Source organism: Pseudomonas sp. MF08831, assembly GCF_059862645.1.
Map to the genome: position 1 here is coordinate 56,558 of NZ_JCBCUX010000011.1, position 56,803 is coordinate 113,360.

Consider the following 56,803-nt stretch of genomic DNA (forward strand, 5'->3'; position numbering starts at 1 on the left):
CGCCTGCAACGCCTGGCTGCCGAGCTGGAGCGCAGCGCTGCCTTGGCGCCGCTGAGCGATGCCTGGGGCGCTTACCGCGACCGTCTGCAACAGTTGATGCTGATCGGCAATCGCTTGAACAAAGGCCAGAGCGAACTGCCGCAGCTGGAACAACGCGCCACCACCGCCGCCGAGAAATTCGCTCAGCAACGTGACGCGCTGGACCTGTTGTATCAGGAAGCCGGCGCCGAGCCGCACGCGGTCGCCGAGCAGATCCAGCTACTGGCGAGCCTGCTGCAGGACAACCGCAAGCAGCAACGCGCCTTTGAAGACCTGACGCGCCTGTGGGACAACCAGCAGCAGCTTGATCAGCAAGTCACGGTCCTTACGCAAAAGCTCGCAGACGCCCACCAGCAACGTGAAAGCCTGATCCAGTCTGGCCAGCAAGCACGGGTTGAACTGTCTACAGCCGAACATGCGCTGACCGTCACCAAGCAGTTGCTGGAGCGTCAACGCACGCTACGCAGTGAAAGCGTTGAAGAATTGCGTGCGAAACTCCAAGACGATCAGCCCTGCCCGGTATGTGGCAGCCAGGAACACCCCTTTCACCAACCTGAAGCGTTGCTGCAAAGCCTCGGACGCCATGACGAAAGTGAAGAGCAAACCGCACAAAAGGCCGTCGATACCCTCAATCAAAAACTGATCGAGTTGCGCGGTGAACTGGGCGGGGTGAATGCGCAGATAAAGGAATTTCTGAGCCAGCAAGAAGTACTGGTCACGTCGCAAAATGCCTCGGCGTCGAATTTGCAAGCGCACGCGCTCAGCGGCTCATTGTTCAATCAGGACGCCGCCAAGCGCAGCACTTGGCTGGCTCAGCAATTGGCGCAACTGACGCAAAGCATCACCCAGGACGAACAGCGCCAGGGCGCCCTGCTCAACCTGCAACAAAATGCCGGGCGTTTGCAGCAGCAGTTGCAAGCCGCTCAGGATGCGAGCCAGCAAGCCCGGCAGTTGCTGGTGGACCAGCAACGCGAGCTGTCCAACGACCGCGAACGCCTCGACGAAGAGCTGCATGCCTTCGCCAGCCTGCTGCCGGCCGAAACCCTCGAAGGCTTGCGCCGCGAACCGGCCGCGACCTTTATGCAGCTCGACCAGCAGGTCAGCCAGCGCCTGGAGCAGCTGGGCCATCAGCGCGATGAATTGGCCGAGCAGCAGGAACGTCAACAGGCCATCGAGAAAGAACAGACCCATCAGCAGCATCGCCAGCAGCAACTGGACGCCTTGCATCAGCACGTCACCGAGTTGTCCGCGCAGCGACAGGCCGCGCAGGCACAACTCACGGCGCTGCTGGGCGATCACGCCAGCGCTGAGCAGTGGCAGCAGCAACTGGACCAGGCGGTGGCGCAGGCACGTCAGCGCGAAACCGACGCCAATCAACAGCTGCAAGACCTGCGTAATGCCCTTGTTCAACTGGCTGCCGACCTCAAGGCGCAGCAGGAACGCCAACAGGCACTGACTGCTGAGCAGCACAGCCTCGACGAACGCCTGAGCGAATGGCGGGCGCTGCACCCCGAGCTGGATGACGAGGGGCTTACGCGCTTGCTGGCCTTTGATGACAGCCAGATCAGCGCGCTGCGCCAGCAGGTGCAACACAGCGAAAAAGCCGTCGAACAAGCCAAGGTGCTGCTGCACGAACGCGAGCAACGCCTCGCCGAGCATCAGGCCTTGCACAACGGCAACCTGGACGCCGATCAACTCGATGACAGCCTGGCCACGCTCAACCAACAATTGGCCGAGGGCGAAAAACACTGCGCCGAGCTGCGCGCGCGCCAGGCCGAAGACCAGCGCCGACAGGACGCCAACCACGCGCTGGCCGAACAGATCACCCAGGCCTATGAAGAATGGCAACGCTGGGCGCGCCTGAATGCGCTGATCGGTTCGGCCACCGGCGACACGTTCCGCAAGATCGCCCAGGCCTACAACCTGGACTTGCTCGTGCACCACGCCAACGTGCAATTGCGCCAACTGGTGCGCCGCTACCGCCTCAAACGCGGCGGCAGCATGCTCGGGCTGTTGGTGATGGACACAGAAATGGGCGATGAACTGCGCTCGGTGCACTCGTTGTCCGGGGGCGAAACCTTCCTGGTGTCGCTGGCGCTGGCGTTGGGCCTGGCGTCGATGGCGTCCAGTACGTTGAAGATCGAGTCACTGTTTATCGACGAAGGTTTCGGCAGCCTTGATCCGGAGTCGCTGCAATTGGCGATGGACGCCCTGGACGGTCTGCAGGCCCAGGGCCGCAAGGTGGCGGTGATTTCCCACGTACAGGAGATGCACGAGCGCATTCCAGTGCAGATCCAGGTCAAGCGTCAGGGCAATGGCTTGAGCACGCTGGAGGTCAAGTGAGCGAGGCGCTGCTGTATTCGTTCCGGCGCTGCCCGTATGCGATGCGCGCGCGAATGGCGTTGCGCTACGCGGGCGTGCCCGTGCAGATCGTCGAGGTGAGCCTGAAAGCCAAGCCGGCCGACATGCTCGCGCTGTCGCCCAAGGGCACGGTGCCGGTATTGAGTGTGGACGGTCGGGTCATTGAGGAAAGCCTGGAGATCATGCTCTGGGCCCTGGCGCAGCACGACCCTGACGACTGGTTGCTCAAGGGCGACCCACGGGTGCTGCAACTGATCGCCGAGAACGACCAGGCCTTCAAACATCACTTGAATCGATACAAGTATGCCGAGCGCTACCCGGAGCTACCGATGGAACATTATCGGGCCGAGGGCGCGGTGTTTTTGCGTGCACTGGAGGCTTTGTTGGCGGATCGGGCGTTTTTGCTGGCCGAGCATTTGAGCCTGGCCGATGTGGCACTGGCGCCGTTTGTGCGTCAGTTTGCGCACGTGGACCGCGAGTGGTTCGCCAGCGCGCCGTATCCTCGTTTGCAGGCCTGGCTGCAGCGTTTTCTGGAATCAGCGCTGTTTGTCGCGGTAATGGCAAAACCCTGAGCCCAACACAATCAAATGTGGGAGCAGGCTTGCCTGCGATGCCGACACCTCGTTCCAACGGATACACCGAGTTGCTTTCATCGCAGGCAAGCCAGCTCCCACATGTGACCGTCGCTCAGCTCACGCTCAGTGCTGGGTCTTGTGATCCAGTGCGGCGTAGAAGTTGGCGCTCTGTTGCAGGTATTTCTGGGTGTAGGCCGTGGTGTTGGATTTTTTGCCGGACACTTCCACGCTGGCGGCGGCAGGCAATGCCACGGTGGCGGAAACAGCGGAAGCGGCGATGATGGAGAAGAGGTTCAAGTTCATGTCGGTAACCCTTGTGTTCGTTGGTTTAGGTGGCCGGGGAAGGCCTTGGAACCCAACTTACGCCCGAGGGCTGAACCTTGGTAATGCTTTGAAACAGTAGCCGCTATTAATAGAATTAATACACCGAGTCAGGCCCCGCATGGCGGGGCCTGTGGCTTATTGACGCACCAGAAACTTCAGGTCACTGGGGGCATCGATCGGCAGTTTCTGCACGGTTTTACCCAGCAGGCCGGTCTTGGGGTCGCGTTCGACTACCACGATTTCGTTGCTTTTCTGGTTGGCGATCAGCAAAAACTTGCCGCTCGGGTCCAGGCTGAACTCGCGCGGGTGGTCACCTTCCACGGAGCGGCGCTGCAGTTCCTTGAGGTGCGCGGTGGCCGGGTCGATGCTGAACACCAGCATCTGGTTGGCGGTGCCGCGGTTGCTCACGTACAGGAATTTGCCGTCGCTGGAGGCGTGCAGCGCCGCACCGGCCTTGTCGGCCACCGGCTGCCCGGCAGCAAAATCGACCAGTTGGGTCTGGCTGAGCTTGCCGTCGTTGTAATCGAACACGGCGACCTGAGCGCTCATCTCGGTGGTCAGCCAGGCATGCTTGCCATCCGCGCTGAACAGCAAGTGACGCGGGCCGCTGCCCGGTGGCATTAGCACGGCGGCAGGGTTGGCCGGGGTCAGCGGCAGTTCAGGGTTGGCCTTGGGGTCGTAGTGGTAGGCAAACACCTTGTCGGCGCCCAGGTCCTGAACAAACACGTATTTGCCGTCCGGCGATGACACCACCGAATGCACATGGTTGGAGGCCTGGCGCTCCGGGTTTACCCGGCTGGACGGATGCCCGCTCAGTTGCACCGGCGCCGACAGTTTGCCAGCGGCGTCAACCGGCAGGACTGCGAGGCTGCCACCCGGATCTTCGAGTACCGAATAGTTGGCAACGAACAGGTAACGCCCATCAGCGGCAAGGCTGGAATGGGTGGGTTCATTGCCCAGGCTCTGCACCTGGTTGATCAGGGTCAATTGATGGTTCTGCGGGTCAATGCTGTAGCTGCTGACGCGGCCGACCGGGTCTTTCTGGCCCTGGCCGTTCTCGTTGACCACGAACAAATGCTTCTGGTCTTTGGAGATCGTCAGCCACGACGGGTTGGCCGCCTTCGCGGCCAGTACCGGCTTGCCGCTGAATTGACCGGTACGGCTGTCAAACTGCAGGCGGTAGATACCCTCGCTGGTACCGGCGGTGTAGCTGCCCACCAGCAGTTCGTAGGTGTCTGCCGGGGCGGCTTGCACCGACATGGCACCGACACTGCCCGCCATCAGCAGGGGCCAGAATTTACGCATCATCATCCGCTTCATCCTCGTCGTTATTGTTGCCGGTGAAAGCGCTCATGCAGATCAGGCGGTGCTCGCCCGAATCACCGGTAAGGGTCCAGCTTTGCAAGGTGTCATCGAAGGTGGCGGCCTGCACCTGCTCCAGGCTGAAACGCCAGCGTTTTTCAGCACGACCGTCCATGGCAGTGATCAGCAAGGCCTGTTCATCAAAGGTGAAATCAAAGGCATGCAGGCCATCGATTTCAAGCATGTCGGAAGTCTTCAGGACGGCAGGCAAATTATCAGTCATCACAGTCTTTCATCAGGTTCAAAGCGCTAATGATAGGCCAGTTTGCTGCCTGCACCTAAGGCCATAACGGGCTACCGCCTCCGGGCGACGCAGCGCATTACTTTGCTGGGGCGCGTTTTGCTCCCCTGTAAAGGAATACCCATGACAGACCCGAACACCGTCCCTGCTGCACACCCGGCCCGACAAGCGGTTGAAGCCCGGTTTCTCACTCGCCCGACGCTGCGCTCAGTCACTGCGCAGTTGCTGGCCGACCACTTGAAGGAAAAATACCCGCCGCTGCGCTCTGCGCTCGCTGACCTGCGCCTGGCCATACCCCGTGACGGCGGCGGACGCAGCTTGCTCCCGTTGCTGGAGGTGGCGCTCAGTCACCTGGCCGATGGCAGCTTTCCCGATGTGTCCATGCGCTACGGCCTGGACTGCTACCTGGGCGACGCCACGGGAACCCGGCTGAGCTTTGAGGCCGATGGCCCGCACGACTATGACCTGGCAGTCATCGAAGCCGTTATCAGAGAACTGCCGCTGATTCTGAGTATCGCTTTTCAAGACGCCTTGGCAGCCTACTGGAACCAGGACACGGAGGCCGGGGGCAGCCGCTGGCAGTGGCTGGCCCGCGTGCTGCACGGCGCGCTGCTCGACTCGGCCATTCGCCAGCCAGGGAGCCTGGCACGACAGCTCGATACGCTCCTCACACTGGCCCGTTACCCCGAGCGCAGTACGCGCGCCCAGCGCCCCTGGCCACAGAAGGCCGTGCGCGCCTATACCCTGGAAACCGTTCTGGAGCAGGCAGGCAGCCGACTCACCCTGCAAGCCAGCGATGTGCTGGTGGTCGCCCCGACGCAGGTGTTGCTATGCCGCGTATCGGGGCAGATCGAGGCGTACGCCGACCTCGAAGCCTTCGGCCAGGCCTGGGGAATGCACCTGCAGCAGCGTTTTCGCGCGCAGCGCATCACCTGGAAGCAGTACGAGCCCGACGGCAATATTTTCGAGGTGCAAGCCGCGCTCATACTTGAGGGGCAACTGGACACTCTCGCAGCCATTGAGCTCCCGGCCGGGTCCAGCGTGCAGGCCTTGGAGCTGCGGTTTGCTGCCGCTACAAACCCGGCGCAAGTCTTCAGCCCCTCGACCACCACACCGCTGGCAACCCTGAATTCGATCCGCGCAGCCCTGCCCGCCTGGCTGCAGCACGCCGGCGCGGCCGAGCGCCTTGCTTACCGTGAGTGCCTGCTTGAACAGGCCGGCATCCGCCGCTTGACCCTTGGCGATTCGGATTTCGACGGCCTGGAAACCCTGCGCAGCTATGCAACCGAACATTTGAACCACCAACTGTGCCTGGATCGCAGCGTCGCCCTGGGTGGCCAACGCGCCTGCGACAATGCCGCTCGATCGAGTGGCTACCACGCCGACGATCTGCAACTGACCTTTCACGTGGCGGTGGGCACCCTGGCCGGCGGTTATGTCGAACCGGTGACCCTGAGCCTGGTGGATCTGGCCCTGAAAAACCTCTCGGGCGCGCCCAATGGCCGCATGACACTCAGCCACCGCACCGGTCGGGCAATCGAAGCCTGGCTGACAGCCGACGGCATTCGCCAACTGGTCCAGCGTGTCGACATCGGCAAAAATTACCCTCTTTACCTGCGCCAGGAGCTGCTCGGCGATACCGAGGCCGCGCAAAAACGCAAGCGCCTGTTCGAACAGCAACGGCCGGTGCAGCTGAAAACCCAAGCGCTGGAGCACAGGCTCAAAGGCGAAGCTGGCCTGACACCGCGCGGCATCCTGTGGGTGAATGCCGTGCTCAACCCGGCCTCCACGGGGCGCCAGGTCGACGGCGAAAGCATCGTCATGCGGGTGCTGGCCTTGGTGCGCAAGCCCGGCGCCACGGCGGACGTGGTGCAAAACATGTTCATCATCGAGCCCCTCGATACGCAACGAGGCCCGCACCTGCTGTATCGGCCGGCCTATCGCGACTCGCTGCTGGAGTTTGCCAGTCGCGACAGCCTGCTGGCCGCCCTCGTACGGCCCGGCGCGTTGCAGGACAGCGTTTTGACCTGGTTGCCGGACTCGGCCAGGGCCATCTACAGCAACGGTGGGTTTACCCAGCCTCACTACGTGCGGGTCGGCCTGGGCTCGGAATTCGACCCGCTGCCGCGCGTGCCTGAACCTGCGCAGTTGGCCGCCGCTGGCGACCAGAGCAGCGACGAAATCCTTCAGGCCCTGAACAATGGCAGCCTCATGGAGTACCTGTTCGGCTGCGAGACTCGGCAACTGCTGGCGCAGGCTGAGCGCGAGTCCATGTCCAATAGCGAGAGCCGCTGGGCGTTAATCCTGGAAGGTATGCAGCTGGGCTTCAATACCCTGCTGATGGCCGTGCGCGGGCCGCTGGCGGCAATCGGCTGGCTGATGCAACTGGTGCAGGGCCTGACGCACGATGTGCCGGCGCTGGAAAGTGACGACCCTCAGACGCAGGCGCTGGCGTGGGTCGATCTGCTGCAAAACATCGCTTTGCTGCTGGTGCATCACGGCTCGCTCACGGCGGCGCCGGTGCACCCTGTACTGGACGAAGCCTTGCCCATGTTCCCGGCGTTGCGGCGTGCAGCGTTGGGCGCGGCAACCAGCCAGCCGGCGATTGAACGTGGCACGGTCGGTCTGCCTTGCGAACCGCCCGGCGGTGGCCGCACGCTGGTGGATTTCGATCATTCGCTGGCCAGCGACGCAGCATCGGCAGCGCTGCTGGAAAAACTGCGGGCATTCAGCCTGCCCTGGCCACGGCCCCTACCTGCGCAGGTTAGCGCCGGGCGTCACCTGGGTTTGTATAACCTCAATGGGGTCTGGCATGCCTCGGTCGGTGGTTTGCTGTTCAGGGCCAGCATCGTTCCGGGTTTTGGCGACGTGTATATCGTGCACCCCGAAAAAAACGACCACCCCGGCATCAAGCTTCGCACCGATGGAAAAGGCCATTGGACACTGGACCGCGGCCTCAAGCTGGTGGGCGGTGGCCCCAAGCGGATGGCGGCCTTGCGCGAGGAAAACCAGCGTAGAAAAAACGCGCTGCTCGCACGCGGGCAGGCACTGAATACGCAAATAACCCACTTGATGGCTCCCTTCCTGGCCTCCATGGAGCAGATGTTATCTGCCGCCACCGCCTTGAAAAACCAACGCAAAACCGTGCAACTGGTCTGGAATCTTTTGCAAAAAGCAACGCCGGAGCAACAGCCGGCCCTGACGGCGCGGCACCAGCAGGAGACCCTGAACCACCAGCAGCGACGCACCGAGTTTCAGATTCTGCTGCAGAACCTCGAAGACCAATTTGCCCAGTCCCTGCCCCCACGCCTGGAAATGGTCAAGGTGGGCCAGGAGCTGGAAAGGGTCGGCGGCGCCGGCGTGCACGTGCATGACCGGGCAAAAATCCTGGGGACCCTATGGAACCAGCAGTCGGCCATCCAGACGTTGTTGTTGGACCGGTTGAACGCCATGCGTTTTTCCAGCGCGGGCGAGCCCATGGCGCAGATGGCACGCAGGATGTTTGTCGACAACCTGCTGGGAGACACCACCGTCTACGACGAATACATCCGCAACACGGTTGAATCGGCCAATATCCGCGAGCACATGGCCGAGGTCGCGGCGGTCATGGAGCATACGCTCGAACAACTGGAACAGGACTCGGTGGCGGGCCGTGTGATCCGCCAGGAATGCCTGACGCAGATCCAATACCCGCAGAATTTTTTCGCCAACAACCTGAGGCTCAATGCGCTCAATTACCTCGCCGCCGCCAGCGTGGCGACGGCCGACCGACGATTGCCACCCCAGGAGGACTTTTACCTCAACCGACTCGAACAAAGCGACCTGGCCCAAGCCCTGCAGTCTCACGTCGAAGTGCGCAGCGGTACCGAGTACCCGCTGGCCGAGCAACGTAATGTGTATGAGACGGTCCTTGACCGGTACCGCCGTCATGAGGATGCGATTCGCGCCCTCAAGGCCCTCAACCCCGGGCGCCTGCGCCCGGAAGCCGAACGCCTGCTGACAGGCCTTGAATTTGCCCAGGCGCTTGCGCAAAGCGAACTTGAAGCGGTGGTACGCAAACAGGAAGAGCTGGACGTCGTGCTGCCCTTGTCGAAAACCCTGCGTCCCAAAAACCCGGCCAAACGGGTATTTAAAACCCGCAAAAAAGCCTACCTCATCGGTGAGCTCAAGCCTGCCGATGCACAGAACAGCCAGGAGCAACTGACCCTCACCGACGCCTTGACCGGTGAAACCATTGCCTCGTTCAGCCAACACGCAGACGGTTGGGCCACGACCGCGAAAGACCCGGCGGCTGCCCCGGCCGGCACAGCCCAGGTTCGCTCACTGGCCACCCTCAAAGGCGTGGCCCAGGCGCTGATCGAACAACGCAAAGGCATTGAACAACTGATCACGGCCGAGCAGCAAAAACTCGACTCGCCGTTGACCCGTCAACACGTCGACCCGGGTGACTGGAATGAACTGCTCATGGGCCACGCCGGAAAACTCACGGCCTTGGCCGATGAGTTGGCACGCGACCATCTGGCGCAGAAAACCGCGGTGCAACGCCTGATCGATGAATACCGGGCACACGCCAGGGACATCAGCCGGCTGGCGCAGCGCGTGTGCAGTGAGGCGTATAAACGGCAATGGCCGACCCAGGAGAGCCTCAATTACCTGTGGGAACAAAAACAGATCGACATCAACCTGACCAGCCTGGCCGACCCGCAGCGCCCGACCCTCAGCGGCGACTTCTTCACCGAGTACGCGGTGTACGACAAGGCCAAGAAACCGCCGGTGGTGTTGTGGTATGCGCACTTTCATTACGCCCATGCCGACGCCCTGCCCGCCCACTACACGCGGGCCCACCTGAAGCTGCCGGAACAGCGCAAGTACACGCAGAAGGACTTGCTCAAGCAGCGTGTCCAGGCCGACCTTCAAACCCGCACGGAACCCGGCGGCGAACCGTTGACCCACATTCTGTATGTGCTGATTACGCCGCCCGTGGATCAGTTGTTCCTGGCCATCGCGCCAGTGCCACGGGCACCGCGCTGACGCCTCGCCCTGTGCATTGCGCTGGGCCACTTCCTAACCTGACAGGCCGTGTGGCAAGGGCATTGCGCCCTTGCCACACGGCACTGCGCGACGGTGTCGGGCTTAGTGCGCAAACAGCGAGTTGCCCTTCTGCCCCGCGAGTTTTTCAGGCTTGATCAGGAACCGTGCCAGCGCCGGCAGCAGCCACAGCGCGCCGAACATGTTCCACAGCAGCATGAAGGTCAGCATCAGGCCCATGTCGGCCTGGAACTTGATGGCCGAAAAGATCCAGGTGCACACGCCGATGGCCAGGCACAAGCCGGTGAACAGCACGGCTTTGCCGGTCGACTTGAGCGTCTGGTAGTAGGCCTCTTGCAGGGGCAGGCCGGCGCGCAGGAAGCTTTCCAGACGGCTGTAGATGTAAATGCCGTAATCCACGCCAATCCCCACGCCCAGCGCCACCACCGGCAGGGTCGCGACCTTGACGCCGATGCCCATGAACGCCATCAACGCGTTGCCCAGCACCGAGGTCAGCACCAGCGGCAGCACGATGCACAGGGTGGCGGCCCACGAGCGGAAGGTGATCATGCACATGGTCGCCACGCACAGGTACACCAGGATGAGGATGGTCAGTTCCGACTCTTTGATCACCTCATTGGTCGCCGCTTCGATCCCGGCGTTGCCGGCGGCAAGGATGAATTCCAGGCCGTCCTTGTTGTTTTCCTTGGCAAAATCCTGCACCGCATGCACTGCGCGGTCGAGCGTTTCGGCCTTGTGGTCGTTGAGGAACACCAGCACCGGCGCCAGCGAGCAATTGTTGTTGTACAGGCCGTCGGCGCGGGCAATGGAGTTGTTCAGCACGTCGGGGTTGCGCGACAGGGTTTCCCATTTCAGGTTGCCCTCGTTCATGCCCTTGATCATCTGCTTGGACACGGTCACCAACGAGATCGCCGACTGCACGCCTTCGGTGTTCTGCATCTTCCACATCAACTGGTCGATGGGCGCCATGGCTTCGTAGCGCGAGCAGCCTTCGGCACGGGTCTTGACCATTACCACCAGCACGTCGGAGCTGGTGGAGTAGTTGTTGATGATGAAGTTGTTGTCCTTGTTGTAGCGCGAGTCCGGGCGCAGTTCCGGCGCGCCCTGGTCGAGGTCGCCGATCTTCAGGTTCTGGCTGTACCAGAGACCGCCACCGAAGGCGATCAGCGCCAGCAGGATAGACACCGGCGCGACCTTGGCGCTGGCGAATTTGGACAGCAGGCGCCAGAACGGGTGTTCGCGGTGCGCATCTTTCTTGCTTTTGGCGATGGCGCGTTTACTGATGCCTACGTAGGAGATCGCCACCGGCAGCAGGATCAGGTTGGTGAACACAATCACCGCCACGCCGATGGAGGCGCCGATGGCCAGCTCGCGGATCACGCCGATGTCGATGATCAGCAAGGTGATAAAGCCCACCGCGTCGGCGAGAATCGCGATCATCCCCGGCAAAAACAATTGCCGGAACGTGCGTCGGGCGGCGGTCAGCGCGTTGTCCGCCTCACTGGATTGCAGCGCAATGCCGTTGATCTTCTGCACGCCGTGGGAAATACCGATGGCAAAGATCAGGAACGGCACCAACATCGAATACGGGTCGAGGCCGAAACCGAAGAAATGCATCAGGCCGAGCTGCCAGACCACTGCCACCAGCGTGGTGCTCAATACCGCGACGGTGCTGCGCAGGCAGTTGGTGAACCACAGCAGCAGAATCAGGGTGATGACGAATGCGATGCCGAAGAACATCACCACCATCACCAGGCCGTCGATCAGGTCGCCGACCTTCTTGGCAAACCCGACGATGTGAATCTTGACGTTGGGGTTTTGTGCTTCGAACTTGTCGCGGATCTTGTCTTCAAGTTCGTGGGAAAACTTGCGGTAGTCCAGGGCCAGCAACTTGCCCTGGTCCTGTGGGTCCGGGTAGGACTCCAGCAGCGGGATGTCGACAATGCTCGACTTGAAGTCGTTGGCCACCAGGCGCCCCACCTGGCCGGACTTGAGCACGTTGTTGCGCAACTGGTCGAGGCTTTCCGGCGAGCCGTTGTAGCTCTGCGGGATCACTTCGCCGCCGGCAAAGCCTTCCTCGGTGACCTCGGTCCAGCGCACGCTGGGGCTCCACAGCGACTTGAGGCCCGAGCGGTCGACGCCGGAGATGTAGAACACCTCGTCGTTGATCTGGCGCAGGGTCTCCATGTATTCCTTGGTGAAGATGTCACCATCCTTGGCTTCCACGGAGATGCGCACCGTGTTGCCCAGGTTGGCCAGGTCATTGCGATGCTCCATCATCTTTTCGATGAAGGGGTGCTTGAGCGGGATCATCTTTTCAAAACTGGTGGACGGGCGAATCAACGTCGCCTGCCAGAACAGAAAAATGCTCACCAGCAGGCAGATGACGATCACTGCCGGGCGGTTGTTGAAGATCAGGCGCTCAAGAAAGGTCGCTTTATCGTTGTGATGACTGCTCATTGAAACCCCGCCTTCTTATTATTTTGAGAGCTCTGCACCGGCGGCGGAGGCCACACGCACGCCACCCTGCCCGACCAGAATCAAGTTGCCGTTGCCCGCCGCGGTGACCGCCGAGAGTGAAATGCGGTCTGGACGGTTGAACACGCTGAAGGTCTGCCCGTCGTCATGGCTGACCACCACGCTGCCGCCGTTGCCGACCACCACCAGCGAACCGTCGTCGAGCAACGTGGCGCCGGACAAGCCGAATTCCAGGGCACCTCGCGCCGCGTTCAGCTCAACCTGTTCCCAGGTGCTGCCAAAGTCCGTGGAACGGTAGAGATTGCCGCGCAGGCCATAGGCCAACAGGGTGTGGGGTTGAGCGGTACTGATCACGCCAAACAGCGAGCCCTGGTACGGGCCTTCGAGCTTTTCCCAGGTCTGGCCGTCGTCACTGGAGCGGAACATGCTGCCCTGCTCACCGACGATAAACAGCCCGGCGTCCTTGATAGAGGCGATGGCGTTGAGGTGGAACTGGTCTTCGTTGTCGAGGCGGTCGCTGACGTCTGCCCAGGTTTTGCCGCCGTCGGTGGTTTCGATCAACGCACCGTAGGCGCCCACGGCCAGGCCGTGCTCGGCATCCTTGAACCAGATGTCGAGCAAGGGGGCTTCGCGTTTGAGGTCTTGGTATTGCTGGGTCCAGGTGGCGCCGCCATCGGCGCTTGCAAGAATCTGTGCGTCGTGGCCGACAGCCCAGCCGTGTTTTTCATCGACGAAAAACACCGCCGTCAGCAGTTGCCGAGTCGGCACTTTGGCTTGGGTCCAGGTGCTGCCCTGATCATCGGAATAGAGGATGTGCCCGCGATCACCGACCGCCACCAGACGGGAGCCGGCGTGCACCACGTCGATCATCAGGCCTTTGGCGGCCTTGGGGGATTGAATCGCAAATGCCGGCGGTGCGCCGGTTTCATCGGCTGCCAGCACGGGTGTCGACAACACCCCCAGCAGCGAGAGCGCTGTAGCCAGCATCGCAACCTTGCGTGCGGCGCGCGGGCGGCAAACAACCCAACCCATGACAGGCTCACTCATAGACCTTTCTCCCGATTTATTATTGTTAGGTCGTCCTGCCTTGCCGGCCTCTGAAACCTGCAATCTAGAGCGCCTGAAGGAAGCAGGGGCCATCCTATCGGGCTTTCGAATCGTCTGACAATCGGCGCTACGTTATCTTTTGTTAACTGGCGGGCTATGACGATGGCCTGAATATGAGTGCATTACCCAGGCTGATTAATGAATATTTATTCCATCTCTTGAATTTAGAGAATATTTATTCCATTAATGCACATCCTGAAAACAATAATCCAAAGGAACACCGCTATGCGTGAACTCGGAATCGGCCTGATCGGCACGGGCTTCATGGGGCGCGCCCATGCCTTGGCGTTCAACAATGCCCGCGCGGTATTCGAACTGCCGGTACACCTCAACCTGGCCGCCTTGGCCGATGCCGACACCGAACGCGCACAGCGTTGCGCTACCGCCTGGGGGTTTGCCCGAGCCCACGGCGACTGGCAGGCGCTGATAGATGACCCCACCGTTGATGTCGTGGCCATCACCACGCCCAATCACTTGCATTACCCCATGGCCATGGCGGCGATTGCAGCGGGCAAGGCGGTGTATTGCGAAAAACCGCTGGCGGTCAGCCTGCAGCAGGCCGAAGCCATGCGCCGCGCCGCGAGTGCGGCCGGCGTGGTCACGCGGGTGGGCTACAACTATCAGCACAACCCGATGATCAGCCTGGCGCGGCAGATGATTGCCGACGGCGAACTGGGCGAAATCATCAGTTTCCAGGGCGAGTTCAGCGAAGATTTCATGGCCGACCCGGCCTCACCTTGGTCGTGGCGCTGTGACGTGGCACATGCCGGCGGCGCCTTGGCGGATTTGGGCAGTCATTTGCTGTCGATGGCGCGCTACTTGGTCGGTGAGGTGCACAGCGTGTGCGCCGACACCCAGACCGTCCACGCCCAACGCCCGGTCGTCTACGGCAGCAGCGACCGTAAACCCATCGCGGTGGATGACCAGGTGCACGCACTCTTGCGCTTTGCCAACGGCGCGCGCGGCACGGTGAGCAGCAGCTGGCTCAAGCACGGCTACAAGAACCACCTGAGTTTTGAAATCAGTGGCACGCGAGGCACGCTGGCGTTCGATCAGGAGCGCTTGAATGAACTGCGGGTGTGTCGGCTCGGCCAGGACGGTTTCCAACGGCTGCTGGCCGGCCCTGCCCTGCCCGGCTATGCCGCGTTCAGCCCGGCGGCCGGGCATCAACTGGGGTACAACGAGTTGAAAACGCTGGAGGTGCACGAATTGATCATGGCGCTGGCGGGGCAAGGCGCGGGGGGCACTGACTTTGAGGGGGCATGGGCGGTTGAGCAGTTGGCAACGGCGATTCGTGTGGCTGCCCGTGAAGCGCGTTGGGTTGTGGTGGGTGAGGTGTGAGCGCGGGGGCTGGGTTTGACCGGGTGATTATCCGTTGTTTGGGAGAGGGCCGCTTTGGGTTCCGCCCTTACGGCGGGTCACTTTGGAAAAGCCCCAAAGTAACCAAAGGGCTCATGCCCCACCACTCGGCCCCTCGCTTAGGCTCGGTGTGCCCGAACGAAGGTACTACGGAGCGGGCCGCCGCGACGGGCCGTCCCTGCCCCGTCGCGGCTAAACCGGCGTCCTGGCGGTTTAGCCGCTCCGTACTACCTGCGCTCGGCCAGCGTGGTTTAACGGGGCGCCTAAGATCAAGATCAAAATCTACAGCACGGCGGCCTAGTAGCCGACCTGAGTGGTAGAAGCAAAAGCACAGCCGAGGCGGCCTGACAGCCGACCTGATCTTGAGAGCTGAACCCAATTCAATGTGGGAGCTGGCTTGCCTGCGATGGCATCAACCCGATGCACCTGATGGGCCGAGGTGGCTGCATCGCAGGCAAGCCCGCTCTCACAGTAAAGCCGCTCTGCTTGTGCTTGCACCCCTCAGGTCGGTGCCTGGGTGGTTGCGAAATCTGAGCGAAAACAGGGCGCAACACACACCCAACGCTCTTCGATCATCAGATCACGAACCGCGCCACCATCGCGTTCAAATCCACCGCCAGCCGTGACAGCTCGTGGCTGGCGGCGCTGGTCTGGTTGGCGCCGGCTGCCGACTGAGTCGCCAGGTCGCGGATGTTGACCAGGTTGCGGTCCACCTCACGCGACACTTGGGCCTGCTCTTCAGAAGCACTGGCGATGACCAGGTTGCGCTCGTTGATCAAACTGATCGACTGCGTAATCTGCTCCAGCGCCACACCGGCGGCACGGGCCATTTCCAGCGTGCTCTGGGTGCGCTGATTGCTTTGTTGCATCGACTGCACCGCTTCGCCGGTGCCCGTCTGAATGCCGGCGACCATTTTCTCGATTTCCTGGGTCGACTGCGCGGTGCGATGCGCCAGCGCCCGCACTTCATCGGCCACCACCGCAAAGCCACGCCCGGCTTCACCGGCGCGGGCTGCCTCAATGGCTGCGTTGAGCGCCAGCAGGTTGGTCTGTTCGGCAATCGCGCGGATCACGTCCAGCACCTTGCCGATGTCACGGCCCTGCGTGGCCAGGCCTTCGATCATCACCGACGTGGTTTGCACGTCCTGGGTCATGGTCTGAATCGCACCGACCGTTTCCACTACCCGATCACGGCCTTCACGCGCCGCCTGGTTGGACTGGCTGGACGCTTCGGAGGTGGATACCGCATTGCGCGCCACCTCTTCCACGGCGGCGGTCATTTCGTTGACGGCGGTGGCGGCCTGGTCGATTTCGTTGTTCTGTTGTTGCAGGCCTCTGGAGGCTTCCTCGGTGACCGCGCTCAATTCTTCGGCAGCAGAGGCCAGTTGCGTGGCCGAACCGGCGATGTGCTGGATGGTCTGGCGCAGGTTGGTCTGCATCGCAGACAAAGCGCCAAGCAGACGGGCCGGTTCATCCTTGCCATCATCTTCGACGAGCGTGGTCAGGTTACCGCTGGCGATGGTTTCGGCCACTTGCACCGCTTTGCGCAGCGGCGCAACGATGCTGCGGGTCAGCAGCCAGGCGAGTAACACCGTCATCAACGCCGCCACCACCGAAACGATGATGATGCCGCTGACGGCCTGTTGGTAGCTGCCTTCAGCATCCCGCCCGGCCTGGTCGGCATCGGCGCTGTTGATCGCGATCAGTTTGTTCAGCTGCTCACCCATCAGATCCGTACCGTCCTTGATCCGCGTATTGATGAGGCTGCGCATTTCGTCGACTTTGTTCTGCTGCGACAGCGACATCATCTCGGCCTGCGCCGCGAAGTAATTGTCGAGGGTCGCGGCGAAAGTTTTGTAAAGCGCCGCCTCTTCCGGGCCTGCCGGCATAACCGCGTAAGCACCCTGGGCCTGCTTGACCTTGTCGACCAACACCGCCACGCGGGTCTTGGCTTCCTCAAGGGCGGCGGGCTCACGGTTGATCAATATCCGGAACGACAAGATGCGCAAGCGCAGGACGTTTTCCGTCATGTTGCCGAGAAATTTCACGCTGGGTAACTGGTTGGTCCCCATGTCCAGGGAAGACTGGCGAATCTGTGTCATGCGGTTGACGGCAAATACGCCAAGGATCACGACCAGCAACGCAATGAACGCAAAACCGAGGAAGGCGCGCGGGGCAATATTCAGATTACGAAGGGACATAGGGCTGCTCTCGAGAGATAGTGGGCGAGCGTCCCTGCCGCGACACGATCAGTCGGCGCCAACGCACCGCTCTGATCTTTGGGCACCACTGTTATAAGAGTTGGGTGGGCTTGAATACGGTATCGGCAGATGCCGGGATTTAATGCAGGATGTTTCGAAATATTTTTACACACTTCTGACGGCCGGCACTTTCTGGCATCCTGCGCGCCCCTTTCCCTAACGGGCCTGTATTTTGTCTGACACTCAAACCCCTCGCCCCCGCTATAAATCCGACCTGATCTACGGCCTGGAAGATCGCCCGCACTTTACTGCGGCGATTTTTGCCGCACTGCAACATGTGCTCGCCAGTTTTGTCGGCATCATCACCCCCACCTTGATCGTCGGCGGCGTGTTGGGCCTTGAAAGCGAAGTGCCGTACCTGGTGAGCATGGCGCTGTTCGTGTCCGGGCTCGGCACGTTTGTGCAGGCGCGCACGTTCGGCCCGATCGGTTCGGGCCTGTTGTGCCTGCAGGGCACCAGCTTTTCGTTTATCAGCGTGATTCTCAGCGCCGGCTTTATGGTCAAGGCCCGAGGCGGCGGCACCGATGAAATTCTCTCGACGCTCTTTGGTATCTGCTTTTTCGCAGCCTTTATCGAAGTGGTGCTGAGCCAGTTCATCGGCAAGTTGCGCAAGCTGATCACCCCGGTGGTGACCGGCACCATCATTACCCTAATGGGCTTGTCGCTGATCAAAGTGGCGGTCACCGACATGGCCGGGGGTTACGGCTCCAGCGATTTGGGCGCGGCCGGCAACATGGGCCTGGCGGCGCTGGTGCTGCTGACTATTGTGGTCCTCAACCGGTTCAGCAACCCGTTCCTGCGCCTGGGTTCGATCGTGATCGGCCTGACGCTGGGTTTTGTGGTGGCCTGGTGGATGGGCCGGGTCGATCTGGCAGCCCTGCCTCAAGTGCCGCTGATCAGCGTGCCGGTGCCGTTCAAGTACGGTTTCTCGTTTGATTGGGTGGCGTTTATCCCGGTGGCGGTGATCTTCCTGATTTCGCCTTTGGAAGCCGCTGGCGACTTGACTGCCAACTCGATGATTTCGCAACAACCGGTCAAAGGCCCGCTGTATATCAAACGCATCAAGTCGGGCCTACTGGCGGACGGCCTCAACTCGGCCATGGCCGCCACCTTCAATAGCCTGCCGATGGTGACCTTCGCGCAGAATAACGGAGTGATCCAGTTGACCGGCGTGGCCAGCCGCTACGTGGCGTACTTCATCGCCGGCCTGCTGGTGCTGCTGGGGCTGTTCCCGATGATCGGTGCGGTGCTGCAATTAATGCCCAAGCCGGTGCTCGGCGGCGCCACCCTGATCATGTTCGGCACCGTGGCCGTGGCCGGGATCAAGATTCTTGCCGAGGCCGGGCTGCACCGGCGCAATGTGCTGATCGTGGCGATTTCCCTGGGCATGGGCCTGGGTGTGGCCGCCGTGCCGGAAGTGCTGCGCGACCTGCCCAAGGCGCTGCACAACATCTTCGAGTCGCCGATCACGGTGGGCGCGTTCTGTGCAATCCTGCTGAACATTTTCCTGCCCGAAGAGTTCATAGAGCTGGAAGAAGATGAATTTGATCCGGAGTCCTCTACCCTCAAGGTCATGCAGGACCCGGACGCCACGAAATAGGAGCACTTTTCAATGCGCAAGCTCATGGTTCTATCGTTACTGCTGCTGACCTTGAGCGCCTGTGCGCTGTTCCCCAATCGCGACCCGGTCAACATCAGCGTGGTCGGCATCGAGCCGCTGCAAAGCCAGGACCTGGAAGTACGATTTGCGGTGAAACTGCGGGTGCAAAACCCGAATGAAACGGCGATCGACTACAGCGGCGTAGCCCTGGATCTGGACGTCAATGGCCGGCCGTTGGCGTCCGGGGTCAGTGACCAGTCCGGCTCGATCCCACGGTTTTCTGAAACCGTGCTGAGTGTGCCGGTGAGCGTTTCGGCGTTTTCCGTATTGCGCCAGACCCTGGGCCTGAGCCAGACCCAAAGCTTGAACAACCTGCCCTATGTGCTGCGCGGCAAACTGGCGGGTGGCCTGTTTGGCACCCAGCGTTTTGTCGAGCGCGGCACGCTGGACCTGCCGAACACGGCGACCTGGTGATGGCCCGCCAACCGGTACTGTTGACCCCACGACTGATCCTGCGCCCGCTGGTGCTCGCGGATGCCGAGGCCATCCAGCAGCAGTTTGCGCATTGGAACGTGGTGCGCTACCTCAACGCCGCAGTGCCTTGGCCCTACCCGGCCGATGGCGCGCGTTGCTACCTGGAACAGGTCGCCTTGCCGGGCATGGCACGGGGCGAGCAGTGGCATTGGTCGATCCGCCTCAAAAGTGCACCGGAGCAGTTGATCGGCACTATCAGCCTGATGGACGAACCGGACGATAACCGCGGCTTCTGGCTGGGCCCGCAATGGCAAGGCCAGGGCTTGATGACCGAAGCCAGCGCGGCGGTGACCGAGTACTGGTTCGAGGTACTCAAGCGCCCCGTGCTGCGTGTGCCCAAGGCGGCGCCCAATATTGGCTCGCGGCGGATATCCGAGCGCACCGGCATGCGCTTGATCAGGTCGCAGGAAGGTCGGTTTGTGGAAGGCACCTTCGCGCGCGATATTTGGGAAATAACCCGCGAAGAGTGGCTCAACACGCTACCTGCCACGCCGTAGGCGCCAGGCTTGCCGGCGGCTGCGGCTTGACCGGCTTCACTCGGTGAGGGTGCGCACGCCTGGTTTGGCGCGCTCATCCACGACCAGCTCAAACACATCCGGCCGCGCGTAATGCCCCACCACGTCATAGTCATAACGTGCCCGGACGAGGTCCTCGGTATTGATCTGCGCGGTCAATAACCCGGCCTCTCCCACCAACGGCCCGGCCAGAACATCGCCCATCGGCCCGATAATCACACTGCCGCCCGCGATCAACGCACGGTCTGACGGCCAATTGGCCACTTGCACGCCGAGCGCCGCAGGCGAGGCCTGCACCTGGCAGGCGCTGACCACAAAGCAGCGCCCTTCATGGGCGACATGGCGCATGCTCACCTGCCACATTTCGCGTTCGTCCACGGTCGGCGCGCACCACACGTCCACGCCCTTGGCGTACATCGCGGTGCGCAGCAGCGGCATCATGTTTTCCCAGCACACCGCCCCACCGATCCGGCCTACAGCGGTGTCGATCACCGGCAAGGTCGAACCATCGCCCGTGCCCCAGATCAGCCGTTCGGTGCCGGTGGGCATCAGTTTGCGGTGCTTGGCAACCAGCCCGCCGTTCGGCTCGAAATACAGCACCGTGCAATACAACGTGCTGGCACTGCGCTCGATCACGCCGATTACCAGGCTGGCACCGGTGCGGGCAGACAACCCGGCCAGCGCTTGCGTCTCGACGCCCGGCACGTCGATGGCGTTGGCAAAATAACGGGCAAAGGCTTCGCGCCCCTCCGGCAAGCGATAACCCAGCTGCGTGCCGAAGCTTTCGCCCTTGGGATAGCCGCCCAGCAAGGCCTCAGGCATCACCACCAATTGCGCACCGCTGCGCAGAATCTCGTGCTCATAGCTCAGGATTTGCGCCAGGGTTTGCGCTTTGCCTTCTGGCAAGGCACCGATTTGCAAGGCAGCCACGGTAGAAAGGGGCATCACGATCACTCCAAATAAGGGGGGTTGCCCATTCTCCGATCAGCCATGATCATGAATAAAGCCCACTTCAATGCTGAATGATATGAGCCAAATGAATATCGCCCAGGTTGACCTGAACCTGCTGAAAACCTTCGAAGCCCTGCACGACGAGTCCAGTGCCAGCCGCGCCGCGTTGCGCCTGGGCGTTACCCAGTCGGCGATCAGCGCAGGCCTGCGACGTTTGCGCGACGTGTATGGCGACCCATTATTTGTGCGCACCGGCCGCGGCCTGGCACCGACGTTGCGTGCCAATCAGCTCAAACCGGTGATCAGCGAAGCGCTGGACCGCTGCCGACAAAGCCTGGCCATGGTCCATCCCGACAATCTTGACTACCAAGGGCGTTCAGTGGTCCTGGGTTTATCCGATGACTTCGAAATTGCTTACGCCCGTCGGTTGATGGAGGCCATCGCCGATTGCGCGCCCAAGCTGCGGGTGATCTTCCGCCAGACCCACAGCCAGATCGTCGCCGCGGCCCTGCTTGACCGTAGCCTGGACCTGGCGATCACCGCGGGCGGGTTTGCCGAACGCAGGCTGAGTCGACAGGTAGTGGGCGAAGGGGATTACCGCTGCCTGGTCGACCCGGACAGCCTGGCGCCCAGCCAGCACGCTATCAGCCTGGATGAGTTCGTCGCGCGCGAGCACGTGCTGGTGTCGTCGGGCGGTTTTATCGGGATCACTGATGAAGGGTTGGCGGCGCAAGGGTTGAGCCGCCAGGTGTGCGCGTCCACCAGCCATTTTGCCGCGCTGCCGTTTCTGCTCAAAGGCAGCACGGCGGTCGCGACTATTCCCGGCCATGCGGCCCAGGCCATCGCGCACATGACCGGCTTGCGTGTACTGCCCTGCCCGTTGGCGCTGCCGGTTTACCCGGTAGAACTGGGCTGGCGCACCCAGGCGCAGCTTGATCCGCTGTTGCTCAAGGTGCGCGAGGCGATTGTGGCGTGCTTTATTTCGCCGCGGCCATCAGCTTGTTGACTTCGCTGCGCACCATATTGGAAAACTCCGGCGGCGACATGCCGTCGAGTTCTGCGCGCACCCATTCAGCCCACTTGCCCTTGCGCTTGGCGCGCTCGCCGAACAAGCGCGCCGCTTCGCCCTTGGCCTTGCCCAGGTTGGCCTGCCACAGGTCGTAGAGGCGTGACTTTTCATCTTCCAGCTCGGCGCGTTCGGCGAGGGTTTTGTTGGCGAGATTGAAGCTCATGTGGAATTACCTGCTGCACAAATAGACGACATCTTACACTGTAGGTCGAAATATCCTGATTCGGATTTTGCCCAAAAACAGGCCCCGGCAAAAAAACTGCAACTTTTGCCGCCGCCTGACACTCCATTGTTCACTGTCACATTCACCTGCAAGGAGTCACACAATGGCCCGCAAATCTGCTGCCCAAGCTGTCGAAGATCAAATCAAGGATCAAGCTTTCAGTGAACTGACGGCGTTGATCGAAGAGTCGGACAAACTGCTCAAGAGCAGCGCCTCCCTGGTAGGCGAAGAAGGCGAAACCCTGCGCGAACAGGTTGCCATCAAACTCAAGCAAGCGCTGGAGTCGGTGTCCAACGTGCGCGAGCGCAGCAAGCCGGTGGTCGACGCGACCGAAACCTACATCGGCGGCCATCCATGGCAGACCGTGGCCATCTCTGCAGGTTTTGGCCTGGTGGTGGGGTTGTTGCTGGGTCGCCGTAACTGATACACCGTACTTGATGCATGGGGGCTGCGCCGTTGGCGCAGCCCCTTTTTTATGTCTCCAGCAAGGCCTGCAAGCGCGCCAGTTCGCGAGCGTCCAGCTCAATACCTTGTTGCTGCGACTTCGCCCGTGTGCGGTGACGTCGATCCCCCGGTAACCGCCGCAACCCCGCCGCATGCATCTGCCGCACCAGTTCCTGGCTGCGTTCGGCGAAGTTTTGCCCGGCCGTCTTGCTCGGGTCGATGACGATCAGCAATTGCCCGGTCCAGGGTGTACGCGCGCCCGGATGATCGGCCCAGTTGAATTCAAACGAGAAATTGCCTCCCGTCAACGCCGCCGCCAGCAACTCGACCATCATCGACAAGGCCGAGCCCTTGTGCCCGCCAAAGGGCAACAGCGCGCCGCCTTCGAGCACGGCTTTGGGGTCCTGGGTCGGCTGGCCGAGGCTGTCAACGCCCATGCCCGGCGGCAAGCGCTCGCCCTTGCGCGCGGCAATCTGCACGTCGCCGTGGGCGATGGCGCTGGTGGCCAGGTCGAAGACGATGGGCGAGCCGTCGGCACGCGGTGCGGCGAAGGCGATGGGGTTGGTGCCGAACAACGGCCGGTCGGCGCCATGCGGCACCACGCAAGTCATGCTGTTGACCACGCTCAACGCCACCAGCCCTTCTTCGGCGAAGGGCTCGACATCCGGCCACAGCGCGGCAAAGTGATGAGAGTTGTGAATCGCCAGCAGTGCGATGCCGGCGCTGCGAGCTTTGTCTACCAACAACGCGCGCGCCGCTTCAAGGGCCGGCTGGGCGAACCCGTTGCCGGCATCCACCCGCACGAAGCCGGACGCCACATCCGTGACCACGGGCGTGGCCTTGCCGTCGACCCACCCGCTGGCCAGTGTGCTGAGGTAACCGGGGATACGGAAAATGCCGTGGCTGTGCGCACCGTCGCGCTCGGCGCTGGCGCAATTGCGCGCCAGGATCGAGGCAACCTGCGGTGAGGTGCCGTGCTTGACGAATATCGCGTGCAGCAATCCCACCAGGTCATCGAAACCGATGAATGCTGCAGGACTGTCAACGAGCGGGGACTGGGCAGACATCTGTAGCTCCGATTTTATAATTGGAAGAGACAACAAGAATCCAGACCGCCGATTAAACAACGCCTCCTGTGCCTGCTGTCAACGGGCGCTTGCGTTATCTACCGCCCAGCGTGCTGCGCGACCTCCTACTTTGGCGCTTGATGACCGCCGCGTGAAAGGAGAGCGCCCCATGACGCAAGTGACACCACCGTACTTTTTCGATGAGTTCCTACAGACCGTCAAACGCAAAACCCCGTCAGCGCGAGCGCGCGCGCTGGGGTTTTCGGTCAAGGACCTTGATTGGCTGCACACGCTCTATTACGCCACCGATGCAGCGCGCCAGAATGAGGCGGTGCACGGCTACCCGATGAAGGTGGAAAGGCTGTTGGCCAACGCTGGGGGGCAAGCCCGCCATTGTGCTGGCCGGGGCGTTTATGATGAGCCCCACACCCGATGCCAGTAAGGCCGTGCTCTACAGCCCCTATGGCGGCCTTGAGCTGTTCGACAGCCGCGCCGACGTGCTCAATGGGAGGATTTCGGTGACCGTCCCTGGACCCGAGCCTTGAAGAATAAAGTGTTGAACACCACCGGTGCGCGCACGCTCAACGATGCCCGGGCGATCTTCATGAGCGACCCGGACAAACGCATCGATACCATTCTGGCCAATGCCGACTCGGTGACTTACTTGATCTGCCAGTTGGGCCGAGCGCTGGATGCGGGAGCCTGAGCAGGCTCCCGGCGGGAGGTCAGTCTTTCTGGTCACGCAGGATATTGCCCGAAGCGCCATCAATGCGCGCTTCATAGACGACGCCATCGGACTTGCGCCCTTTGACTTCCCAGTAGCCTTTGTCATCGGCTTCGGCGCTGTAGACTTCGACATACCCGGCCTTGGCCTTGGCGGTTTCAATGGCTTTCTCGATGGTGATCCAGCCCGCACCCGGTTTATCCGCCAGGGCTCCGCCAGCGCTGAGCAGCGCGGTGGTTGCACACAGGGCGACTAAGGTTTTCTTCAGCATTTTCGTACTCCATTGGGGGGAATGACGGACTCATGTCCTCTGTTTTTCTGATGTTCCCAAACAAGAATAAGTTCCAATTGATGTGCAATCGCCATGATGGCTGTTCTCGCCATCCGCATCGGGAGGTTAGAATGTGCGAAATCAGGATGAGTTAATGAGCGAAAAGTCCCTTTCAGAAGCCGAATATGACGCCATCACCGACGCCGCCGCGCATTGGTGCATGCGCTTGCATGCCGATGACTGCACGGCAGGCGAGCGTCAGGCTTTTGCAGATTGGCACGACGCCCATCCCCTGCACGCCTTCGAATACGCAGCCATGCTGGAAATCTGGGACGTGGCCGATCACCTGCCACGCAGCGAGCCGGCGCCGGCGGTGCTGGCGTTCAAGCCGCGCAGACGGCTGCGCGCCTACGCCGTTGCCGCCGCCGTGTGCCTTGCGGCCTTGCCGCTGGCCGCCCTCACGGGCTGGGAAGCGGGCTGGTTGCCCAGCTCGTATGAACACTTCGAAGCCACCCAGGGCTTGCGCAAGGTCACCCTCGGCGATGGCAGCCAGGTGGAGCTGAACCTGGGCACCGAGCTGGTCTACAGCCATTACAAGGACGAACGCCGGGCGACCTTGAAAAAGGGCGAGGCGTTTTTCAAGGTCGCTCACGACAGCCATCATCCCTTCATCGTGCGCGCTGGCGACGGCCAGGTGCAGGTCACGGGCACGCAATTCAACGTCTGGAAATACGAAGACCTGGTGCGGGTAACGCTGCTTGAAGGCTCGGTACAGATCGCCAGCGACGCCGTGCATGGCAGCGTGCCGCTGACTCCGGGCATGCAGGCGAGCTACCACACAGGCGATGCCACGCCGCAAATCGCCGCGATCAGCGCCAATGACTCCGCGCTTGCCTGGCGCCAGGGCAAACTGGTGCTCGACAACCTGGCGCTGGCCGATGCATTGCCGCTGATCAACCGCTACCTGAATAAGCCCGTGATGCTGGCAGACACCACCACCGGGACCATTCGCATCGGCGGCATTTACAACATCAACGAGGTGGACAACCTCGTCCCCTCCCTGCCCAGGGTTTTGCCGGTCTACCTGACCCAAAACCAGGACGGCAACCCCGTGCTCAATTCGATTCCCCGTAAAGCCCCCAAAGGCTGATGCGCTTTGCACGAACGGGCTCGCTTGCGCCCTGAGTGTCCATTTTTGAAACACTTCCCTGCCCTGAACCGCCCGTGCTGAGCGGATTCACCGTTCTGTCACACCGACTGTTACAGCCATGAGACAACCTTCAGGCGGGGCCGTACATGCCCGGCCACAGGGCCACTGTCTCAACGCTGATACAGCACGGCCATCACTTCGCCCGGCTTTAACCCCAACCCTCTGAATTTGAAAAACAAATAAAAAGCGGCACGCGTTCTGCTCTCTCCCTTACAGCGCTGTTTAGGGTCAGCGCGAAGAATAAGGAACACTGCCGTGGACACACACAATCCAGGCTCACTGAGCCTCCTGCTGATCAGCTGCGTTCTGAGTGCCGGCGCAAGCCTTCCAGTGCTCGCGGCAGGTGATGGCGTGATCGTGATTGAGCGCCAGGTTCAACCGTATGTGATCGGTCGCTCACGCGGCGTCGACCCCTACCCCAACACCGTCAGTGCCAACCCGTCGGCACAAGTCCTGCGCGCCTCCACCAATGAACTCAGCGACAACGACATTGGGCGCATCAGCAGCGGCTCAAGCATTACTCGCAGCATCATGCCCAATGGCGACATCACTGGCTTGAACACGATCGGCAGCGGTCCAGGCCTGGGCGCCAGCAGCGCGGCCGGCCACAGTGGCGGCGGCATTTCGGGCACGGTCAACGGCGCGATATCCAGCGGCCTCGCACCGCTGAACAACATCGGCGGCATGGTCGGGGGGGCGATGAAATGAATCGCACCTGGATGCTACTGGCGGCGCTCGGTTGCACAGCGGCGATGGCCGACAGCAACAACAACGCCAGCATTGATAACTCGGGCACGCAGTACAACGGCGTGGTCTCGATCAACCAGGCCGCGGGCGATCAACAACAGTTGAGCAACAACGTCGCGATCGCTGTAGGCCACAACGCCCAGGCAACAGTGACCGTCACGCAAAAAATCAGCGGCGCCGCGGCCGACCGCGCGCTGAACGCCAGGACGACGATCCAGGGCAACACTTTCAGCAATGGCAACGGCGCACTGAGTGTCAATCAGTCGGCCGGCGCCCAGAACCAGATGATCAATGCCGTGCGAATCAGCGTCAGCGCTGGCCCGCAGAGCATCGACGACAGCGTCATGTCGCAACAGAACGTTGCGCTTGCAACCGACTCAGGATTGACCTCTACCACTGGCAGCCGCCAGGTCGTGACCAGCGACCAGGCCTTCACCGGCAGCCGTGGAGTGGTACAGGTCAACCAGAGCGCCGGGGTGGGGAACCGAGTGGCTAACACCCTGAACTTACGACTCAACTGATGGAGCTGAGTCGGTAGCTGGAACGTACCAACACTTAACCAACTAATAGAAGCAAGGAGATACACCATGAAAACTACAATGGCCCTCAAACCACTGGCTTTCGCTCTCGCTGCGCTCATGGCTGTTGCTGCTCAAGCGGGTCAACCCAACCATCATCCACAGCCTGCGCCAACGACCGCAGCGGCGACCACCCAAGACGGTCAAAGCAACCACGGCAACGTGGTGCTCAATGACAAAACCAAGAACAACGCTTCGGCGAATGACTCGTACAACAACATCAGCGGCGTGGCCAACGGCAACGTGCTGAGCGGCGACAACAACCAAGGCAAAAACGATGTCGCCATCGTATCCGGCGACGCCGACTTCGTGTTCGCCAGCACCGGCACCGCACAGTCGAACACCGGCAACCTGGTGGTCAACAGCGGTACCAAAAACAACGCGTCCCTCAACGACAGCGGTAACCACGCTTCGGGCGTGATTCAATTGAACGCCGCATCGGGCACCTCCAACCAGGGCAGCAGCAGTGTTGCAATCGCCTCGGGTAATGGCGACAGCGGCGCCGCAACCGTCGCCGGCGTGCAGGACGTGTCGGGTAACCTGACGCAGAACCTGAGCAGCGGCCACGGCTGGAGCAGCAAACCGGTGGTCAACAACGCCAGCGTGAACAACTCGATGAACTTCAGCTCCGGGGTGTCGAACTCCAACGTTCTGTCGGGCAGCAACAACCAAGGTCAGAACAACGTCGCAATCACTCGCTTCTGATGCAGACAGGGCCTTGGCAACAAGGCCCTTTTTATTTCCAGTGTCCAACAGGTCCTACGATCATGCGCTTCGGAGCCCTCCTTCTGCTGCTGGCACTCACCGGCCCGACCTGGGCGGCGCAAATGGCAGTGGTCATGCCTAACGGCGCGGTGGTCTACAAGAAGGTCGAGAGCATCCGCGAGCGCAAGTTCGCCAACCTGGTGGAACAGAAAACCGATTTCAGCTGCGGCGCGGCCGCACTGGCGACCATCCTGCGCCAAGCCTATTGGATGGACGTGGATGAAGACCACGTCATCAAGGGCATGCTGGTCAACGCCGACCAGAACCTCGTACGCACCCAGGGCTTCTCGATGCTGGACATGAAGCGCTACCTGGAAAGCATCCACATGCGCGCCAAGGGCTACCGGATCACCCCGCAAGTACTGATCACCGTAAAAGTGCCGGTGGTGGTGTTGCTGGATATTCGTGGCTACAAGCACTTCGTGGTGTTGCAGCGGGCCGACAAGGACTGGGTGTATATCGGCGACCCCGTGCTGGGTAACAAGCGTTATGCCAAAGACGATTTCGTCAAAGGCTGGAACGGCATTGTGTTCGCGGTTATAGGCGAGGGCTACGACAAGGCCAACGCCCTGCTCACGCCGCCCAACCCACTGACCGCCAAGAGCCAGCTGAACGAATTCAGCCCCGTACGTGACAGTGAATTGATGGACTTCGGTTTTATCCAGAGCGACTTCTTCTAGAAGCGCAATAAGGAGCAGGACGCTCCAGGAGCACACGATGAACACTCGACGCTGGCTGACGGTCATGTGCCTGGCAGCCTCAGTACCTGCTTATGCTTCCTCGACGTTCAAGCCGATCGAACTCAAGGACTCGGAAATGGCCGAGCTGCGTGGCCGTTATGTCATGCCGGGGCGGATTATCAGCTTCGGGATCGTCATGAGCAGCACTTGGACCAATGCCGCCGGTGCAACCGTCACTGGCACGGCCAATATGCAGGTCAGCTCAGCCACCGTGACCCCTCAGTTTTATGTGCAGGTGACCGGCAATGATGGCACCGGCATCGCCAAGCAACCCCAAGGCACCGGCACGGTCATCGGCGGCGCAGGCCTGGGCACGGGCCAGGGCGTGACACAAAGCGTGCGCGCGGCGGGCGACGGCAACACCGCCAGCAACGGCGTGGACATCAACGTCAGCCGAAACGGCCTGGCGCCTGCCAACTACGTGCAATCAGGGCAAGCGCTGATGGCTGGCCAGCCGATCACCGGCGGCACCGCTGCTGGCCAGGTGACGGTCACGGCCAATAACGGCGGGCTGCAAATGGCGCTTCAGGCCAGTAACAATCAGGGCAATGTGGTGCAGCAAATTGGTGGCGGCAACGTCCTACAAGGCACGGTCATTCAAGGCAACAGCAACTTTGTAAACAACATGACCCAACTGAATGTGGTGCTGGGCAACAACGGTCTGAACAACCTCACGCAGAACCTTAATCTTGATCAACTCAAAGGCCTACGCCCCTCCGGTTATTGAACTACGCTGAGCCACGACACTTACGCATTAGAAAGGGACGGCTTATTTCATGCATCGATCGCTATCGTTACGTGCAGTGGTTTGCTTGAGTACGCTCTTGCCCGCATCAATGCTATACGCCGCACCCGATGCCGACATTGAGGGCTTGAAACAGGAACTGCTGGAACTCAAACAACGCTATGAAGTGCAGCAAAAAGCACTGGCCGTACTGGAACAACGCGTACGACAAGTAGAAGACCAACCCGCAACTCCCACCCCCAAACGCTTGGCCAAATCCCCCGCCGACTTCCAGAAAGGCGGCACCACTGTGGCCGGTCATACGCCTGGCACAGGTGCGGCGGCGGCCTCGGGTGGCGCCGGCGGCGGCAGTTCCTACGGGCAAAGCCTTAAGGACGATTCGGCCCCGGCACAAAGCGTGAGCAACCTGTACAACGAAGCCAGCGGCTTCTTCGGTAATGGCAAGTTCAGCTTCGAAACCGGCCTTACTTATGCCCGCTACGATGCCCGCCAGCTTTCCCTCAACGGCTTTTTGGCCCTGGACTCGATCTTCCTCGGCAACATTAACCTGGACCGAATCAAATCCGACAGTTGGACCCTGGACCTGACCGGGCGCTACAACCTGGATAACCGCTGGCAGTTCGACTTGAACGTGCCGGTGGTGTACCGCGAGTCGACCTATCAGTCGGGCGGCGCCAACGGCGACTCCAACGCCACGTCCGAAGCGTCGGTGACCCGAGACCCAACCATCGGCGATGTCAACTTCGGCATTGCTTACAAGTTTCTGGATGAAAGCGCCAACCTGCCGGATGCCGTGGTGTCAGTGCGCGTCAAAGCCCCGACCGGCCAGGAGCCCTACGGCATCAAGCTGATCGAGCAAGTCAATAACAATAACCTGGCCGTGCCGGAAAGCCTGCCGACGGGTAACGGTGTGTGGTCGGTGACGCCAGGCATCTCCCTGGTGAAAACCTTCGATCCAGCGGTACTGTTCGGCTCGCTGTCGTATACGCATAACTTCGAGGAGTCATTCGGCGATATCAGCCCTAACGTCAACCAGAAAGTCCCCGGCAAAATCAGCCTGGGCGACAGCTTCCAACTTGGCCTGGGGGTCGCCTTTGCCCTTAACGAAAAAATGAGCATGTCGTTTTCCGTGTCGGACCTGGTGCAGCGCAAAAGCAAGATCAAGCAAAACGGCCAGGACTGGCAGTCGGTGGTGTCCAGCGATGCCAACGCCGGTTACTTCAACGTGGGCATGACCATTGCCGCGTCGGAAAACCTGACCATCGTGCCGAACCTGTCGATCGGCATGACGGACGATGCGCCGGACTTTACGTTCAGCTTGAAATTCCCGTACTACTTTTAAGCCGCGCAAGGAAAAGCCCCGCAACGATGAGGGTCGTTGCGGGGCTTTCGTTTTACCCGCCCTAGCGGATCTGGTGTTTGTGCAGCAATCGGTAGAACGTCGGCCGGGAAACCCCCAGCACACGGGCTGCGACACTCAGGTTGTCGCTGTGCCGATTGAGCACATCGCACAGCGCCTGGCGTTCGGCGCGGTGCTTGTAATCTTCCAGTGTAGCCATCGGTGGCGCAATTGCCTGCTCGCCCAGCAAACCCAGGTCCGCCGCTTCGATCTGCCGCCCTTCGGCCAGCACCAGGCCACGGCGCACGCGATTGGCCAACTCGCGCACGTTGCCCGGCCAAGGGTGCTGCCCCATGGCTACCAGTGCATCCTCGCTGAAGCTGCGCGGGCGGCGCCCGGTTTCCTGACTGTAGAAGCGTGAAAAGTGGTTGGCCAGCATCGCTACATCGCCGTGGCGCTCACGCAAGGGCGCGGTGACCACCTGCAGCACATTCAGGCGGTAATACAGGTCTTCACGAAAGGTGCCCTTTTCAACCGCGGTTTCCAGGTCGACGTGGGTTGCCGCCAATACCCGCACATCCACGGGGATAGGTTGGCTGCCGCCGACACGTTCGATTTGCTTCTCTTGCAAAAAGCGCAAGAGGTTGGCTTGCAGCTCCATCGGCAAATCACCGATTTCATCCAGAAACAGCGTGCCTCCGTGAGCCGCCTCGATGCGTCCGACCTTGCGCTGGTGTGCGCCGGTAAACGCACCTTTTTCATGGCCGAACAGTTCGGACTGAATCAGGTGTTCGGGAATTGCACCGCAGTTGATGGCCACAAATGGCTTGGCGTGGCGCTGGGACTTGCGGTGCAGGGTCTTGGCCACCAGCTCTTTACCGGTGCCGCTGTCACCGCGAATCAACACGGGCGATTCCGTCGGTGCCAACTTGGCCAAAAGCTTGCGCAGTTCACGAATCGGCCGGCTGTCACCCAGCAATTCATGCTCGGGCTCATCGATCAGCGTATGGCCTTTGCCACGCAAACGGGCCATGCCGAACGCACGCCCCAGCGTGACCTGCACGCGCGCCACGTCAAACGGCAAGGTATGGAAGTCGAAAAACCACTCGCAGACAAAATCTCCGACATTTTGCAGGCGCAAAACGTCCTGGCTGAGCACCGCGATCCACTCGGTGCCGCTGCGGCTGATCAACTCCTTGACCGCTTCCGGGCGCTCAAGGTGATAAGGCTGCAAGCGCAGCAGGCCAACATCGCAGGACCGATCGCCGACGGTGCCAAGGGCACAGCTGTCGACTTCCCATCCGGCGGTGCGCAAACCGGGCAGCAGTCCGTGACAGTCATCACACGGATCGACCACAAGCAGACGACGCTGGACAGGTGTAACAACCATGACTATTCCTTGGCGCCAATATTATTAAAGTTATTTAGAAACAAAGGTTTGTGAGGTCTGGCGCTAACACTAGCAAGGTATTGACGCGCGCCTTGTACCATTTCGCTATAAGTGTTGGCACAAAGCCAGCGCTGAAAATTTGCGGGTAAAAGAGTGCCGTGCACCGCAACGGTTATTCAGCTTTCAAAACAGCCGCTTACATGACGTTGATCACGGAAAGTTGAAATTTCTTGCTCTAGCATGTGACCCGTACCCCGCCATCGAGCATCAGTACAAGTAACTCGCCGTCTGGCTCGCCCAACCGACGGCACTCACTTGAATGGGCATTAGAGAGAAGACCCACATGAACGCCCCGCTCCGCATCAACGAAGCTCTTTTGATCGCAGACCGTGCTTTCCAACCCTTCCAGTGCGTGGCCTGGCACGATGGCAATGGCGCCCTCAGCCTGAGCGTCATCGACCGCACCAACACGCGTATTGGCAGCAAACAGCTGTCCTCGAGTGCCTACACCGACCCGGCTCAGTTGGAAGATCTGTTGTTGCAGGCCCGCGCCGAACTCGACAAAGATGGCTATAAGTTGCAGTCCTGGGCAATGCCCAAGTAAGACAACACAGCAACTTCCGATCATTGCCCTGGTGTAAAAACAATGATCGGAAGTTCAGTGCATACGCATTGCGCGTGACGGCGCTTATTGCGCCGCCAGAATAAACCGTTCTAACGCTTGTGCAGCACCATCCTCGACATTGCTGCCGGTGACGACGCTGGCCTGACGTTTGACGGCCTCTTCTGCCTGGCCCATCGCAATCGACAAACCGGCCACGTGAAACATCGCCGGGTCGTTGCCGCCGTCGCCAATGGCGGCCGTCTGCTCCAGCGGTACACCCAGGTGCGCAGCCAGGGCTTTCAAGGCATCACCCTTGTTGGCCTGCATCGCCGTCACGTCCAGGTAAATCGGTTGCGAACGCGACACATGGGCCAGCCCCTGAACCTTGGGCTGCAACTGCGCTTCAAGCTCGATCAGCAACTCAGCGTTGCGACTGGCCGCGACAATTTTGTCGACCCGATCCAGGTACGGCTCAAAACTCTCCACGACCAGTGGCCCATACCCCAGGCCAGCAGCTTCAACCGCCACCATGGGCCCAGGCGGGTCACGCCGCAGCCATTCGCCGTCGGCAAACAGCCAGACTTCCACGCCCGGCTGCCCGGAGAACAGCGCCAATGTGACCAGCGCCGCCTCCGCCGGCAGGTGATGGGCCAGCAGCACGCTGCCATCGGGATTGATCAACGTGCCGCCGTTAAAGCCTGCCACCGGCACGTCGATGCCGAACGTTTCGATCATCTGCATCATGGCCTTGGGCGGCCGCCCGCTGGCCAGGCTGAAGAACACGCCGGCGTCGCGCATGGCGCGCACCGTATCAATGGTGCGCTGACTGGGCGTGTGGTCGGGACGCAGCAGCGTCCCGTCCATATCGCTCAGGACAAATCGGATGGGATGGATCGCGGCATCATTCATCCCAGGCTATGCCAGGTACGGCCATCGCGGGCCAGCAAGGCATCGGCCGCTGCCGGGCCATCTTCACCGGCCTTATAGGCCTGGATGCCACCGTCCTCTTTCCAGGCGTCAAGGAACGGCTGCACCGCACGCCAGCCGTTTTCGATGTTGTCAGCGCGCTGGAACAGGGTCTGGTCACCGGTCATGCAGTCGTAGATCAGGGTTTCGTAACCCGTCGACGGTTGCATCTCGAAAAAGTCCTTGTAGTCAAAACCCAATTCGATATTGGCCATCTCCAGGGTGGGCCCAGGCTTTTTGGCCAGCAGGTCGAACCACATGCCTTCATTGGGCTGGATCTGGATTTTAAGGTAGGTGGGCTTGAGCTCATCCACTTCGGTATCGCGGAACTGCGCGTACGGCGCGTGCTTGAAGCAGATCACGATTTCGGTGTCGCGAATGCTCATGCGCTTGCCGGTGCGCAAGTAGAACGGCACGCCGACCCAGCGCCAGTTGTCGATCATCACCTTGAGGGCGACGAACGTCTCGGTGCTGCTGTCGGGCGCGACGTTGGCTTCTTCGCGGTAGCCAGGAAGCGCCTTGCCGGCGATCTCGCCAGCGGTGTACTGGCCGCGTACCGAGTTGGCCCGCGCATCTTCCAACGACCACGGCCGGATAGCGCCGACGACCTTGGCCTTTTCACCACGCACCGCATCGGCACCAAACGCTGCCGGCGGCTCCATGGCTACCATTGCGAGCAACTGGAACAGGTGATTGGGCACCATGTCGCGCAGGGTGCCGGTTTTTTCAAAGAAGTTTCCGCGGGTTTCCACGCCGACGGTCTCGGCCGCGGTGATTTGCACGTGGTCGATGTAATGATTGTTCCAGAACGCTTCAAAGAGCACGTTGGAGAAACGGCTGATCAGAATGTTCTGCACCGTTTCCTTACCCAGGTAATGGTCGATGCGGTATATCTGCTTCTCGCTCATCACCTTAAGCAGGCATGCGTTCAGCGCTTCGGCGGTGGCGAGGTCGGAACCAAACGGTTTCTCGATCACCACACGACGGAAGCCATCGTCGGTTTCGTTGAGCAAGCCGGCGCTGCCCAGGCGCTGCACCACTTCACTGAAGAAGCGCGGCGCAGTCGCCAGGTAGAACACCGCATTACCGGTGCCGCTGTCGGCGATCTTCTTGCCGATGTCGGCGTAGGTGCTGTCGTCGAGGAAATCGCCCTCGACGTAGCTGATGCCCTTGGCCAACTGAGCCCACAACTCTGGGTCGAGGGCGTTTTCGCCATTGCCCTTGACCTTGCTTGCGGCCTCGGTGCGGATGAAGTCCTCGAGTTTCTTGGCGAAGTCGGCATCGCTGATGGCGTTGTGATCAACGCCCACAATGCGCAGGCCTTCGCCCAGCAGCCCGTCACGACTCAGGTTGTACAGCGCCGGCATGAGCAGGCGCTTGACCAGGTCGCCATGGGCGCCAAACAGAAACAGCGTGGTGGGCGGAGCGGGTTCGGCCTTGGGTTTCTTGCCGTTAGCGGTCATTTTTTGGAAGTCTCCACATGGCCGCCAAAGCCGAAGCGCATGGCAGACAGCATTTTGTCACCGTAGGTGCTCTGCTGACGGGAACGGAAGCGAGCGAACAACGAGGTGGAAAGCACCGGTACCGGCACCGCTTGCTCCATGGCCGCTTCGATGGTCCAACGGCCTTCGCCACTGTCGGCCACGGAACCTGAGTAGCCGTCAAGCTTGGGATCGGTGGCCAGCGCGTCGGCGGTCAGGTCCAGCAACCAGGACGAGACCACGCTGCCACGGCGCCAGACTTCGGCGATGTCAGCAACGTTGAGATCAAAGCGCTGATCTTCCGGCAGGTTTTCCGAGTTTTTAGTCTTGAGGATGTCGAAGCCTTCGGCAAAGGCCTGCATCATCCCGTACTCGATGCCGTTGTGAATCATCTTCACAAAGTGCCCGGAGCCCGCTGGCCCCGCATGGATATAACCATGCTCGGCGCGGCTGTCAGCCGAGGCGGAACGGTCCTTGGTGCGAGGGATATTACCCAGGCCCGGGGCCAGGCTGGCGAAGATCGGGTCGAGGCGCTGCACGGTCTCGGCGTCGCCACCGATCATCATGCAGTAGCCACGCTCCAGGCCCCAGACGCCGCCGGAGGTGCCGACGTCGACGTAGTGCAGGCCTTTTTCCGACAGGGCTTTAGCACGACGTACGTCGTCTTTATAGTTGGTGTTGCCGCCGTCGATGATCACATCACCGTCTTCAAGCAGCTCACTGAGTTCATTGATGGTGTTTTCGGTCGGGTCGCCTGCAGGCAGCATGACCCAGATGGCGCGAGGCTTTTGCAGCCCTGCGACCAAGGCCTTCAAGTCGGCAACGCCTGTGGCGCCCTCCTCACTCAAGCCTTTGACGAAGGCTTCGTTACGGTCGTATACAACGGTGGTATGCCCATTGAGCATCAGGCGCCGCGCAATGTTACCGCCCATGCGGCCTAGTCCGATAATCCCCAGTTGCATGTGCTGATGCTCCTAACTGCCAAATAAATGTGTGACATAGTTTATAGCGCAATGAGGCTAATGAGGGTTAGTCCAGAGCGGATCCTTGTAGTTTCATGACAAAAAAATGGCCATCGTTTCAGCATCACGGCCGCAAAAGTCACAACGACCATCAAAAATAAAAAAGTTCCATTGATTCAAAAAAGAATTCAGAATCGCTGCGACTGTTGCCGAGGACCTCGATTAAGCGTTCCGGCACCGCGATCTACCGGCTATTTGCGAGGTAAGCAATGAGCACAGCACAGACGATCCGCCCGCCACAGACCCTCTATGTCACCGTCCGTCGCGACGAACTGCGCCAGTTGAAAGACGAGCGCGATCAGCTGCAGCAGGAAGTCCTGCGCCTGCGCTCACACCTTCAAGCGCAAATCAACCAAACGTCCGGGCCCCAGCCCGCACTTTGCTGAACGTGGGCTGAACGAACCGTTCAGGAATAACTCACGAAGTTTTCACATCCTCCTCCCGATACTCCCGCCGAATAGGGCCACCCACATGCGGTAGCCCTCTGCTGCGCGTATTCCTGCGCGGCAACTGGCAATTATCGGGTTGGAGCGCTGGATGGCGATGTTCAAACGCAGCACGAAGTCTGCGAAAGGCTTTGATTGGGCCGGCCTCGGCTGGTTGTTTCTGTTTTTCTGGTATTTCTCGGGCATTACCCAACTGCTGATCCAGCTGACCGGCACTTCCGGCTTCAGCGGATTTCGCCAAGCCTTTTTCCTGAGTGCGTTCTGGCTCGCGCCGATGCTGCTGTTCCCGCGCCGTACGCGCCTGCTCGCCGCCTTGATCGGCGTTGTGCTGTGGGCCTGCTCCATGGCCAGCCTGGGTTATTTCTTCATTTACCAGCAGGAATTTTCCCAAAGCGTCATCTTCATCATGTTCGAGTCGAACATCTCTGAAGCTGGCGAATACGCCACTCAATACTTTGCCTGGTGGATCGTGCTGGCGTTCATTGCCCACACCGCCCTGGCGATTTTCCTGTGGACTCGCCTGCGTCCGGTTTACCTGCCGCGTGGTCAGTCGATCCTGGCGGCCACGGCGATTGTCCTGGCGGTGGTCGGTTATCCGTTGGTGAAACAGATTGCAACCAACCCCACCATGGAACTGGCCATCGATGGCTTCGAGTCGCGGGTAGAGCCTGCCGTGCCTTGGCAGATGATCGTCGCCTATCGCCGCTACACCGAACAGTTGAACAGCATGCAAGGCATGCTCACGAGCGCCAGTCAGATCCCGCCCCTGAAGAACCTCAAGGACAGCATGGCCGGCCAGCCGTCGACCCTGGTACTGGTAATCGGTGAGTCCACCAACCGCCAGCGCATGAGCCTCTACGGCTACCCGCGCAATACCACACCGGAACTGGACAAGCTGCGCGACCAACTGGCGGTGTTCGATAATGTCATCACCCCGCGCCCCTACACGATTGAAGCGCTGCAGCAGGTGCTGACCTTCGCCGACGAAGAAAACCCTGACCTGTACCTCAAGACACCGTCGATTGTCAGCGTGATGAAACAGGCTGGCTACAAAACCTACTGGATCACCAACCAGCAGACGATGACCAAGCGCAACACCATGCTCACGACCTTTTCCGAACAGGCCGACGAACAGGTGTACCTCAATAACAACCGCAACCAGAACGCCCGTCAGTACGACGGCGACGTGCTGGCGCCGTTCGCCAAGGCCCTGGCCGACCCCACCGAGCGCAAGTTCATCGTGGTGCACTTGCTGGGCACCCACATGAGCTACCAGTACCGTTATCCGCCGACCTTTGACAAATTCACCGATCGTCAGGGCGTACCGCCAGGCATCAGCGACCAGCAGCTGCCGACCTACAACAGCTACGACAACGCGGTGCTTTACAACGACTTCGTGGTATCAAGCCTGATCAAGGACTACGCCAATACCGACCCCAACGGGTTCCTGCTGTACCTGTCGGACCACGGCGAAGATGTCTTCGACTCCGCCGGCCATGGCACGCTGGGGCGCAACGAAGGCAAGCCGACGGCACCGATGTACACCATTCCGTTCATGGCGTACGCCTCGCCCAAGTGGCGCGAAACCCACGACTGGAGTTTCGCCAGTGACCTGCAACGCCCTTACAGCAGCTCGCAACTGATTCACACCTGGGCGGACATGGCCGGGCTGAGCTTTGATGAATGGGACCGCAGCAAAAGCCTGGTCAATGACAGCTTCAAGGCGCGCCCGCGGATGATTGGCGACCCGTATATAGGCCAGAAAAAAGGCCTTATTGATTTCAGCTTGATCAAGCCGAAAAAGGTCGATGCCTCCGAAGTGGTGGTCAAATAATCACCGGCGCTGCAACACAAAGATAACAATCATTCTCGTTTAAGCCTAAAGTTCCCCCGCTCCTTTCGTCTTTGAGCCATGCCTTCCCTTCCGGGGTGGCATCAAAGACGACAAGGAGTCCGCTGCGATGTTCGCACCTTTTACCCGTTCCATGACCCTCACCTTTGGCCTGTTCGGCGCCGTTGCCAGCCCGGACCTGATGGCTGAAACAGACCCCGAACACCCGCCGATCAGAGCCTATGAACTGGGTGCGACCAGCATTACCGCCGAAGGCCTGGGCACCACCACCGAGGACACCGGGGCTTACACGACCGGATCGATGAGCACCGCCACCAAGCTGAACCTGTCCATCAAGGAAACCCCGCAATCCATTTCGGTGATGAGCCGCCAGCAGATGGATGACTTCAATCTCAATACCCTCACCGATGCCTTACGCCAGACCACCGGCGTTACGGTGCAGCACCTGGATTCGGACCGGGCGAGTTACTCTTCCCGCGGCTACTCGATCAGTAACTTCCAGATCGACGGCATGCTCAATACCTTTGGCCGCATGAAGTCCGACGCCGACACCATCATCTACGACCGCATCGAGGTTGTGCGCGGCGCCACCGGCCTGACGACCGGGGCGGGCGACCCTTCTGCCACCGTCAACATGATCCGCAAGCGCCCCACCACAGAGTGGCAAGCCAAGACCGGCGTCAGCGGTGCCAGCCATGACAATTACTACAGCTACATCGATGTAGGCGGCCCACTGGCGTTTGACGGACGCCTGCGTGGCCGCACAGTGCTGGCGTACCGTGACAGCCAATCCTTTCGCGACAGCTATGCGATGCAGCGGGAAGTGGGCTACGGCATCCTCGAAGCTGATCTGACGGACAACACCGTTGTTGCCGTGGGCGTGGACTACCAGAACAAGCATGTGCAGGGCAGCTCCTGGGGCACCCTGCCCTATTGGAACAGCGATGGCAGCAAGGCTCGGCTGTCCCGCTCCGCCAACCTGGCCACCGACTGGAGCTCCTGGCCACTCAAAGACACAACCACCTTTGCCTCCATCGATCACAGACTGTCCGCAGACTGGCGCCTGAAAGCTGCCTACACCCATCGCCAAAGCGACACGGACGGCAAGGTGTATTACGGCGGCGCCGGCTTTCCCAATCCGGATGGCAGCGGCATGACGGCCTGGACCAACCAGATGGTCGGCACATCGAAAATGGACGTGGTGGATTTGAATATCGCCGGCTCTTATTCGCTGCTGGGGCGCGAGCATGAATTGATGGTCGGGTATGGCGAATCCGAACAGCGCGATACGGCGCCCTTTCAGCGCATCAATATTCCCGAGGGCTACACGGACATCGAAGATTGGCGACACATGAGTGGCATCGCCAAGTTCCCGGACCGCAACACTGGCCTCAAAGGCGAACACAGCAGCCGAAAACAGAAGGCGGGTTACCTCGCCACACGCCTGAGCCTGACCGACCGGCTGCATGCTGTATTGGGCAGCCGCTATGGCAGTTGGGAAATCGAAAGCGTCTCACCTGAATACAACACCGATAACCAACTGACCCAATCCCCTAAAACCCGCCAGACCCACAACGACATGTGGACGCCTTACACTGGCCTGCTTTACGACCTCACACCCGAATACACCGTGTACGCCAGCTACACCGATATTTTCAACCCGCAAACCGCGCGTGATTCCAGCAAGAAGTACTTGGAACCGGTGGTGGGCAGCAACTACGAAATAGGCCTCAAGGGCAGCCTGTTGAACGAACGCCTGAATCTGGCGACGGCGTATTTCTGGAGCACTCAGGATAACGTGGCCGAACTGGACAACAACGCCGCGCCGGACCCGGTCAGTCGCGAGCAGTTCTACACCGCCAGCGGCCAAGGCAACAAGGTGCAGGGCTTTGAAGTCGAGGTCTCGGGTGAGGTCATGCCGGACTGGAATCTGTCGGCGGGCTATACCTATACCCACTCGGCGAACGGTGACAAGCAGCGCAACAACACCAACCTGCCGCTCAACCTGCTGAAAATCTCGACGGCCTATCGCCTGCCGGGTGAGTGGCGCGGGTTAACGGTGGGCGGTGCGGTTAATTGGCAGAGCGATTTTTACGCTTTCGCTAACCGACCGACAGGCGGCCGCAACGCGGAAGGTGACCTGAACACCCAGACCACCAGAATCACCCAACAGGCCTACACGGTGGTCAACCTGATGTCGCGCTACCAATTCGACGAACATGTTTCAGCGTCGCTTAACATTAACAATCTATTTGATAAAAAGTATTACGAGCGTGTCGGCTTTTATAATGGCGTGTACTGGGGCGACCCGCGTTCCCTCACACTTGCGCTGGACTGGAGGCTTTAAATCGCGGCCCCGAAGTTAACAAAATCGTTAACTTTTGGGCGCCAATTCGTTAATTCCCACTTAATAAGATCGCCCCACAATCGCCCCATGAATCTGATCACGGACGAGGCGGATACCGATCACACTTAATGGGGACACCTCACATGAAACTTTCGACCTTGATGCTTGCCAGCCTGATGACCCTGACTTCCGTAACCGCCTTTGCAGAAGGCGGTTCAGAGCGCTCGAAGGAGTTCTATAACAACTTCACCTTCATGCAACAGAAGACTCATGGCACCACTGACCAAACAGCGATTGCCGATGGCAAGAATGTAAAGACCCACACGGCTGAACAATCCAGTGAAGAGCCGCAACCCAACAGCTGATTTAATACTTAGTTAATCCGCATTACCCTGTGCCATCCCGCTCCGTTGGCAAAGGTTAACTTGGCGCCACTCGATGGCGCCTTTTTTTTGCACTTTATTTATCAAAGCGCTTTGTTCCTGGACGAGATGCGCCCCTATGCCGGAACAACACGCGCCCTGCGCAAAAAACTCCTAGGTGCCGAAGCGCTGCAGTTGCATCTCCTGCAAGCGGCTGAGCGTGCGGCGGAACGGAAACTCCAGATAGCCTTCGGTGTAGAGGCTTTCAAGCGGCACCTGGGCCTGGATGTATAAGGGCACCTTGCGGTCATAGCACTCGTCCACCAGCGCGATAAAACGTCTCACGCTGTCATCGTGCACCGACAGCTGCGGCAGCTCGCGGTCACCGGCCACCACGCGTTGGGCCGCGTCTTCGGTGCCGCGGGCAATCCTTGCCGGGCGTTGTTGCGCGCTCAAGCAGGGGACGTCTCCCAACAGGATGGCCGTGAAGCGATCGCACAGCAGCATGAAGTCCATGGCGGCCAACGGTTGCTCGCACAGCTGCGCGTAACGACACCAGAGCACCGTGTCGCACCATTGCACCGCCACAATCGAGCGCAAGCCGACACTGACTGGCCCACTGCGCACCGCCTGCCCTGCGCTCAATTGCTTGAACAACGTAGCGAGCGCATCTGGCTGGCTCACCCAGTAGCGCTGCAGCCCCACGCCGGGATGCAAACGATGATCTTCGCTACCGTCTACCGCCACCACCTGCATATGCTGTTTGATCGCCTGGATGCCTGGCACAAAGCGCTCGCGGTTGAAGCCGTCGGCGTAGAGCTGATCTGGCGGTTGATTGGACGTGTTGACCATCACCACGCCCTGATCAAACATGACCTGGAACAAACGGCCGAGAATGATCGCATCGCCAATGTCATTGACGAACAATTCGTCAAAACACAGCACACGTACTTCCTGGCTCAGCTCGCGGGCCAATGCCTGCAGCGGGTCCTGGATACCCGTGAGTTGAAACAGACGCTGATGCACCCACCCCATGAAATGATGAAAATGCTGACGGCGTGCTGGCACCCGCAGGCTTTGATAAAACTGGTCCATCAACCAGGTCTTGCCCCGTCCCACCGGCCCCCACAGGTAAACACCGGTCACGGGCGAACGGCCCTGGTGCAGGGCTTCGTGGCAGAGTTGCAGGGCTTCAACAGCACGGCGCTGGGCCTCGTCTGGCACGAAACCTTGCTGGGTGGTGGCGTGTTGATAAGCGGCGAGTGGCGAGTCGAACGTCATGCACGCCAGTATGACTTACACAGAGATATCCAGCCGCGAAATCTTGCCCTGCTCGTTCAGTCGAAAGGTGTAGCGCAGCGCCAGCGGGCTGCCGGGGAAATTACCGGAGACCACATTGCTGACCAACACTTTGCCGGTGCGATGCTGCACGTTCAGCACTTCAACCCGGGGCTGATAGCGACGCCCGGTGTCTTCCATCCAGCGCACAATCGCGGCGGTGCCGACTTGATGCTCACCCTCATCAAACACATTGGCATCGGCGGCAAAACACTGGTCAATGGTTGAAGTGTTGCGAGTATTGGTCGCGGCGATGTAGGCCACAATCGCGGGGGCCAATTCAGGAAGGGACATGGCGCAGCTCCTTTTTAATGATGTATGACGCCATGCTAAGCCAGGGTTGTGTCAGTTTTTGTCAGGAGTAAACGGCCCGGACTCGTTCTGCTCCATCAGCTTGCGCCAGGCTCGCAACAGGTCGCTGCGCCGGCCAGGGTATCGATCACCCTGAGCGTCGGCTGTGGCCACTCGGTCAGTGCGAAAGGTGCGATAAGCGCCGCGCAACTCGCACCACGCCACAATCACGCGCATTTCATTGAGAAACCCCAGGGCCAGCGGCCAAATCAGGCGCTGGCTCTGGGTTTGGCTGGCGTCGGCGTAATCGATGTGCAGCTTGGCCTGATTGCGGATCGCTTCGCGAAACACATTCAGCGGCACGCGATTTTCCGGGTAACCGAACCCCGGAGGGCCGGGTAACAGCGTGGGGTTGCGCAACGCTTCCTGGGCGGCGGGATCGAGCACATCGGCGATTTTCGCCAACGCATTGGCCGCAGCGCGGCTCAGCACATCGTCGCCACGTTGATCGACATAACGCAGGCCCAGCACGATCGCTTCGGCTTCCTCGGCGTTCAGCATTAATGGCGGCAGGAACAGCCCGCTACGCAGCACGTACCCTACCCCGGCTTCGCCAAAAATCGGTGCGCCCAGCGCTGTCAATTCAGCGATATCGCGATACAGCGTGCGCTCGGACACCTCCAGTTGCGCCGCCAATACGGCGGCAGTCACCGGGCGTTTCTTGCCCCGCAGGGCCTGCAACAACGTCAGCAACCGTGTGGTACGCGACACGTCAAACCCGCCGAGAAAGGAAAAAAGTGCCGCAGCTTAACAGAGCCCCCTGTCAGAAAACGTCAGCAGTAAAAAAGCCTCTTGACCGAATAAATTACGTGGATCATATTAAATACATGTTTCAAGACATGTAAAAAAATACCCCACAGGAGTCTTTGTATGCGCAATAAAGTCTTTGGTCGCCTCAGCGGCCTGCAGGTATCGGAACTGGCCCTGGGCACCGGTAATTTCGGCACAGGCTGGGGCCATGGCGCCGAGCGCGACGAAGCCAGGCAGATCTTCGATGGCTATCTCGAAGCAGGAGGCAACTTCCTGGATACCGCCAACGGTTACCAGTTCGGCCAGGCGGAAAAGCTGCTGGGGGAATTTATCGCCGCCGAGCGCGACAACCTGGTGGTCGCCACCAAATACAGCCTGCGCACCCAGCCATCCGATGAAGGCACGCTCAAGCTCGGTAACAACCGCAAAAACATGGTGCGTGCCGTCGAAGAGAGTCTCAAGCGCTTGAACACCGACCGCATCGACCTGCTCTGGGCGCACATGAGCGACAACGTCACGCCGATGGAAGAGATCCTGCGCGGCTTCGATGATTTGGTGCGCGCCGGCAAAATCCACTACGCCGGCCTGTCCAACTTTCCCGCCTGGCGCATTGCCCGCGCGGATCTGTTGGCCGAAGTGCGCAGCTTCGCGCCGATCATCGGCGTCCAGGTGGAATACAGCCTGGCCGAGCGCAGCGCCGACCGCGAGTTGCTGCCGATGGCCGAAGCGTTGGGCCTGGGCGCCACGCTGTGGTCGCCGTTGGGCGGTGGTTTCCTCACCGGCAAATACCGTGAAACGCAGGACGACAACCGCGCCAACAAACTGGGCATGCTGATCCACTCGGAAAACAGCGCCCGCGAAACCGCAGTACTCGACACCCTGCTGGCAGTCGCCGGTGAACTCGACGTCAGCCCAACCCACGTCGCCATTGCCTGGCTGCGCGAAAAAGCCCGGCGCTCGACCACCGCGCTGATCCCGATCCTCGGCTCACGCACCCGCGCGCAACTCGATGCAACCCTGGGTGCGCTGAACGTGCAATTGTCGGCCGAACACGTGACCCGCCTGGATGGCGCCAGTGCCCTGCCGCTGGGCGTTCCGCACACCATCATTGCCGAGCGCTTCCCAATCGACACCGGCTTGGACGCCCCTCGCCCACCGGTTATCTAAGGCAAAAAAAAACGGCCTGAGCAGGCCGTTTTTTTAATCGCAGACTTTACGCAAGGCTCTTGCTGACCACCTCGAATACATCGCTGGACAGTTCACCGGAGGCACGAATGCGCTCCAGCTCCGCCTTCATCAGCGCCTGGCGCGCGCCATCGTATTTGCGCCAGCGGGTCAACGGCGCCAATTGGCGCGAAGCGATCTGCGGGTTGAACCCGTTCAACTGGATCACCAGATCGGCCAGGAAACGATAGCCCGAGCCATCGGCGGCGTGGAAGTTGATCAGGTTCTGCCCGGCAAACGCGCCGACCAGCGCCCGCACCTTGTTCGGGTTCTTGAGGGTGAACGCCGAGTGCTCCATCAACGCCCTGACGCGCGCCAAGCCGCCCGGCAAGGTGCTGCCGGCCTGCACGCTGAACCACTGGTCCATGACCAGCGGGTTGTCCTTGAAGTTCTCGGCAAACACCGCCAACGCCTGCGCCTTTTCCGCCTCGAACGGCGAGTTGACCAACACGGCCAGCGCCGTCAGGCGCTCCGTCATGTTGTCGCTGGTGTCGAACTGGTCCAGCGTTGCCGCCAACACTTCCTGCTTGCCGCTGAGCATCAGGTACGACAGCGCAATGTTCTGCAGGGCGCGACGGGCAAAGTGCTCGGCCGCCGCCACGTAAGGTGTCTGCTTGGACAGCTCGCGGTTCGCCTGGTAGCGCAGCCACAGCGATTCGTAGAGGTTGTCGGCCAGTTGCTTGCGCGCATACTCACGGGCGGCGTGGATGGCCTCGACGTCCGCCACTTCACTGATTTCAGTCAGGTAGGCCTCGCTTGGCAGCGAGAGCATCTCGGCGACCATCGCCTGGTCTAGGCTTTCATCGCTCAACACCGTGCGCAGCGCGTCGATCAGGCGTTGATCCAGCTTCAGCGGCTGACCCGCTTGATGCTGACCGATCAGCTCCTGCAGCACTTGCACCGACAGTTGCTGGCCGGCATCCCAGCGATTGAACCCGTCGCTGTCGTGTTGCATCAGGAACATCAGCTGGTCGCGGTTGTACGGGAAGCTCAGTTTCACCGGCGCCGAGAAGCCGCGCAGCAACGACGGCAGCGGCTGTTCGGCGATATCGACGAACGTGAAGGTCTGCTCGGCTTCGGTCACCGAAATCACTCGGGACGTGGCGCCAGCGCTGGCCTCACCGGCCAGGCGCAAGGCAATCGCGGCGCCGTTGGCGTCCAGCAGGCCCAGCGCCACCGGAATAACGAACGGCAGCTTTTCAACTTTGTCCGGGGTTTGCGGGCAGCTTTGACGGAAGGTCAGGCTGTAGGTCTTGGCAGCGGCGTCGTAGGACTCGCTCACCGCCAGACGCGGTGTACCGGCCTGGCTGTACCAGCGTTTGAACTGGCTCAGGTCCGCGCCGTTGGCGTCTTCCATGGCCTTGATGAAGTCGTCGCACGTCACGGCCTGGCCGTCATGGCGCTCGAAATAGAGATCACTGCCCTTACGAAAGCCTTCAGCGCCGAGCAAGGTGTGGATCATGCCGACCACTTCCGAGCCCTTTTCGTACACGGTCAAGGTGTAGAAGTTGGAGATTTCGATGAAGCTGTCCGGGCGCACGGCGTGCGCCATCGGGCCTGCGTCTTCAGCGAACTGGTGAGTACGCAGGTACGCCACGTCCTGGATGCGCTTGACCGTGGCCGAGTTCATGTCGGCGGAGAAGCCGGAATCACGGAACACCGTGAAGCCTTCCTTCAGCGACAGCTGGAACCAGTCGCGGCAGGTCACGCGGTTGCCCGACCAGTTGTGGAAGTATTCGTGCGCGACGATCGCCTCGACGCGCTGGTGCGCGGCGTCAGTGGCGGTTTCTGCGCGCGCCAGCACGGCGCTGGAGTTGAAGATATTGAGGCCCTTGTTCTCCATGGCGGCCATGTTGAAGTCGTTGACCGCCACGATCATGAAGATGTCGAGGTCGTACTCGCGGCCGTAGGTCTCTTCGTCCCAGCGCATGGATTTTTTCAGGCTGTTCATGGCGTGCTGGCATTTGTCGATGTTTTCCGGCTCGACGTAGATGCGCAGCGCCACTTCACGGCTGGTCATGGTGGTGAAGGTGTCTTCGACGCACCACAAATCGCCGGCCACCAGCGCGAACAGGTAGGCCGGTTTCTTGAACGGGTCTTCCCAGGTCGCCCAGTGGCGCCCGTCTTCACCCGGGCCGCTGGCAATCGGGTTGCCGTTGGACAGCAGCACCGGGTAGCTGTGTTGCTCGGCGATCACCGTGGTGGTGAAGGTGCTCATCACGTCCGGGCGGTCGAGGTAATAGGTGATCTTGCGAAAACCTTCGGCCTCGCACTGGGTGCAGAACATGCCGCTGGATTTGTACAGGCCTTCCAGCGCGGTGTTGGTTTCCGGGTGGATGCGCACGCTGGTGTCGACCGTGAAGGTCTCGCTGGTCGGGTGCAGGGTCAGGTGGCTGTCGGTCAACTGGTAGTCGGCTTCGCTCAGCTCACGGTCGCCCAGGTTGACGGTCAGCAGTTCAAGCTGCTGGCCATCGAGCACCAGCGGCGGCAGGCCCGCACCACGCTCGGGGTTGCGGCGCATCACCAGCTGCGCGTGGACCAGGCTGTGGTCCTCGAACAACTCGAAGGTCAGGTGCGTCTCTTCGATCAGGTAGTCCGGCGCCTGATAGTCCTTCAGGTAAATCATCTTCGGTTGTTCGGTGCGCATGGGTGGCATCCTTCTACTGATGCACGGCGAGCTGGTAGGCCGTGTACTTACGAATGTTGATAACGCCGGTGTCGAAGATCAGGTACTGGCCCTTGATCCCCAGCAGCGTGCCTTCGGCAATCGGGTTCTTGTCCAGGTTGAAGCTGACGATCTTGGTCGGATACTGCTCGACCGGGTAGCGGATTTCGATCGGTTCAATGTCGGCAATCGTTTGGATGGCCTGCAGGCCAAAGCGTTCCTGCAAACTCTGCAGGCCTTCGGCGCACGAGGCAAACAGCGCATCGCGCACTTCGGTCAGGTTCACCGCCACCGCATCGCCCTTGAGCAGCGCGCGCCAGTTGGTCTTGTCGGCCACCTGACTGCGAAACAGGTCTTCGACGAAGCCGGATTGCTGGCGGGTCGCCACGCGCATGATCGGCAGCGCCTGGCTGGCGCCCTGGTCCAGCCAACGTGTCGGCAGCTGGGTGGCGCGGGTGATGCCGACCTTGATGCCAGACGAATTGGCCAGGTAGACCACGTGGTCGGTCATGCAGAATTGCTCGCCCCAGCCCGGATCACGGCAAGTGCCGGCGTCGTAGTGGCAACGCTCGGGGCTCATGATGCACAGGTCACACTGGGCCAGTTTGGTCATGCATGGGTAGCAGTAACCCTGGCTGAAACTGGTTTTGGTCTTGCGCCCGCAATGGCTGCAATGGATGGCGCCGAGGTATTCCAGGCGCACGTGCGTGCCGATCAACGGGTTGACCGGCACCTCGGTATCGCCAAGGCGAAACGCGTATTGAACGGTCGGCTCACCGAGTTGCGCCGACATTTTGCTGACTGCACCGCGACCAATTTCAATCAATGGATCGCATCCGACTTGAACAGAATGTTCGGCACCGGTGCCGATTTCGACGCGCATTCCTGCGGGCCCATGTAGCCGGTGCGCTGCTCTTCGGGCAGGTTCTGGATTTCCCAGGCGATCACCGCTTGCAGCGACAGCTCGCGCTGCTCGGCGGTGAGCTTGCGGCCGTCGGACCACTTGCCGATTTCCACGGCGAGCTTGAGGCTCTCATAGATGTCCGGGGTGATGTTTTCGATCATTTCAGCAAAAGAGGACATTAGGCTCTTCCTTATCAAATGGAGGCTTTGCGGCGGTTGTACAACCCACCCAGCAAACCCGTCAGGCAACCGATGACCAAGCCGCTCAGATGAGCCGCGTTGGCGATTTCGCCGAAACCGATCATCGAGATCAGCCCCGACATGCAGAGCACCAGCCATATCAGCATCATCGCCAGCACCCCGCGAGGCAGGCGATAAGCCGGGTTGGGCGACAGCAACTGGAAAATCCAGCAATGCCCCAGCAGGCCATACAACACGCCGGACAGGCCGCCAAACAGGCTCGGGCCGCCATAGGCGTATTGCGCGTAATTGGACACCAGGCTGAACAACAGGGTCAGGCCCAGCAGGTTGATACTGCCCTGGCGCACCTCAATGCGACGGCCGAGTTCCCAGTACCACATGCCGTTCATGGCCAAATGCAGGATGCCGAAGTGGATCAGCATCGGCGTGACCAACCGCCACCATTGCCCCGACGCCATGGTCTCGGCAAAGGGCGTGAATTGAAGGTACTCGCCCGTCACATGGAACGGCAGAAACGTCAGCCAGCTCATGGTTTGCAGGTTTTCACCCAGCAACGTCACCGCACCGACAATGATACTCGCCAGCAGCACCAGCGCTGTCACCGGGCTGTGGCGCACCTGCTGAACAAAACTGGGGCGCGTAACGGGCGCCCGCTCGGGGATGTCCAGTTGCTGGTCCGGGTCACCGGCGGGAAAGCGTTGGTACAACACGCGCACGTCTTCGCTGATGGTTTCGGGCACCCACAACACCTGCTCGCCGGCCTCTTCGCTGACACGATGGGGAACTTGCATGCGTTGCAGCAACTTGACGAAACCCGCCAGATCGACACTCAGCGGCAAGCGCAAAACAGCTACGGTGCTCATGAAATAACCTCAGGGCGCTCAACGTCGACCCATACAAATTTACGCGGATCCAGCTGGGTTTCCTGGTCCAGCCGATACGCCACCAGCTTGCCGTACAGCACGGCGCTGTAATCCAGGCAAGCCAGGTTCGGGCGGATCGGCGCGGGTTTGCCGCTGCGCCAGTAGTGGCCGACGAACAGCAACGGCTCGTCGATGCCATAGCGCAGCAGGGAATTTTTTTCAGTCGACGACAGCGGCGTACGTGCTACCGGTTCCGGCAGCGCATCGGGCTGGAACACGATGTCGCCGTAGGTTTTAGGGTCGTCTTCCCAGAATTTGGTGCGAAAGAACGAGCGCGTCAGCCCATCGCCACCGGTCAGCGTCAGGCCGTCCGGCAGGCGCATGTCGGTGCCGCGCAGCAGGCGGTCGAAGGCGTTGCAGGCAAAACTGCCCGGCACGGCGGCGGCCTGCAAAAAGTGCTGGTCGATGCAGCCATCCGGAAAGGTCGCGCGCAGCGGCTGGATAAAGCCCTCGTCCCAACACGCGTGCACCACACGGAAACGCCCGGCATCGACAAACAGCGGCATGTCATAGAACCAGCCGAGAAAGTCGTGCCAATCGGCCGGGTGGTGCTCGAACTGGGTCAGGGTCTCGTGGATCAACCGCGCGTGGCGTGGGTTGTGCTCGCGTACAAACTGCTTGCCACTGCCCGGCGGCGCGGGCGTGCTCCAGCCCAGCGCGTTGAATTCATGATTGCCCATGATGCACAGCGCTTGGCCGGCCTCGGCCATGTCGTGGACAATATGCAGCGCCTCGCGAATGCGTGGGCCACGGTCGATGATATCGCCGAGGAACACCGCCATTCGCGTCGGATGGCGCCAGGTGCCGCCCTGTTTGTGGTAGCCCAGCCGGTCGAGCAAGTGCTCAAGGGTATGAGCGCACCCGTGCACGTCACCAATCAGGTCGTAGCTACGCGCGGGATCGAGCATCAGTCGCCTCCACCCCCCAAGCGGCTGCCCCAGCCCAACTTGGTGCGGCACACTTCGTAGTAGTTGTGGTCCAGCGGGTGGATCAACCGCAACTTCTGCGCCTTTTTGCTCACGGTGATGGTGTCACCGGGGGCGCAAGTGAAATGGTTCTGCCCGTCACAGGAGACTTGCGGGTAGATCTGCATGTCTTTGGACACCACGATTTTCAGCTCACTGTTGCCATCGACCACAATTGGTCGGCTGGACAACATATGGGGGTACATCGGCACGATCACAATGGCATCCAGCTTGGGGTGCATGATCGGCCCGCCGGCCGACAGCGCGTACGCCGTGGAACCGGTCGGCGTGGCCACAATCAGGCCGTCGGCCTTCTGGCTGCACACGAACTGGCCGTCGATATACAGCTCGAACTCGATCATGCGCGTCGACTTGCCGGGGTGCAGCACCACGTCGTTGAGCGCGTCGCCCTGGCCGATGGCTTCGCCGTGGCGGCGCACTTCGGCCTGCAGCAGGAAGCGGTTTTCGACCAGGTAATGGCCGTCGAGCACCTTGGCCACTTCAACTTCAAGGTCATCGGGACGGATATCGGTCAGGAAGCCCAGGCTGCCGCGGTTAATCCCCAGCACCGGCACGTTATGCCGCGCTAACGCCCGGGCTGCGCCGAGCAGGCTGCCGTCGCCGCCGACCACAATCACCATGTCGCAGACTTCACCGAGCATTTTGCGCGACGAGGTTTGCAAGCCATGGCCCGGCAAGATTTCGGCGATGGTGTCTTCGAGGATCACGTGCAGGTGGCGCTCGAGCAGAAACTTTTTCAGTCGGCGGACGGTGTCCAGCACCTGGGTACTGCCCAGGCGACCGATAATGCCGATATTGCGAAATTGCTCCATGGGGCTCCTGCGGGATGTGGGGTGTGGCAAAAACAACGATTATGGGCGAAAGGCCGCGTCAGGCAAAATCCTTTGTCGCCGTGAACCCTTGATGACAATGGTTCTCAGCCACCCCAACAGACGTTAAACGGCTATGCTCGGACCATGACTGTGTTCCCGGATCTGCACAACCTGCCCCGCCAGTTGCGGCACCCCGAGGTGCGCGACCTGGCGTGGGTGATGCTTGCCCCGCCGATGCTCGCGCAAACGCCCTGGCCGCAGCGCCACCCGCTGGCGGGCAGTGACTGGGTGCAGGCACCGCACCTGCTGGAGCAATGGTTACGCGCGCTTGATCAAGACAGCAGCGCCTTGCAGCACTGGCTAAGCCTTGCCCGCACGCGGCGCCTGGGCCTGTACTACGAGCGCCTGTGGCAATTTGCCGTGCAGCATGCGCCGGGCGTGGAATTGCTCGTCGCCAACCTGCCGATCCGCCGCGCCGGGCATACCTTGGGCGAATTGGACATGCTGCTGCGCGACCGCGATGGCGTGCACCACCTGGAACTGGCGATCAAACTGTATCTCGGGCCGCAGGACGGCAACGGTCTGGATACCGCGCAATGGCTGGGGCCGGGATGCCATGACCGGCTGGACCGCAAGCTGGCGCATCTGGCCCAGCACCAACTGCCGATTTCGGCACGCGCGGAAAGCCGCGAGGCGCTGGCGGCGCTGGATATCCAGCAGTTTGACGCGCATTTGTGGCTTGGCGGGTATTTGCTCTATCCCTGGCCCGGCCAGGCCGAGCCACCGCACGGCGCCCATCCGCAGCATCTGCGGGGGCGCTGGCTGCATCAGCGCGATTGGCCGGCGCTGGTCAGTGCCAGCCCGCCGGGGCGCTGGCAACCGCTGCCCAGGCATGCCTGGCTGGCACCGGCGCACTACGCGCAGGCTGAGGTCTGGAGTGAGCAGCAGATGCAAGGCTGGCTGGCAGCACTGGACCCGATGGCACCCGCGCAGTTGTTGGTGCGCCTTGTGCGCAATGGCGAGGATTGGGAAGAAGCCGAACGCCTGTTCCTGGTGGCCGATCTCTGGCCCAACGTCCCTGGCGTTACTTGACCTTCAAGTGCCGTGCGTACCAGGGCCGCCTCGGCACACGCTTGAACAATGCCTGCAATCCTTCGTCCTCAGCGGCAAAGGTAATACGCAGCGCCAGCTTCATGGTCTCCGGGTCCATCTCCATCGACCTGCCCATCTGCAACCCCGGCGTGGTGCTGCAGCCGTGGGTGTCCGGCCCCAGCCACGGATCGCCGACTTCCACCCAACGCCCCTGCGCGAACCAGTTCACGCCATTGACTTGCAGCCGGCTGACCTCACCGGGGTTGAAGCGCTCGTGGGCCCGAAACCAATCTTCGATGCGGTCATCAATCCAGCCGTGGAAATGCCAGAACACCGGGTTTACATGGGATGAAAACGGATCACCGAGAAAGTCGTTCTCCGGCGCATACCAACGCGCGGCAAAGTCCGACGGGTCGCGGGCGAACGGCACCGGCGCGCCGTTGGACGGATCACGCGGCACCGAGGCCCAGCGCATGTGCAGCCAGTCGTGTAGGCCTAACTCCATCTCGGAACCCAATTGCCCAAGGCTCAGCTTGGCCAGGTAACGTGGGTCGCGGTATTGGGACTCCCAGACCTGAAAGTTGCTGTGGTAAGTCTGGGCCGCCTTGATATCGCTGACCCATTGGGTGTATTCGCTGTCATCCGGCGCCGACCAACAGGGCGGCAGCGCGAAGCCGTCGTGGTTATCGAAGTAACGCACAAAGCCCAGACGGTCGCGTTCCAGCGCCGGCTGTGGCTCGGGGAATTGCGGCCACGACGGCAAATCTTGCATGGAACGCGCATTGCCGAGCATATGCCGGTGCATGAAAAAGAAGTCGATGCCCGAGCCGTTGCGATCTTTGCGTTTGCCGCGTGCGTCGCGTTCCTGGCCGCGCGGGCCGGGCTGCCAGCCGATGCCGCGCAAGGCGTCGCGCTTTTCTTGCGAGAGCTTGTGCCACTGGTCGCGGGTGGCGTGCCAGAGTTGGTGAAACAGGCGGTGCTCCGGCGAAATCAGCCAGGCCAGCAGCGTCGGGTTCAGGCCGATGCGTTGGCGCGCTTCGGGAAACAGCTGTTTGTGGGCGATAAAGCGGTTGTCACGTTCGGTCAATGCCAAGGGGCGGTCGAGGTTGAGGATCTGCCCGCTGAGGGTGCTGCTGCCGGCGTTAGCGAAGTCGGCCCAGACTTCATCGAGTGTCATCTTGAATTCATAGGCCGGTGCGCCGTCGGCCGCCTCGCGGTCGATCAGGCGCCAGTAAAGCAAGGCGCCCTCGCCTGTCAGCACATCACCGAGTACGCGGTAACGCGGTTCACCTTCGGCGCGCAGGTTCTCAGCGGTGTCCAGGTAGCCGCGCAGGCCACGGCCACGCGGGGCGATGTCCAGCAGCAGTTCCAGGCCTTGCAGCGGCAAGCCCTTTAGCCCGGCGTCGCGGCCTTCCAGGCGCAGGCTCCACACACCGCGCAAAATGTTCGCCAAGTGCTGGCCATCAGTGTCGGCCAAATCCACCGTGGCCTCGCCCGGGGTAATGGGGAATTCTTCTTCACGCGTCAGCTCGCGATGGGCATAAAAGGCTGCCGGCACGGCAGCGCCCGTCAGCGCCAGGCCTGCGATGAACCCACGTCGAGAGATCGTCATTGTCTACCTTAGGAAACGGCTTAATCAGAGCTAGAACGTTTGCAGCCTTCGCAAATTTACCGCCGCGCGAAGCGGGCCTAAATTTCCCCGGCCATGGCTCGTTCTTCCCTGATAGCAAAGGCCTCAACTGACTGAGATGGCAATGACAAAACCACGTTCGAAAAAGGCGCTGTTGATCGGCCTGCCGCTGGCATTGGCCATCGGCGCCGGGGCTGGCTTTCTGGTCTGGGACCACTGGTTTCGCGGCAATGCCGGTTACCCGTTGGAGGTGATCAAGCAAGCCAATGAAATGCAGGACCGCTTGCTGTCGTTCGACAGCCACATCACGGTGCCGATGGATTTCGGCACGGCCGGCAATGAGGCCGACAAAGATGGCAGCGGCCAGTTCGACCTGGCCAAGGCAGCACGCGGGCGCTTGTCGGGCGCCGCCCTGACGATTTTCGGCTGGCCGGAAATCTGGAACGGCCCCAACGCGCCGCATAAGCCCACCGACGGTTTTGTCGAGGAGGCCCGCCACGAGCAAGAGGTGCGCTACAAGATCATCTCCGGCATGGTGCGCGACTTTCCCAACCAGGTCGGCATCGCCTACACCCCGGACGATTTCCGCCGCCTGCACGGTGAGGGCAAATTTGCGGTGTTTATCAGCATGCTCAACGCCTACCCGCTGGGCGATGATCTGAACCAACTGGACCTGTGGGCGGCGCGCGGCATGCGCATGTTCGGCTTCAGCTATATCGGCAACAACGCCTGGTCCGACTCGTCGCGCCCACTGCCGTTTTTCAACGATTCGACCGACGCCCTCGAAGGGCTGTCGCCCATCGGCCAGCAGGCGGTGCATCGCCTCAATGACCTGGGCGTGATCATCGATGTGTCGCAAATGTCGACCAAGGCGCTGGAGCAAGTGGCACAGCTGAGCCGTACGCCGATGGTGGCGTCCCACTCCGCGCCGCGGGCGTCGGTGGATATCCCGCGCAACCTCAGCGACAAAGAATTGCAACTGATCAAGAACAGCGGCGGCGTGGTTCAAGTGGTGGGCTTTCCCGCCTATTTGCGTCCGCTGAGCCAACCGACCCAGGACAAGCTCAACACCCTGCGCGCGCGTTTCGATTTGCCGCCGCTGCCCAACCTGGCCATGGCCCTGATGCCCGGCGACGCAATCATTGCCGCCTGGCCCGAGCAGAAGTTCGGCCAGTACGCCCAAGGCCTGTACGGCATTCTCGAAGAAGAACCCAAGACCACCCTCAAGGATTGGGGCGACGCCATCGACTACACCGTGCGCAAGATCGGCATCGATCACGTCGGCATCTCGTCGGACTTCAACGACGGCGGCGGCATCCAGGGCTGGGAGAATGTCGGCGAGGTGCGCAACGTCACCGCCGAGCTGATCCAGCGTGGTTACTCCGAAGCCGATATCGCCAAGCTGTGGGGAGGCAACTTCCTGCGCGTATGGGACCAGGTACAAAAAGCTGCCAAGCCCTTGGCCAACCGCTAACCACCTAGAAGCACGTCCATGACTGATCGCCGTACATTTCTCAAACAGGCCGGTGTCTTCGCCGCCAGCCTGCCGCTGGGCGCTGCGCTGATGCCTCAAGCACTGGCCGACAGCCCGGCACCCGCTGCGAACGCCCCATGGACGGGATTGAAACAGCTGTTCAACCAGGACCCGAACTACCTGCACTTCTCCAATTTCCTGGTGGCCTCGCACCCTAAGCCGGTGCGCGAGGCGATCGACCGCTACCGCCAGCAGATCGACCGCAACCCAGGGCTGGCGATGGACTGGGGCCTTGAGGAAACCTGGAAACGCGAAGGCCAGGTACGGGAATGGGCCGGTCGCTACTTGAACGCGAAGCCGGCGCAAATTGCCCTCACCGGCAGCACCTCCGAAGGGCTGGCGATGATCTACGGCGGGATAAAGCTGCGGCCCGACCAGGAAATTCTCACCACCGTGCACGAGCACTACGCCACCCAGAACGTCCTGGATTTTCGCGTGCTCAAGCAAGGCACGCAGGTGCGCAGGTTCACGCTGTTCGAAGACGCCAGTCGCGTGTCTGCCGATGAAATCCTCGGCAATATCCAGCGCAGTATTCGCCCCAACACCCGCGTGCTGGGCATGACCTGGGTGCAGTCGGGCAGCGGCGTGAAACTACCGATTGGCGAGATCGGCAGGCTGGTGGACGCACTCAACCGTAACCGCGATGAAAACGACCGCATTCTCTACGTGGTGGACGGCGTGCACGGCTTCGGCGTGGAAAACCTCGACTTCCCCGACATGCACTGCGACTTCTTTATCGCCGGCACGCATAAATGGATGTTCGGCCCGCGCGGTACCGGCCTGGTGTGCGCCCGCGACGCCGAAAACAAATACGTGACGCCGATGGTGCCGACCTTCTCCGAAGACACCAATTTCGCCACCACCATGACGCCCGGCGGTTTCCACGCTTTTGAGCATCGCTGGGCGGTGGACGAAGCCTTCAAGTTGCATTTGCAGTTGGGCAAGCCCCAAGTGCAGGCGCGTATTCACGCGCTCAACAGCGATTTGAAGGGCCGTTTGCTGGACCACCCGCAAATCGAGCTGGTGACGCCGCGCAGCCCTGCTCTCTCAGCCGGCTTTACCTTCTTCCGCGTCAAGGGCCAGGACAGCGAGGCCGTGGTCGCCCACATGATGAAAAACCGCGTGGTGATCGATGCGGTGGACCGTGATGTCGGCCCCGTGATTCGCACCTCCCCTGGCCTGCTTAACAGCTCGGATGAAATCCAGCGCTTCATGAGCTTGCTGAGCCAACGGCTGTGACCCCTTT

The 56,803-nt window shown here is 61.0% G+C and carries 52 protein-coding genes (1 of these 52 only partly in view); 28 read left to right on the forward strand and 24 right to left on the reverse strand.

Annotation, left to right across the window (positions count from 1 at the left end; genetic code table 11):
- Both AC19YS_RS21700 and AC19YS_RS21705 read left to right on the forward strand, forming a co-directional pair.
- Window positions 1-2,382 carry the 3' portion of an AAA family ATPase gene (locus AC19YS_RS21700; protein ID WP_500602630.1) on the forward strand. 1,257 nt of this gene lie to the left of the window's left edge, so only the last 2,382 of its 3,639 coding nucleotides appear in the window; the start codon falls outside the window, past its left edge; its stop codon occupies window positions 2,380-2,382.
- Window positions 2,379-2,972, forward strand: coding sequence for a glutathione S-transferase (locus tag AC19YS_RS21705; protein WP_500602631.1), 594 nt, complete (start codon window positions 2,379-2,381; stop codon window positions 2,970-2,972). Before AC19YS_RS21700 ends, AC19YS_RS21705 begins: the two co-directional genes overlap by 4 nt.
- Before the next feature lie 126 nt (window positions 2,973-3,098).
- On the opposite strand, the gene AC19YS_RS21710 is transcribed toward AC19YS_RS21705, so the two are convergent.
- From AC19YS_RS21710 to AC19YS_RS21720, 3 genes are all read right to left on the reverse strand, one after another.
- Window positions 3,099-3,278 carry a hypothetical protein gene (locus AC19YS_RS21710; protein ID WP_106580498.1) on the reverse strand — a complete coding sequence of 60 codons (180 nt, stop codon included), beginning with the start codon at window positions 3,276-3,278 and terminating at the stop codon, window positions 3,099-3,101.
- A gap of 156 nt (window positions 3,279-3,434) precedes the next feature.
- Entirely contained in the window at window positions 3,435-4,610 is a 1,176-nt protein-coding gene (locus AC19YS_RS21715) for a lactonase family protein (protein ID WP_500602632.1), read from the reverse strand.
- The gene (locus tag AC19YS_RS21720) at window positions 4,597-4,884 is read right to left on the reverse strand and encodes a DUF5629 family protein (RefSeq protein ID WP_119735885.1); all 288 of its coding nucleotides are present in this window, start codon (window positions 4,882-4,884) and stop codon (window positions 4,597-4,599) included. The genes AC19YS_RS21715 and AC19YS_RS21720 overlap by 14 nt, the downstream gene beginning before the upstream one ends.
- Before the next feature lie 141 nt (window positions 4,885-5,025).
- Between AC19YS_RS21720 and AC19YS_RS21725 the strand changes: the two genes are divergently transcribed.
- Window positions 5,026-9,933: a hypothetical protein gene (locus AC19YS_RS21725; protein ID WP_500602633.1), complete on the forward strand. Its 4,908-nt coding sequence runs from the start codon at window positions 5,026-5,028 to the stop codon at window positions 9,931-9,933.
- Between the two features lie 102 nt (window positions 9,934-10,035).
- Here the strand turns inward: AC19YS_RS21725 and AC19YS_RS21730 are convergent, their stop codons facing one another.
- Together AC19YS_RS21730 and AC19YS_RS21735 are read right to left on the reverse strand one after the other, a co-directional pair.
- The gene (locus tag AC19YS_RS21730) at window positions 10,036-12,411 is read right to left on the reverse strand and encodes an efflux RND transporter permease subunit (RefSeq protein WP_106580502.1); all 2,376 of its coding nucleotides are present in this window, start codon (window positions 12,409-12,411) and stop codon (window positions 10,036-10,038) included.
- Between the two features lie 18 nt (window positions 12,412-12,429).
- Window positions 12,430-13,461 (reverse strand): WD40/YVTN/BNR-like repeat-containing protein, encoded by a 1,032-nt coding sequence (locus AC19YS_RS21735; protein WP_179610191.1) that lies wholly within the window; start codon window positions 13,459-13,461, stop codon window positions 12,430-12,432.
- A gap of 300 nt (window positions 13,462-13,761) precedes the next feature.
- Here AC19YS_RS21735 and AC19YS_RS21740 point away from each other — a divergent pair, with 300 nt between their 5' ends.
- The gene (locus AC19YS_RS21740) at window positions 13,762-14,877 is read left to right on the forward strand and encodes a Gfo/Idh/MocA family protein (protein WP_500602634.1); all 1,116 of its coding nucleotides are present in this window, start codon (window positions 13,762-13,764) and stop codon (window positions 14,875-14,877) included.
- A gap of 593 nt (window positions 14,878-15,470) precedes the next feature.
- Here AC19YS_RS21740 and AC19YS_RS21745 read toward each other — a convergent pair.
- Window positions 15,471-17,096: a methyl-accepting chemotaxis protein gene (locus AC19YS_RS21745; RefSeq protein ID WP_119735900.1), complete on the reverse strand. Its 1,626-nt coding sequence runs from the start codon at window positions 17,094-17,096 to the stop codon at window positions 15,471-15,473.
- Between the two features lie 232 nt (window positions 17,097-17,328).
- On the opposite strand from AC19YS_RS21745, the gene AC19YS_RS21750 reads away from it, so the two are divergent.
- Genes AC19YS_RS21750 through AC19YS_RS21760 form a run of 3 tightly spaced genes read left to right on the forward strand, consistent with a single transcriptional unit; the run spans window position 17,329 to window position 19,787 of the window.
- Window positions 17,329-18,756 (forward strand): nucleobase:cation symporter-2 family protein, encoded by a 1,428-nt coding sequence (locus tag AC19YS_RS21750; protein WP_500602635.1) that lies wholly within the window; start codon window positions 17,329-17,331, stop codon window positions 18,754-18,756.
- A gap of 12 nt (window positions 18,757-18,768) precedes the next feature.
- Window positions 18,769-19,230: an LEA/WHy family protein gene (locus AC19YS_RS21755; RefSeq protein WP_119735904.1), complete on the forward strand. Its 462-nt coding sequence runs from the start codon at window positions 18,769-18,771 to the stop codon at window positions 19,228-19,230.
- Window positions 19,230-19,787, forward strand: coding sequence for a GNAT family N-acetyltransferase (locus AC19YS_RS21760; protein ID WP_500602636.1), 558 nt, complete (start codon window positions 19,230-19,232; stop codon window positions 19,785-19,787). The genes AC19YS_RS21755 and AC19YS_RS21760 overlap by 1 nt, the downstream gene beginning before the upstream one ends.
- A gap of 36 nt (window positions 19,788-19,823) precedes the next feature.
- Here the strand turns inward: AC19YS_RS21760 and AC19YS_RS21765 are convergent, their stop codons facing one another.
- A complete protein-coding gene (locus AC19YS_RS21765) occupies window positions 19,824-20,750 on the reverse strand; it encodes a carbon-nitrogen hydrolase family protein (protein ID WP_169366946.1) in 927 nt (308 codons plus the stop codon).
- 91 nt (window positions 20,751-20,841) lie between these two features.
- On the opposite strand from AC19YS_RS21765, the gene AC19YS_RS21770 reads away from it, so the two are divergent.
- The gene (locus AC19YS_RS21770) at window positions 20,842-21,762 is read left to right on the forward strand and encodes a LysR family transcriptional regulator (protein ID WP_500602638.1); all 921 of its coding nucleotides are present in this window, start codon (window positions 20,842-20,844) and stop codon (window positions 21,760-21,762) included.
- Here the strand turns inward: AC19YS_RS21770 and AC19YS_RS21775 are convergent.
- Entirely contained in the window at window positions 21,734-21,988 is a 255-nt protein-coding gene (locus AC19YS_RS21775) for a hypothetical protein (RefSeq protein WP_106579759.1), read from the reverse strand. The two genes, AC19YS_RS21770 and AC19YS_RS21775, sit on opposite strands and share 29 nt — an antisense overlap.
- A gap of 163 nt (window positions 21,989-22,151) precedes the next feature.
- Here AC19YS_RS21775 and AC19YS_RS21780 point away from each other — a divergent pair, with 163 nt between their 5' ends.
- Entirely contained in the window at window positions 22,152-22,472 is a 321-nt protein-coding gene (locus AC19YS_RS21780; protein WP_106579758.1) for an ElaB/YgaM/YqjD family protein, read from the forward strand.
- A gap of 49 nt (window positions 22,473-22,521) precedes the next feature.
- Here AC19YS_RS21780 and AC19YS_RS21785 read toward each other — a convergent pair whose 3' ends face one another.
- Complete coding sequence (locus AC19YS_RS21785) at window positions 22,522-23,559, reverse strand: Ldh family oxidoreductase (RefSeq protein WP_106579757.1); 1,038 nt, start codon at window positions 23,557-23,559, stop codon at window positions 22,522-22,524.
- Between the two features lie 169 nt (window positions 23,560-23,728).
- On the opposite strand from AC19YS_RS21785, the gene AC19YS_RS21790 reads away from it, so the two are divergent.
- Genes AC19YS_RS21790 through AC19YS_RS21800 form a run of 3 tightly spaced genes read left to right on the forward strand, consistent with a single transcriptional unit; the run spans window position 23,729 to window position 24,265 of the window.
- Complete coding sequence (locus AC19YS_RS21790) at window positions 23,729-24,001, forward strand: hypothetical protein (protein WP_500602639.1); 273 nt, start codon at window positions 23,729-23,731, stop codon at window positions 23,999-24,001.
- Complete coding sequence (locus tag AC19YS_RS21795) at window positions 23,976-24,104, forward strand: hypothetical protein (RefSeq protein ID WP_500602640.1); 129 nt, start codon at window positions 23,976-23,978, stop codon at window positions 24,102-24,104. Before AC19YS_RS21790 ends, AC19YS_RS21795 begins: the two co-directional genes overlap by 26 nt.
- On the forward strand, window positions 24,101-24,265 hold the full coding sequence (locus AC19YS_RS21800) for a hypothetical protein (protein WP_500602641.1): 165 nt from the start codon (window positions 24,101-24,103) through the stop codon (window positions 24,263-24,265). The genes AC19YS_RS21795 and AC19YS_RS21800 overlap by 4 nt, the downstream gene beginning before the upstream one ends.
- A 19-nt stretch (window positions 24,266-24,284) precedes the next feature.
- Here AC19YS_RS21800 and AC19YS_RS21805 read toward each other — a convergent pair whose 3' ends face one another.
- A complete protein-coding gene (locus AC19YS_RS21805; protein ID WP_500602642.1) occupies window positions 24,285-24,554 on the reverse strand; it encodes a PepSY domain-containing protein in 270 nt (89 codons plus the stop codon).
- Between the two features lie 154 nt (window positions 24,555-24,708).
- Between AC19YS_RS21805 and AC19YS_RS21810 the strand changes: the two genes are divergently transcribed.
- From AC19YS_RS21810 to fapF, 7 genes are all read left to right on the forward strand, one after another.
- Window positions 24,709-25,704, forward strand: coding sequence for a FecR family protein (locus tag AC19YS_RS21810; RefSeq protein WP_500602643.1), 996 nt, complete (start codon window positions 24,709-24,711; stop codon window positions 25,702-25,704).
- A 315-nt stretch (window positions 25,705-26,019) separates the two neighbouring features.
- Window positions 26,020-26,472: a fibril amyloid chaperone protein FapA gene (gene fapA, locus AC19YS_RS21815; RefSeq protein ID WP_200623747.1), complete on the forward strand. Its 453-nt coding sequence runs from the start codon at window positions 26,020-26,022 to the stop codon at window positions 26,470-26,472.
- The gene (gene fapB, locus AC19YS_RS21820; RefSeq protein WP_200623746.1) at window positions 26,469-27,032 is read left to right on the forward strand and encodes a fibril amyloid subunit FapB; all 564 of its coding nucleotides are present in this window, start codon (window positions 26,469-26,471) and stop codon (window positions 27,030-27,032) included. The genes fapA and fapB overlap by 4 nt, the downstream gene beginning before the upstream one ends.
- Window positions 27,033-27,098: 66 nt before the next feature.
- Window positions 27,099-27,794 (forward strand): amyloid-like fimbrin subunit FapC, encoded by a 696-nt coding sequence (gene fapC / locus AC19YS_RS21825; RefSeq protein ID WP_200623745.1) that lies wholly within the window; start codon window positions 27,099-27,101, stop codon window positions 27,792-27,794.
- 62 nt (window positions 27,795-27,856) lie between these two features.
- Window positions 27,857-28,534 (forward strand): fibril amyloid maturation endopeptidase FapD, encoded by a 678-nt coding sequence (gene fapD / locus AC19YS_RS21830; RefSeq protein WP_106579750.1) that lies wholly within the window; start codon window positions 27,857-27,859, stop codon window positions 28,532-28,534.
- Window positions 28,535-28,571: 37 nt separating this feature from the next.
- Window positions 28,572-29,321 carry a fibril amyloid subunit FapE gene (fapE, locus tag AC19YS_RS21835; protein ID WP_124417714.1) on the forward strand — a complete coding sequence of 250 codons (750 nt, stop codon included), beginning with the start codon at window positions 28,572-28,574 and terminating at the stop codon, window positions 29,319-29,321.
- A 49-nt stretch (window positions 29,322-29,370) separates the two neighbouring features.
- Window positions 29,371-30,681 (forward strand): fibril amyloid transporter FapF, encoded by a 1,311-nt coding sequence (gene fapF, locus AC19YS_RS21840; RefSeq protein WP_169366951.1) that lies wholly within the window; start codon window positions 29,371-29,373, stop codon window positions 30,679-30,681.
- A 61-nt stretch (window positions 30,682-30,742) separates the two neighbouring features.
- Here fapF and AC19YS_RS21845 read toward each other — a convergent pair whose 3' ends face one another.
- Window positions 30,743-32,068 carry a sigma-54 dependent transcriptional regulator gene (locus AC19YS_RS21845; RefSeq protein WP_106579747.1) on the reverse strand — a complete coding sequence of 442 codons (1,326 nt, stop codon included), beginning with the start codon at window positions 32,066-32,068 and terminating at the stop codon, window positions 30,743-30,745.
- Between the two features lie 343 nt (window positions 32,069-32,411).
- On the opposite strand from AC19YS_RS21845, the gene AC19YS_RS21850 reads away from it, so the two are divergent.
- Window positions 32,412-32,672, forward strand: coding sequence for a hypothetical protein (locus AC19YS_RS21850; protein WP_106579746.1), 261 nt, complete (start codon window positions 32,412-32,414; stop codon window positions 32,670-32,672).
- Window positions 32,673-32,756: 84 nt separating this feature from the next.
- Here AC19YS_RS21850 and AC19YS_RS21855 read toward each other — a convergent pair whose 3' ends face one another.
- The 3 genes from AC19YS_RS21855 to gnd are packed head-to-tail and all read right to left on the reverse strand — an operon-like array spanning window position 32,757 to window position 36,081.
- Window positions 32,757-33,581, reverse strand: a complete 825-nt coding sequence (locus AC19YS_RS21855; protein ID WP_200623742.1) for an HAD family hydrolase — start codon at window positions 33,579-33,581, stop codon at window positions 32,757-32,759.
- Complete coding sequence (gene zwf, locus AC19YS_RS21860; RefSeq protein WP_106579744.1) at window positions 33,578-35,101, reverse strand: glucose-6-phosphate dehydrogenase; 1,524 nt, start codon at window positions 35,099-35,101, stop codon at window positions 33,578-33,580. Before zwf ends, AC19YS_RS21855 begins: the two co-directional genes overlap by 4 nt.
- Window positions 35,098-36,081: a phosphogluconate dehydrogenase (NAD(+)-dependent, decarboxylating) gene (gene gnd, locus AC19YS_RS21865; RefSeq protein WP_065906492.1), complete on the reverse strand. Its 984-nt coding sequence runs from the start codon at window positions 36,079-36,081 to the stop codon at window positions 35,098-35,100. The genes zwf and gnd overlap by 4 nt, the downstream gene beginning before the upstream one ends.
- 269 nt (window positions 36,082-36,350) lie before the next feature.
- Between gnd and AC19YS_RS21870 the strand changes: the two genes are divergently transcribed.
- From AC19YS_RS21870 to AC19YS_RS21885, 4 genes are all read left to right on the forward strand, one after another.
- Window positions 36,351-36,527 carry a DUF6026 family protein gene (locus AC19YS_RS21870; protein WP_164487944.1) on the forward strand — a complete coding sequence of 59 codons (177 nt, stop codon included), beginning with the start codon at window positions 36,351-36,353 and terminating at the stop codon, window positions 36,525-36,527.
- 151 nt (window positions 36,528-36,678) lie between these two features.
- Complete coding sequence (locus AC19YS_RS21875) at window positions 36,679-38,421, forward strand: phosphoethanolamine transferase CptA (protein ID WP_500602644.1); 1,743 nt, start codon at window positions 36,679-36,681, stop codon at window positions 38,419-38,421.
- A 127-nt stretch (window positions 38,422-38,548) separates the two neighbouring features.
- Entirely contained in the window at window positions 38,549-40,786 is a 2,238-nt protein-coding gene (locus tag AC19YS_RS21880) for a TonB-dependent siderophore receptor (RefSeq protein ID WP_500602645.1), read from the forward strand.
- A 143-nt stretch (window positions 40,787-40,929) separates the two neighbouring features.
- Entirely contained in the window at window positions 40,930-41,151 is a 222-nt protein-coding gene (locus AC19YS_RS21885) for a hypothetical protein (RefSeq protein ID WP_500602646.1), read from the forward strand.
- 171 nt (window positions 41,152-41,322) lie between these two features.
- Here AC19YS_RS21885 and zapE read toward each other — a convergent pair whose 3' ends face one another.
- Genes zapE through AC19YS_RS21900 form a run of 3 tightly spaced genes read right to left on the reverse strand, consistent with a single transcriptional unit; the run spans window position 41,323 to window position 43,548 of the window.
- Window positions 41,323-42,429, reverse strand: a complete 1,107-nt coding sequence (gene zapE / locus AC19YS_RS21890; protein ID WP_500602647.1) for a cell division protein ZapE — start codon at window positions 42,427-42,429, stop codon at window positions 41,323-41,325.
- A 15-nt stretch (window positions 42,430-42,444) separates the two neighbouring features.
- A complete protein-coding gene (locus AC19YS_RS21895; protein ID WP_119735936.1) occupies window positions 42,445-42,780 on the reverse strand; it encodes a nuclear transport factor 2 family protein in 336 nt (111 codons plus the stop codon).
- Between the two features lie 51 nt (window positions 42,781-42,831).
- A complete protein-coding gene (locus AC19YS_RS21900) occupies window positions 42,832-43,548 on the reverse strand; it encodes a helix-turn-helix transcriptional regulator (protein WP_500602648.1) in 717 nt (238 codons plus the stop codon).
- Between the two features lie 159 nt (window positions 43,549-43,707).
- Here AC19YS_RS21900 and AC19YS_RS21905 point away from each other — a divergent pair, with 159 nt between their 5' ends.
- Window positions 43,708-44,754 (forward strand): aldo/keto reductase, encoded by a 1,047-nt coding sequence (locus AC19YS_RS21905; protein ID WP_500602649.1) that lies wholly within the window; start codon window positions 43,708-43,710, stop codon window positions 44,752-44,754.
- Window positions 44,755-44,800: 46 nt separating this feature from the next.
- On the opposite strand, the gene pepN is transcribed toward AC19YS_RS21905, so the two are convergent.
- Genes pepN through AC19YS_RS21935 form a run of 6 tightly spaced genes read right to left on the reverse strand, consistent with a single transcriptional unit; the run spans window position 44,801 to window position 51,301 of the window.
- Window positions 44,801-47,458 (reverse strand): aminopeptidase N, encoded by a 2,658-nt coding sequence (gene pepN / locus AC19YS_RS21910; protein ID WP_500602650.1) that lies wholly within the window; start codon window positions 47,456-47,458, stop codon window positions 44,801-44,803.
- A gap of 13 nt (window positions 47,459-47,471) precedes the next feature.
- Window positions 47,472-48,302, reverse strand: a complete 831-nt coding sequence (locus AC19YS_RS21915) for a DUF2797 domain-containing protein (protein ID WP_124417723.1) — start codon at window positions 48,300-48,302, stop codon at window positions 47,472-47,474.
- Window positions 48,299-48,559 (reverse strand): YeaC family protein, encoded by a 261-nt coding sequence (locus AC19YS_RS21920; RefSeq protein WP_017138108.1) that lies wholly within the window; start codon window positions 48,557-48,559, stop codon window positions 48,299-48,301. The genes AC19YS_RS21915 and AC19YS_RS21920 overlap by 4 nt, the downstream gene beginning before the upstream one ends.
- Before the next feature lie 14 nt (window positions 48,560-48,573).
- A complete protein-coding gene (locus AC19YS_RS21925) occupies window positions 48,574-49,443 on the reverse strand; it encodes a rhomboid family intramembrane serine protease (protein WP_124417724.1) in 870 nt (289 codons plus the stop codon).
- Window positions 49,440-50,414, reverse strand: coding sequence for a metallophosphoesterase (locus AC19YS_RS21930; protein WP_164487985.1), 975 nt, complete (start codon window positions 50,412-50,414; stop codon window positions 49,440-49,442). Before AC19YS_RS21930 ends, AC19YS_RS21925 begins: the two co-directional genes overlap by 4 nt.
- A complete protein-coding gene (locus AC19YS_RS21935; protein WP_010210870.1) occupies window positions 50,411-51,301 on the reverse strand; it encodes an NAD(+) kinase in 891 nt (296 codons plus the stop codon). The genes AC19YS_RS21930 and AC19YS_RS21935 overlap by 4 nt, the downstream gene beginning before the upstream one ends.
- Before the next feature lie 144 nt (window positions 51,302-51,445).
- On the opposite strand from AC19YS_RS21935, the gene AC19YS_RS21940 reads away from it, so the two are divergent.
- A complete protein-coding gene (locus tag AC19YS_RS21940; protein ID WP_500602651.1) occupies window positions 51,446-52,393 on the forward strand; it encodes a DUF1853 family protein in 948 nt (315 codons plus the stop codon).
- Here the strand turns inward: AC19YS_RS21940 and pvdP are convergent.
- Window positions 52,386-54,005, reverse strand: coding sequence for a pyoverdine maturation tyrosinase PvdP (gene pvdP, locus AC19YS_RS21945; protein ID WP_124417726.1), 1,620 nt, complete (start codon window positions 54,003-54,005; stop codon window positions 52,386-52,388). The two genes, AC19YS_RS21940 and pvdP, sit on opposite strands and share 8 nt — an antisense overlap.
- 142 nt (window positions 54,006-54,147) lie before the next feature.
- Here pvdP and pvdM point away from each other — a divergent pair, with 142 nt between their 5' ends.
- The gene (gene pvdM, locus AC19YS_RS21950) at window positions 54,148-55,497 is read left to right on the forward strand and encodes a pyoverdine-tailoring dipeptidase-like protein PvdM (RefSeq protein WP_500602652.1); all 1,350 of its coding nucleotides are present in this window, start codon (window positions 54,148-54,150) and stop codon (window positions 55,495-55,497) included.
- 18 nt (window positions 55,498-55,515) lie between these two features.
- Window positions 55,516-56,796, forward strand: coding sequence for a pyoverdine-tailoring periplasmic protein PvdN (gene pvdN, locus AC19YS_RS21955; protein ID WP_500602654.1), 1,281 nt, complete (start codon window positions 55,516-55,518; stop codon window positions 56,794-56,796).
- Window positions 56,797-56,803: the final 7 nt, after the last annotated feature.

Coding starts and splice junctions, on each gene's coding strand:
- AC19YS_RS21710 (WP_106580498.1), bottom strand. CDS start 3,278: ATGAACTTGAACCTCTTCTCCATCATCGCCGCTTCCGCTGTTTCCGCC.
- AC19YS_RS21715 (WP_500602632.1), bottom strand. CDS start 4,610: ATGATGATGCGTAAATTCTGGCCCCTGCTGATGGCGGGCAGTGTCGGT.
- AC19YS_RS21720 (WP_119735885.1), bottom strand. CDS start 4,884: ATGACTGATAATTTGCCTGCCGTCCTGAAGACTTCCGACATGCTTGAA.
- AC19YS_RS21725 (WP_500602633.1), top strand. CDS start 5,026: ATGACAGACCCGAACACCGTCCCTGCTGCACACCCGGCCCGACAAGCG.
- AC19YS_RS21730 (WP_106580502.1), bottom strand. CDS start 12,411: ATGAGCAGTCATCACAACGATAAAGCGACCTTTCTTGAGCGCCTGATC.
- AC19YS_RS21735 (WP_179610191.1), bottom strand. CDS start 13,461: ATGGGTTGGGTTGTTTGCCGCCCGCGCGCCGCACGCAAGGTTGCGATG.
- AC19YS_RS21740 (WP_500602634.1), top strand. CDS start 13,762: ATGCGTGAACTCGGAATCGGCCTGATCGGCACGGGCTTCATGGGGCGC.
- AC19YS_RS21745 (WP_119735900.1), bottom strand. CDS start 17,096: ATGTCCCTTCGTAATCTGAATATTGCCCCGCGCGCCTTCCTCGGTTTT.
- AC19YS_RS21755 (WP_119735904.1), top strand. CDS start 18,769: ATGCGCAAGCTCATGGTTCTATCGTTACTGCTGCTGACCTTGAGCGCC.
- AC19YS_RS21760 (WP_500602636.1), top strand. CDS start 19,230: ATGGCCCGCCAACCGGTACTGTTGACCCCACGACTGATCCTGCGCCCG.
- AC19YS_RS21765 (WP_169366946.1), bottom strand. CDS start 20,750: ATGCCCCTTTCTACCGTGGCTGCCTTGCAAATCGGTGCCTTGCCAGAA.
- AC19YS_RS21770 (WP_500602638.1), top strand. CDS start 20,842: ATGAATATCGCCCAGGTTGACCTGAACCTGCTGAAAACCTTCGAAGCC.
- AC19YS_RS21775 (WP_106579759.1), bottom strand. CDS start 21,988: ATGAGCTTCAATCTCGCCAACAAAACCCTCGCCGAACGCGCCGAGCTG.
- AC19YS_RS21780 (WP_106579758.1), top strand. CDS start 22,152: ATGGCCCGCAAATCTGCTGCCCAAGCTGTCGAAGATCAAATCAAGGAT.
- AC19YS_RS21785 (WP_106579757.1), bottom strand. CDS start 23,559: ATGTCTGCCCAGTCCCCGCTCGTTGACAGTCCTGCAGCATTCATCGGT.
- AC19YS_RS21790 (WP_500602639.1), top strand. CDS start 23,729: ATGACGCAAGTGACACCACCGTACTTTTTCGATGAGTTCCTACAGACC.
- AC19YS_RS21795 (WP_500602640.1), top strand. CDS start 23,976: ATGAGCCCCACACCCGATGCCAGTAAGGCCGTGCTCTACAGCCCCTAT.
- AC19YS_RS21805 (WP_500602642.1), bottom strand. CDS start 24,554: ATGCTGAAGAAAACCTTAGTCGCCCTGTGTGCAACCACCGCGCTGCTC.
- AC19YS_RS21810 (WP_500602643.1), top strand. CDS start 24,709: ATGAGCGAAAAGTCCCTTTCAGAAGCCGAATATGACGCCATCACCGAC.
- fapB (WP_200623746.1), top strand. CDS start 26,469: ATGAATCGCACCTGGATGCTACTGGCGGCGCTCGGTTGCACAGCGGCG.
- fapC (WP_200623745.1), top strand. CDS start 27,099: ATGAAAACTACAATGGCCCTCAAACCACTGGCTTTCGCTCTCGCTGCG.
- fapD (WP_106579750.1), top strand. CDS start 27,857: ATGCGCTTCGGAGCCCTCCTTCTGCTGCTGGCACTCACCGGCCCGACC.
- fapE (WP_124417714.1), top strand. CDS start 28,572: ATGAACACTCGACGCTGGCTGACGGTCATGTGCCTGGCAGCCTCAGTA.
- fapF (WP_169366951.1), top strand. CDS start 29,371: ATGCATCGATCGCTATCGTTACGTGCAGTGGTTTGCTTGAGTACGCTC.
- AC19YS_RS21845 (WP_106579747.1), bottom strand. CDS start 32,068: ATGGTTGTTACACCTGTCCAGCGTCGTCTGCTTGTGGTCGATCCGTGT.
- AC19YS_RS21850 (WP_106579746.1), top strand. CDS start 32,412: ATGAACGCCCCGCTCCGCATCAACGAAGCTCTTTTGATCGCAGACCGT.
- AC19YS_RS21855 (WP_200623742.1), bottom strand. CDS start 33,581: ATGAATGATGCCGCGATCCATCCCATCCGATTTGTCCTGAGCGATATG.
- zwf (WP_106579744.1), bottom strand. CDS start 35,101: ATGACCGCTAACGGCAAGAAACCCAAGGCCGAACCCGCTCCGCCCACC.
- gnd (WP_065906492.1), bottom strand. CDS start 36,081: ATGCAACTGGGGATTATCGGACTAGGCCGCATGGGCGGTAACATTGCG.
- AC19YS_RS21870 (WP_164487944.1), top strand. CDS start 36,351: ATGAGCACAGCACAGACGATCCGCCCGCCACAGACCCTCTATGTCACC.
- AC19YS_RS21875 (WP_500602644.1), top strand. CDS start 36,679: ATGGCGATGTTCAAACGCAGCACGAAGTCTGCGAAAGGCTTTGATTGG.
- AC19YS_RS21880 (WP_500602645.1), top strand. CDS start 38,549: ATGTTCGCACCTTTTACCCGTTCCATGACCCTCACCTTTGGCCTGTTC.
- AC19YS_RS21885 (WP_500602646.1), top strand. CDS start 40,930: ATGAAACTTTCGACCTTGATGCTTGCCAGCCTGATGACCCTGACTTCC.
- zapE (WP_500602647.1), bottom strand. CDS start 42,429: ATGACGTTCGACTCGCCACTCGCCGCTTATCAACACGCCACCACCCAG.
- AC19YS_RS21895 (WP_119735936.1), bottom strand. CDS start 42,780: ATGTCCCTTCCTGAATTGGCCCCCGCGATTGTGGCCTACATCGCCGCG.
- AC19YS_RS21905 (WP_500602649.1), top strand. CDS start 43,708: ATGCGCAATAAAGTCTTTGGTCGCCTCAGCGGCCTGCAGGTATCGGAA.
- pepN (WP_500602650.1), bottom strand. CDS start 47,458: ATGCGCACCGAACAACCGAAGATGATTTACCTGAAGGACTATCAGGCG.
- AC19YS_RS21920 (WP_017138108.1), bottom strand. CDS start 48,559: ATGTCCTCTTTTGCTGAAATGATCGAAAACATCACCCCGGACATCTAT.
- AC19YS_RS21925 (WP_124417724.1), bottom strand. CDS start 49,443: ATGAGCACCGTAGCTGTTTTGCGCTTGCCGCTGAGTGTCGATCTGGCG.
- AC19YS_RS21935 (WP_010210870.1), bottom strand. CDS start 51,301: ATGGAGCAATTTCGCAATATCGGCATTATCGGTCGCCTGGGCAGTACC.
- AC19YS_RS21940 (WP_500602651.1), top strand. CDS start 51,446: ATGACTGTGTTCCCGGATCTGCACAACCTGCCCCGCCAGTTGCGGCAC.
- pvdP (WP_124417726.1), bottom strand. CDS start 54,005: ATGACGATCTCTCGACGTGGGTTCATCGCAGGCCTGGCGCTGACGGGC.
- pvdM (WP_500602652.1), top strand. CDS start 54,148: ATGACAAAACCACGTTCGAAAAAGGCGCTGTTGATCGGCCTGCCGCTG.
- pvdN (WP_500602654.1), top strand. CDS start 55,516: ATGACTGATCGCCGTACATTTCTCAAACAGGCCGGTGTCTTCGCCGCC.